The organism is Neobacillus fumarioli NBRC 102428 (assembly GCF_001591485.1).
Taxonomy (GTDB): domain Bacteria; phylum Bacillota; class Bacilli; order Bacillales; family Cytobacillaceae; genus Neobacillus; species Neobacillus fumarioli.
In genome coordinates this window covers 1-57,671 of sequence record NZ_BCUZ01000002.1, presented here as the reverse complement: position 1 = coordinate 57,671, position 57,671 = coordinate 1, and the positions used below count along the sequence as shown (strand labels likewise).

At 41.2% G+C, this 57,671-nt stretch carries 53 protein-coding genes and 3 pseudogenes (1 of these 56 running past the window's edge); 31 read left to right on the top strand and 25 right to left on the bottom strand.

The features are described 5' to 3' along the window. The 6 genes from BFU02S_RS00785 to BFU02S_RS00765 all read left to right on the top strand — a co-directional run. Nucleotides 1-1,133 carry the 3' portion of a purine/pyrimidine permease gene (locus BFU02S_RS00785; RefSeq protein ID WP_066365262.1) on the top strand. It extends 181 nt beyond the left edge of the window, so only the last 1,133 of its 1,314 coding nucleotides appear in the window; its start codon lies beyond the left edge, outside the window; its stop codon occupies nt 1,131-1,133. A gap of 244 nt (nt 1,134-1,377) precedes the next feature. Further along, nucleotides 1,378-2,313 (top strand): dipeptidase, encoded by a 936-nt coding sequence (locus BFU02S_RS00780; RefSeq protein ID WP_066365255.1) that lies wholly within the window; start codon nt 1,378-1,380, stop codon nt 2,311-2,313. A 104-nt stretch (nt 2,314-2,417) separates the two neighbouring features. Further along, on the top strand, nt 2,418-2,648 hold the full coding sequence (locus BFU02S_RS00775) for an excisionase family DNA-binding protein (protein ID WP_066365254.1): 231 nt from the start codon (nt 2,418-2,420) through the stop codon (nt 2,646-2,648). Beyond that, nucleotides 2,649-2,801: a hypothetical protein gene (locus BFU02S_RS16595; protein WP_157075830.1), complete on the top strand. Its 153-nt coding sequence runs from the start codon at nt 2,649-2,651 to the stop codon at nt 2,799-2,801. Further along, complete coding sequence (locus tag BFU02S_RS00770) at nt 2,798-3,175, top strand: DUF488 domain-containing protein (protein ID WP_066365251.1); 378 nt, start codon at nt 2,798-2,800, stop codon at nt 3,173-3,175. Before BFU02S_RS16595 ends, BFU02S_RS00770 begins: the two co-directional genes overlap by 4 nt. Nucleotides 3,176-3,299: 124 nt before the next feature. After that, nucleotides 3,300-3,614, top strand: a complete 315-nt coding sequence (locus BFU02S_RS00765; RefSeq protein ID WP_066365248.1) for a DUF3892 domain-containing protein — start codon at nt 3,300-3,302, stop codon at nt 3,612-3,614. 42 nt (nt 3,615-3,656) lie between these two features. Here BFU02S_RS00765 and leuD read toward each other — a convergent pair whose 3' ends face one another. From leuD to ykzB, 15 genes are all read right to left on the bottom strand, one after another. Beyond that, nucleotides 3,657-4,244 carry a 3-isopropylmalate dehydratase small subunit gene (gene leuD, locus BFU02S_RS00760; protein ID WP_066365247.1) on the bottom strand — a complete coding sequence of 196 codons (588 nt, stop codon included), beginning with the start codon at nt 4,242-4,244 and terminating at the stop codon, nt 3,657-3,659. A 3-nt stretch (nt 4,245-4,247) separates the two neighbouring features. Further along, the gene (leuC, locus tag BFU02S_RS00755) at nt 4,248-5,666 is read right to left on the bottom strand and encodes a 3-isopropylmalate dehydratase large subunit (RefSeq protein WP_066365246.1); all 1,419 of its coding nucleotides are present in this window, start codon (nt 5,664-5,666) and stop codon (nt 4,248-4,250) included. Between the two features lie 211 nt (nt 5,667-5,877). After that, a complete protein-coding gene (gene leuB / locus BFU02S_RS00750; RefSeq protein ID WP_066365245.1) occupies nt 5,878-6,984 on the bottom strand; it encodes a 3-isopropylmalate dehydrogenase in 1,107 nt (368 codons plus the stop codon). A 75-nt stretch (nt 6,985-7,059) separates the two neighbouring features. After that, nucleotides 7,060-8,604, bottom strand: coding sequence for a 2-isopropylmalate synthase (locus tag BFU02S_RS00745; RefSeq protein ID WP_066365244.1), 1,545 nt, complete (start codon nt 8,602-8,604; stop codon nt 7,060-7,062). Then, nucleotides 8,591-9,616: a ketol-acid reductoisomerase gene (ilvC, locus tag BFU02S_RS00740; protein ID WP_066365243.1), complete on the bottom strand. Its 1,026-nt coding sequence runs from the start codon at nt 9,614-9,616 to the stop codon at nt 8,591-8,593. The genes BFU02S_RS00745 and ilvC overlap by 14 nt, the downstream gene beginning before the upstream one ends. A gap of 28 nt (nt 9,617-9,644) precedes the next feature. Beyond that, on the bottom strand, nt 9,645-10,166 hold the full coding sequence (gene ilvN / locus BFU02S_RS00735; protein WP_066365239.1) for an acetolactate synthase small subunit: 522 nt from the start codon (nt 10,164-10,166) through the stop codon (nt 9,645-9,647). Continuing rightward, on the bottom strand, nt 10,163-11,896 hold the full coding sequence (ilvB, locus tag BFU02S_RS00730; RefSeq protein WP_066365236.1) for a biosynthetic-type acetolactate synthase large subunit: 1,734 nt from the start codon (nt 11,894-11,896) through the stop codon (nt 10,163-10,165). The genes ilvN and ilvB overlap by 4 nt, the downstream gene beginning before the upstream one ends. Before the next feature lie 633 nt (nt 11,897-12,529). After that, nucleotides 12,530-14,197 carry a dihydroxy-acid dehydratase gene (gene ilvD, locus BFU02S_RS00725; protein WP_066365234.1) on the bottom strand — a complete coding sequence of 556 codons (1,668 nt, stop codon included), beginning with the start codon at nt 14,195-14,197 and terminating at the stop codon, nt 12,530-12,532. A gap of 11 nt (nt 14,198-14,208) precedes the next feature. Further along, on the bottom strand, nt 14,209-15,117 hold the full coding sequence (gene ilvE, locus BFU02S_RS00720; RefSeq protein WP_066365232.1) for a branched-chain-amino-acid transaminase: 909 nt from the start codon (nt 15,115-15,117) through the stop codon (nt 14,209-14,211). A gap of 382 nt (nt 15,118-15,499) precedes the next feature. Next, nucleotides 15,500-16,234 (bottom strand): exonuclease domain-containing protein, encoded by a 735-nt coding sequence (locus BFU02S_RS00715; protein ID WP_066365229.1) that lies wholly within the window; start codon nt 16,232-16,234, stop codon nt 15,500-15,502. Beyond that, a complete protein-coding gene (locus tag BFU02S_RS00710; RefSeq protein WP_084360943.1) occupies nt 16,221-17,198 on the bottom strand; it encodes a DUF294 nucleotidyltransferase-like domain-containing protein in 978 nt (325 codons plus the stop codon). The genes BFU02S_RS00715 and BFU02S_RS00710 overlap by 14 nt, the downstream gene beginning before the upstream one ends. 176 nt (nt 17,199-17,374) lie before the next feature. Further along, nucleotides 17,375-18,619, bottom strand: coding sequence for an ammonium transporter (locus BFU02S_RS00705; RefSeq protein ID WP_066365227.1), 1,245 nt, complete (start codon nt 18,617-18,619; stop codon nt 17,375-17,377). A gap of 332 nt (nt 18,620-18,951) precedes the next feature. Then, nucleotides 18,952-19,290: a MerR family transcriptional regulator gene (locus tag BFU02S_RS00700; RefSeq protein WP_066365226.1), complete on the bottom strand. Its 339-nt coding sequence runs from the start codon at nt 19,288-19,290 to the stop codon at nt 18,952-18,954. A 107-nt stretch (nt 19,291-19,397) separates the two neighbouring features. Then, nucleotides 19,398-19,568, bottom strand: coding sequence for a hypothetical protein (locus BFU02S_RS16590; RefSeq protein ID WP_157075829.1), 171 nt, complete (start codon nt 19,566-19,568; stop codon nt 19,398-19,400). 23 nt (nt 19,569-19,591) lie between these two features. Further along, nucleotides 19,592-19,729: a protein YkzB gene (ykzB, locus tag BFU02S_RS16940; protein ID WP_169797564.1), complete on the bottom strand. Its 138-nt coding sequence runs from the start codon at nt 19,727-19,729 to the stop codon at nt 19,592-19,594. A gap of 557 nt (nt 19,730-20,286) precedes the next feature. Between ykzB and BFU02S_RS00690 the strand changes: the two genes are divergently transcribed. From BFU02S_RS00690 to BFU02S_RS00675, 4 genes are all read left to right on the top strand, one after another. Then, a complete protein-coding gene (locus BFU02S_RS00690; protein WP_066365219.1) occupies nt 20,287-23,031 on the top strand; it encodes a dynamin family protein in 2,745 nt (914 codons plus the stop codon). A gap of 145 nt (nt 23,032-23,176) precedes the next feature. Next, nucleotides 23,177-24,139, top strand: a complete 963-nt coding sequence (locus tag BFU02S_RS00685) for a bile acid:sodium symporter family protein (protein WP_066365217.1) — start codon at nt 23,177-23,179, stop codon at nt 24,137-24,139. 113 nt (nt 24,140-24,252) lie between these two features. Then, nucleotides 24,253-24,633 (top strand): VOC family protein, encoded by a 381-nt coding sequence (locus BFU02S_RS00680; RefSeq protein WP_235841958.1) that lies wholly within the window; start codon nt 24,253-24,255, stop codon nt 24,631-24,633. Nucleotides 24,634-24,778: 145 nt separating this feature from the next. Next, complete coding sequence (locus tag BFU02S_RS00675; RefSeq protein WP_066365216.1) at nt 24,779-25,117, top strand: hypothetical protein; 339 nt, start codon at nt 24,779-24,781, stop codon at nt 25,115-25,117. A 222-nt stretch (nt 25,118-25,339) separates the two neighbouring features. Here BFU02S_RS00675 and BFU02S_RS00670 read toward each other — a convergent pair whose 3' ends face one another. Beyond that, nucleotides 25,340-26,302: a D-2-hydroxyacid dehydrogenase gene (locus tag BFU02S_RS00670; RefSeq protein WP_066365214.1), complete on the bottom strand. Its 963-nt coding sequence runs from the start codon at nt 26,300-26,302 to the stop codon at nt 25,340-25,342. 139 nt (nt 26,303-26,441) lie between these two features. On the opposite strand from BFU02S_RS00670, the gene BFU02S_RS00665 reads away from it, so the two are divergent. The 4 genes from BFU02S_RS00665 to BFU02S_RS00650 all read left to right on the top strand — a co-directional run bounded on the left by BFU02S_RS00665 (nt 26,442) and on the right by BFU02S_RS00650 (nt 29,353). Further along, the gene (locus BFU02S_RS00665; RefSeq protein ID WP_066365210.1) at nt 26,442-27,035 is read left to right on the top strand and encodes a Uma2 family endonuclease; all 594 of its coding nucleotides are present in this window, start codon (nt 26,442-26,444) and stop codon (nt 27,033-27,035) included. A gap of 18 nt (nt 27,036-27,053) precedes the next feature. After that, nucleotides 27,054-27,593 (top strand): GNAT family N-acetyltransferase, encoded by a 540-nt coding sequence (locus tag BFU02S_RS00660; RefSeq protein WP_066365206.1) that lies wholly within the window; start codon nt 27,054-27,056, stop codon nt 27,591-27,593. 23 nt (nt 27,594-27,616) lie between these two features. Continuing rightward, complete coding sequence (locus BFU02S_RS00655; protein WP_066365203.1) at nt 27,617-27,943, top strand: antibiotic biosynthesis monooxygenase family protein; 327 nt, start codon at nt 27,617-27,619, stop codon at nt 27,941-27,943. A gap of 543 nt (nt 27,944-28,486) precedes the next feature. Next, nucleotides 28,487-29,353 carry an alkaline phosphatase family protein gene (locus tag BFU02S_RS00650; protein WP_235841957.1) on the top strand — a complete coding sequence of 289 codons (867 nt, stop codon included), beginning with the start codon at nt 28,487-28,489 and terminating at the stop codon, nt 29,351-29,353. A 23-nt stretch (nt 29,354-29,376) separates the two neighbouring features. On the opposite strand, the pseudogene BFU02S_RS00645 reads toward BFU02S_RS00650, so the two are convergent. Further along, nucleotides 29,377-30,121 (bottom strand): annotated as a pseudogene (locus BFU02S_RS00645) (class I SAM-dependent methyltransferase). 90 nt (nt 30,122-30,211) lie between these two features. Then, a complete protein-coding gene (locus BFU02S_RS00640; protein ID WP_066365195.1) occupies nt 30,212-30,802 on the bottom strand; it encodes an undecaprenyl-diphosphatase in 591 nt (196 codons plus the stop codon). A gap of 194 nt (nt 30,803-30,996) precedes the next feature. On the opposite strand from BFU02S_RS00640, the gene recQ reads away from it, so the two are divergent. From recQ to BFU02S_RS00615, 5 genes and pseudogenes are all read left to right on the top strand, one after another. Continuing rightward, on the top strand, nt 30,997-33,129 hold the full coding sequence (gene recQ / locus BFU02S_RS00635) for a DNA helicase RecQ (protein WP_066365192.1): 2,133 nt from the start codon (nt 30,997-30,999) through the stop codon (nt 33,127-33,129). 178 nt (nt 33,130-33,307) lie between these two features. After that, nucleotides 33,308-34,089, top strand: a pseudogene (locus tag BFU02S_RS00630) (ABC transporter ATP-binding protein). Between the two features lie 3 nt (nt 34,090-34,092). Beyond that, on the top strand, nt 34,093-35,727 hold the full coding sequence (locus BFU02S_RS00625) for a hypothetical protein (protein WP_066365190.1): 1,635 nt from the start codon (nt 34,093-34,095) through the stop codon (nt 35,725-35,727). Nucleotides 35,728-35,904: 177 nt separating this feature from the next. Then, entirely contained in the window at nt 35,905-37,023 is a 1,119-nt protein-coding gene (gene yfkAB, locus BFU02S_RS00620) for a radical SAM/CxCxxxxC motif protein YfkAB (RefSeq protein WP_066365189.1), read from the top strand. 205 nt (nt 37,024-37,228) lie between these two features. Continuing rightward, nucleotides 37,229-38,560 (top strand): annotated as a pseudogene (locus BFU02S_RS00615) (GntT/GntP/DsdX family permease). Between the two features lie 154 nt (nt 38,561-38,714). Here the strand turns inward: BFU02S_RS00615 and gntK are convergent. Then, nucleotides 38,715-40,259, bottom strand: a complete 1,545-nt coding sequence (gntK, locus tag BFU02S_RS00610; protein ID WP_066365188.1) for a gluconokinase — start codon at nt 40,257-40,259, stop codon at nt 38,715-38,717. A 197-nt stretch (nt 40,260-40,456) separates the two neighbouring features. Between gntK and BFU02S_RS16585 the strand changes: the two genes are divergently transcribed. Beyond that, entirely contained in the window at nt 40,457-40,624 is a 168-nt protein-coding gene (locus tag BFU02S_RS16585) for a hypothetical protein (RefSeq protein WP_157075828.1), read from the top strand. A gap of 98 nt (nt 40,625-40,722) precedes the next feature. Here BFU02S_RS16585 and BFU02S_RS00605 read toward each other — a convergent pair whose 3' ends face one another. Continuing rightward, complete coding sequence (locus BFU02S_RS00605) at nt 40,723-40,926, bottom strand: YbdD/YjiX family protein (protein ID WP_066365187.1); 204 nt, start codon at nt 40,924-40,926, stop codon at nt 40,723-40,725. After that, nucleotides 40,919-42,994 carry a carbon starvation CstA family protein gene (locus tag BFU02S_RS00600; protein ID WP_066365184.1) on the bottom strand — a complete coding sequence of 692 codons (2,076 nt, stop codon included), beginning with the start codon at nt 42,992-42,994 and terminating at the stop codon, nt 40,919-40,921. Before BFU02S_RS00600 ends, BFU02S_RS00605 begins: the two co-directional genes overlap by 8 nt. A gap of 177 nt (nt 42,995-43,171) precedes the next feature. On the opposite strand from BFU02S_RS00600, the gene BFU02S_RS00595 reads away from it, so the two are divergent. From BFU02S_RS00595 to BFU02S_RS00565, 7 genes are all read left to right on the top strand, one after another. Next, nucleotides 43,172-43,933 (top strand): threonine/serine exporter family protein, encoded by a 762-nt coding sequence (locus BFU02S_RS00595; RefSeq protein ID WP_066365183.1) that lies wholly within the window; start codon nt 43,172-43,174, stop codon nt 43,931-43,933. 19 nt (nt 43,934-43,952) lie between these two features. Then, nucleotides 43,953-44,399, top strand: coding sequence for a threonine/serine exporter family protein (locus BFU02S_RS00590; RefSeq protein WP_066365365.1), 447 nt, complete (start codon nt 43,953-43,955; stop codon nt 44,397-44,399). A gap of 104 nt (nt 44,400-44,503) precedes the next feature. Further along, the gene (locus BFU02S_RS00585; protein ID WP_066365182.1) at nt 44,504-45,247 is read left to right on the top strand and encodes a C39 family peptidase; all 744 of its coding nucleotides are present in this window, start codon (nt 44,504-44,506) and stop codon (nt 45,245-45,247) included. Nucleotides 45,248-45,549: 302 nt separating this feature from the next. After that, entirely contained in the window at nt 45,550-46,965 is a 1,416-nt protein-coding gene (bcaP, locus tag BFU02S_RS00580) for a branched-chain amino acid transporter BcaP (protein ID WP_066365181.1), read from the top strand. Between the two features lie 160 nt (nt 46,966-47,125). Further along, a complete protein-coding gene (locus tag BFU02S_RS00575; RefSeq protein ID WP_066365178.1) occupies nt 47,126-48,409 on the top strand; it encodes an ATP-binding protein in 1,284 nt (427 codons plus the stop codon). Between the two features lie 99 nt (nt 48,410-48,508). Next, entirely contained in the window at nt 48,509-49,672 is a 1,164-nt protein-coding gene (locus BFU02S_RS00570; RefSeq protein WP_066365175.1) for an HD domain-containing phosphohydrolase, read from the top strand. 137 nt (nt 49,673-49,809) lie between these two features. Next, nucleotides 49,810-50,988, top strand: coding sequence for a hypothetical protein (locus BFU02S_RS00565; RefSeq protein ID WP_066365173.1), 1,179 nt, complete (start codon nt 49,810-49,812; stop codon nt 50,986-50,988). A 32-nt stretch (nt 50,989-51,020) separates the two neighbouring features. Here BFU02S_RS00565 and BFU02S_RS00560 read toward each other — a convergent pair whose 3' ends face one another. The 4 genes from BFU02S_RS00560 to BFU02S_RS00550 all read right to left on the bottom strand — a co-directional run bounded on the left by BFU02S_RS00560 (nt 51,021) and on the right by BFU02S_RS00550 (nt 54,544). After that, complete coding sequence (locus BFU02S_RS00560; RefSeq protein ID WP_084360942.1) at nt 51,021-52,667, bottom strand: glutamine--tRNA ligase/YqeY domain fusion protein; 1,647 nt, start codon at nt 52,665-52,667, stop codon at nt 51,021-51,023. Nucleotides 52,668-52,776: 109 nt separating this feature from the next. Then, nucleotides 52,777-53,031, bottom strand: a complete 255-nt coding sequence (locus BFU02S_RS16190; RefSeq protein WP_084360941.1) for a response regulator — start codon at nt 53,029-53,031, stop codon at nt 52,777-52,779. 63 nt (nt 53,032-53,094) lie between these two features. Further along, entirely contained in the window at nt 53,095-53,463 is a 369-nt protein-coding gene (locus tag BFU02S_RS16185; protein WP_084360940.1) for a response regulator, read from the bottom strand. Next, the gene (locus BFU02S_RS00550; protein WP_066365171.1) at nt 53,429-54,544 is read right to left on the bottom strand and encodes an ATP-binding protein; all 1,116 of its coding nucleotides are present in this window, start codon (nt 54,542-54,544) and stop codon (nt 53,429-53,431) included. The genes BFU02S_RS16185 and BFU02S_RS00550 overlap by 35 nt, the downstream gene beginning before the upstream one ends. A gap of 4 nt (nt 54,545-54,548) precedes the next feature. On the opposite strand from BFU02S_RS00550, the gene BFU02S_RS00545 reads away from it, so the two are divergent. The 4 genes from BFU02S_RS00545 to BFU02S_RS00530 all read left to right on the top strand — a co-directional run. Further along, complete coding sequence (locus BFU02S_RS00545; RefSeq protein WP_066365169.1) at nt 54,549-55,355, top strand: ABC transporter ATP-binding protein; 807 nt, start codon at nt 54,549-54,551, stop codon at nt 55,353-55,355. After that, a complete protein-coding gene (locus BFU02S_RS00540; RefSeq protein ID WP_066365167.1) occupies nt 55,318-56,175 on the top strand; it encodes an ABC transporter permease in 858 nt (285 codons plus the stop codon). Before BFU02S_RS00545 ends, BFU02S_RS00540 begins: the two co-directional genes overlap by 38 nt. A gap of 64 nt (nt 56,176-56,239) precedes the next feature. Next, complete coding sequence (locus tag BFU02S_RS00535; protein ID WP_066365166.1) at nt 56,240-57,298, top strand: ABC transporter substrate-binding protein; 1,059 nt, start codon at nt 56,240-56,242, stop codon at nt 57,296-57,298. Nucleotides 57,299-57,414: 116 nt separating this feature from the next. After that, nucleotides 57,415-57,671, top strand: a 257-nt coding sequence (locus BFU02S_RS00530) for a hypothetical protein (protein ID WP_157075826.1), incomplete at its 3' end; no start/stop codon positions are given.

Genomic DNA, 57,671 nt, shown 5'->3' with positions numbered 1-57,671 from the left:
CTTTAATCCAAGTATTCTTTGGACACCGTCTCCCCGTCGTGGAAGGAGCAGCAGGAATGTGGTGGGCAATTTTTATCCTGCTGGGCGAAATGAGCGCTCCGGCAAATCGTGGACCATTGTTAGAGCAATTAGAAATGGGGCTGACCATAGCCGGTGTTTTTCTTGCCGTATTAAGCTTCTTGCCGATTATTGAAAAAGTCCGTAATCTTTTTACCCCGATTGTCACCGGTGTATATTTAATTTTGCTCGTCAGCCAAATGAGCGGTTCTTTTTTTAAAAGCATGCTCGGGATTACCGAGACTGGTCATTTAAGCGGAAAAATCGCCTGCATTTGTTTGGTGGAAATTCTCATCATTTTAATGTTTTCACTGAAAGCCCGGGGGGTTTTAAAAAGTATGGGACCTCTTTTCGGGATTGCTGTTGGCTGGGGATTGTTTTATTGGTTCGGTCTTGGTCATGCAAAAACGTATGTCCCGGCAGGGTGGTTTGCCATCCCAAAAATTTTTGCCTGGGGACCGCCGACTTTTGACATCGGAATTGTGCTGACATCTGTGATTACTTCGATTGTACTCATTTCCAATGTGATTGCCAGTATTTTAGTTGTCGGGATTGCACTTGAAAAAGAAATTCAGTCAAAGCAATATCAAAAAGGCATTTTTGGAAATGGCGCCGGCTTAATTGTATCAGGCATTTTTTCGGTTGTCGGGGTAGTTCCGTTATCTGTTTCTGCAGGGTTTATTTCAACAACAGGGATCAAGACGAAGCGCCCGTTGATGATTGGAGCTATTCTGATTTTGGCTGCTGGTTTTTTCCCTTATGCGGGAGAGTTTTTTTCAAAACTCCCATTGGAAGTCGCCTATGCCTCATTGTTTATTCCATTTTCCCAAATGATGGGTTTTGGAATCCGTGATTTAATGGGGCAGGAACCATCGGGACGAAATCTATTAGTGATTGGCCTTTCGTTAATGGTGGGGATTGGCATGATGTTCATGCCCCCGGCAGCATTTGAAAGTGTAGCGCCGTGGTTACGTAACATTGTCGCCAACGGATTGTTGGATGGCTTGATTTTATGCTTACTACTTGAACATGTAATTTTCCGCGAGAATAAGAGTTCGGTTTATCCAACTGCATAAATAGTGTTAGCAGGCCAGTAAAAATGTGTGACAGCGGTTCATCTCCCAAAAAGAGAAAATACTTATGGAACTATCCCATGAAAAGGTGTTTCATGGATCGAGAAGCGGAAAAAAAGAGGTCATAGCTTATAAAAGAACGTTCATGGATCGAAAAGTAGAAAAAAGCACCGGATAAAATCTATGAAGATACATTGATTACGGGTACAAACTTAATACTAACTAAGCAAAAAAGGGGAAGTCCAAAATGAATATCATCGATCTGCATTGCGATGTGCTGATGAAGCTGTGGGAATCCAAGGGAGAGCTTCGGTTTGCCGACGCTCCGGAACTCCAGGTAAATAAAGCCCGGCTGCAGCAAGGGCAGGTAAAAGTTCAATGCTTTGCTATTTTTATCGAACCCGACCTTCCATCTGACCAGAAATTTCAAGTGGCACTTGAGCAAATTCATTATTTCTATCAAGAAGTGCTGGGGAAAAATCCGGATATAGTGCATATTAAGGAATGGTCTGATTTTGACAGACTCAATATTGGGCAGATAGGAGCAATGCTGACGCTGGAAGGTGTAGATGCGATCGGAAATGATATTACGAAACTTGAGACCCTCTACAGGCTTGGTGTCCGCTCAGTAGGGTTAACATGGAATAATGCCAATTTGGCGGCCGATGGTGCCGGCGAGCCGCGGGGAGCGGGACTGACACTGTTTGGCAAAAGAATTGTTCAATTAAATAACAAACATCAGGTTTTGACCGATGTTTCACACTTAAGTGAAAAAGCCTTTTGGGATGTCATGGAGCTCGCAGACTATCCAATTGCGAGCCACTCCAATGCTAAGAAACTATGTAACCATCCGCGAAATTTAACGGATGAACAGGCAACAGCTATGTTTCAAAAAGGAGGTCTGATTCATGTTGTTTACAATCCTCCTTTTGTTAAAACGACTGGAAAAGCCACGATCAGCGACCTTATAAAGCATATCGACCATTTTTGTTCAATGGGCGGTGTGAAACAAATTGGTTTTGGGTCGGACTTCGATGGCATAACCAGCTTTATTGTCAATCTAGAAGATGCCTCGAAAAGTCAAAACCTTATTAATGAACTTTTAAAACATTATTCGGAAGAACAGGTCAGAGGCTTTGCATCACAAAATTTCCTTGACCGCCGGCCACGGATTGGGCGATGAAGGTAAAAGTAACAATTCCTCATTATTTGTCACAAGTTGAGAAATAAAAGAAAAACTAGACAAATGACAAAATAGCTCAATTTTTCGAAAGCGAGGAAAGAATCGTGTACCTTTCAATAAAAGAAACAGCAGAATATTTATCCCTACCAGCAGCAACCATAGAAAAACTCATACAACAGCGAAAAATCCGCGCCCTATTCAACGGCACCGAATACCTAATCAACAAAGAACAATTCAACACCCACCTCCGCCAACTCGAAAAATACAAACAACTCATCCAAGACACCCTAAACGAACCCATCCCCGAAGACATCGATGTTAAGGATGAGGACTAAATGGCGTCATTAAATGTTGTCATTAAATGGTGTCAGGCACCACTCGTGGACATTTGTCCGCGTGGGGTGAACAACTGCACCTCAAAATCAAAATGTCCACCTGAGATGGACAAAATGGCCATTTGTCCATTTGTGGTGCCTGACACCAGATGAATATTTTTTTGAAGCGGGTGTATGAGCCTTTTGATGAGGCGGATGGGTGCCGGGTGCTGGTGGATCGGTTGTGGCCGCGGGGGGTTTCGAAGGTGGAGGCGAGGTTGGATTTTTGGGTGAAGGATGCTGCTCCGAGTTCTGGGTTGCGGAAGTGGTTTGGTCATAAGCCGGAGTTGTTTGATGAATTTCGTTCTAGGTATCTCGATGAGCTGCGGACGAATGAGCCGCAAATTCAGGCAGTTAAACAGATTATGGATCTTGCGGAAAAGGGCATGGTTACGCTTTTGTATGGTGCTAAAGATCCTGTTCACAATCATGCAGTTGTGCTTTATGAGGAATTAGAACGTGTGATCAGCCAGCAAAATAATGGATGAAAAAAATCGGCCCATAATTGTGGACCGATTCTTTAATGGCATTTAAAAAAAGTTGGCTGTTTTTTCTCAGGCTGGATAATTTTCATTAAAAGAATAATACTAACAAATGTTCGGAGGTGAAACGATGGAACAAAAAGACTTTGAAGAAATTTATCAGCAATACAAGGAACAAAGTGAGCAGCAAGCAAAAATGGAAGCAGGGCGGAATAATCCCGAAGGCAAGGAAGAGTTTGTGGCTGTTAAGAAAAATGATGACGGTGATATCATTGCGTTTAAGACGAATACTGGAAGGGAATTAGATTATATAACGGCTCTTGAAGAAGCAAAGGCAGGAAAAATTGCCCACATTGATGTCTTCCATAAATATGGGAGGGACATTATTCGCAGCGAACCTGACGGCATTAAAGAGAATAATCTGGATGAATTACCCGAGTTTTAAAAAAAAGTGTCGGCATAAAGTGCCTGACACCTTTAAATCTATTTAGCGAATAGAAGACAGTTCATATTGTTTAATTTTCTCTTCATACGTTAAAGTAACACCGATTTCGTCCCAGCCGTTCAGCAGCATTTCCTTCGGATATGGGGCGATTTCAAAATGAAATTCAAAGCCGTCATGGTCATACACGACTTGCTCTTCCAGATTGACGGTCACTGTATACCCTTCGGTTTCGGCCTTTTTCATGATGATTTGCACTTGTTCTTCATTAGCTTGAATGGCAAGTATACCATTTTTGACACAGTTGTTTTTAAAAATATCAGCGTAACTTGGGGCAATAATGACTTTGAAGCCAAAATCTTGAACGGCCCACGGAGCATGCTCGCGAGAAGAGCCGCAGCCGAAATTCTCTCCTGCCACTAAAATGGAAGCCCCTTTATATTGTGGTGCATTTAGAGGAAAGTCCGGTCGAGGATTCCCCTGATCATCAAACCGCCAGTTATAAAAAAGAAATTGTCCGAAGCCGCTCCGTTCAATTCGCTTTAGAAATTGCTTCGGGATAATCTGATCGGTATCAATGTTAGGTCGGTTAAGCGGGACTACAAGCCCTTGATGAATACGTAACGGTTCCATTGTTTATCTTACCTCCTGTGCTGTAAATGTACGGACATCGACAAATCGGCCGGTAATTGCCGCAGCAGCAGCCATTTCCGGGCTGACAAGATGAGTACGGGCCCCTTTGCCTTGTCGTCCTTCAAAGTTGCGGTTGGAAGTAGAGGCACAGCGTTCACCAGATGGAATGATATCATCGTTCATTCCTAGACACATGCTGCAGCCTGCCTCACGCCATTCAAAACCAGCTTCTTTGAATACTTGATCAAGACCTTCTTGTTCAGCAGCAAGTTTCACACTGAATGAACCTGGAACAACAATGGCTGTGACGGATGGGCTTACTTTTCGTCCACGAATCACTTCGGCAGCTTTGCGTAAATCGCTTAAGCGTGAGTTGGTGCAGGAACCGATGAATACATGGTCAATTTTTACACTTGAAATAGGTTGGCCGGCTTTTAATCCCATATATTCAAGAGCACGCTGGATTTCTTCTTTTTCATTTGGTTTATCAGTATCATCAGGACTTGGTACATTAGCGGTAACTGGAATACACATTCCGGGATTCGTTCCCCAAGTGACCTGAGGTGCCACTTCGTCTGCGTTGATTTCAATGACTTCATCATAGATTGCTCCCTCGTCAGTAGCAAGTGCTTTCCAGCGCGCAACCGCTTCTTCAAATGCTGCACCTTGAGGAACATAACGGCGGCCGCGTAAATAATTAAAAGTCGTTTCATCAGGAGAAATCAAACCTGCTCGTGCACCGCCTTCAATTGACATGTTGCAGACTGTCATTCGTTCTTCCATAGACATTGCCCGAATGGCTTCTCCCGTATATTCGACAACATATCCCGTACCAAATTTTACACCGAATTTTGCAATAATCGCCAAGATCAAGTCTTTAGCGGTAACGCCTGTCCCAAGTCGGCCGTTGACTTTGACATTCAATGTCTTTGGTTTTGCCTGCCATAGTGTTTGTGTTGCCAGAACATGCTCCACTTCACTTGTCCCAATCCCGAAGGCAAGGGCGCCGAATGCACCATGTGTGGATGTATGGCTGTCGCCGCAGACGATCGTTTTGCCGGGCTGGGTTAAGCCGAGTTCCGGACCAATGACATGGACAATTCCGTTATCGGGATGATGAAGGTCAGCAAGGGTGATGCCGAATTCCCGACAATTTTGGACAAGAGTATCAATTTGTTTTTTCGAAATAGGATCATGGATGACCTGCCGCTGGCGGGTGGGTATATTGTGATCCATCGTGGCAAACGTAAGATCAGGGCGGCGGACTTTACGCCCGTTCAAACGCAGACCATCGAATGCTTGAGGGGAGGTAACCTCATGAACAAGGTGGAGGTCAATATAAAGTAAATCTGGTTTTCCTTCCTCACGGTGAACTACATGCTGTTCCCAAATCTTTTCAATAATCGTTTTTGGTGTTTGCATAGTTTCCTTCCTCTCCATTAAAGTAACCGAATGTTCCATTTATAAAGAAATCCGCCCTTTTTATTTGCGAATTCGTCCTGTTTATTAGCGAATTTATCTGATTTATTTGCGAATCCGGGCTCATTATTTGCTAATTTATAGTTGCAATCTGCGATTTGAAAAAAATTCGGGTAAACCGAAAGAGCCACGATTTACCCATGTAATCCATTTATTAATAGTAGCAGCTGGCGATACATTTTGAAGCATTCTGGGTTTTAATATAGTCAACAATTAATCGCGTCATAACTTTCGTGCCAACAAGGCGTCCGTTTGGTACCTGCAGGTCAGCAGTATGATAACCGGAATCAAGAGCGGATTGGACGGCATTCTCAATGAGTTTTGCTTCCTCTTCCAATTCAAAGGAATATCTTAACATTAGCGCTGCTGATAAAATCATGGCAGTTGGATTGGCAATACCTTTACCAGCAATGTCCGGAGCTGAACCATGGACTGGTTCATAAAGACCGACTCCTGATTCATTCAGGCTTGCAGAAGGGAGCATGCCAAGAGACCCTGTTAATACAGATGCTTCATCACTTAAAATGTCACCAAACATATTCTCTGTGACAATCACATCAAAGTGAGAAGGATTGGTAATCAGCTTCATCGCTGCCGCATCAACTAGCACATGCTCAACCTCGACATCAGGGTATTGTGCTTTCTTTTCCTCGACGACTTCTCTCCAAACCTTGCTTGATTCAAGCACATTTGCTTTATCGACGGATGCAAGGCGGCCGCGCCGGCTGCGGGCTGCTTGAAATGCTTTATCGACAATTCTTTCAATCTCATAGCGTGTATAGCTGAGCGTATCGACGACGACCTGGCCGTTTTCCCGCCGCTCGCTGGGCGTTCCAAAATAAATACCGCCAGTTAATTCACGAACAATAAGGAGGTCGCTCCCAGCAACGACTTCTTCTTTTAAAGGAGAAGCATGAAGCAAATTTTTGAATCCTTTGATCGGGCGCAGGTTCGCATACAGGTCAAGGGCTTTGCGGATGCCCAGAAGCCCTCGTTCCGGCCTTAAATGAGATAGGTTTTGATCCCATTTAGGTCCGCCAACAGCACCTAGTAATACAGCATCCGCCTGTTTGCAGGCCTCCACTGTTGGATCGGGAAGGGGAGTGCCGTAAAGGTCAATGGCTGCTCCTCCGATTTCATGGGTCTCAAAGCTAAATGTATGATTATATTCTTCCGCAATGGCCGTTAACACCTCTTTAGCGGATTCCATCACTTCCTTGCCGATGCCATCACCGGGAAGCAATACAATACGTTTTTTCATAAGAGCAACCTCCTTATTATTGTAAAAAATGTATGTTGAATCTGGCCTCGGTGCCTGACACCAAGGCCGTGAAAATTAAAGCGCTGCGGGTTCAGTTACAGTTGCATTTTGGTTGAAAAATACTCGGTTGACAGCATTCAAAAATGCTTTTGCTGATGCTTTGAGCACATCTTGAGCAGAGCCGCGGCCGCTGACTTGGGCGCCGTTTACGGTCATTTTGACATGGACTTCCGCGAGGGCATCCCGGCCTTTGCCGACAGAACTTAAATTAAAATCAGTAAGATGAATTTCCTCTTTTACAAGTGCCTCGAGCGTGTTGAATAAGGCTTCGACACTTCCGCTGCCGGTGCGGGCTGTTTCCACCCGTTCTCCATCAGGAGTGGTAAGGGCGACAGTTGCCGTAGGCAGGTTCGCGGATGCATACTGAACTTGGAATGCAACCAGTTCATATTTTTTCACTTCGACAGAAGCTGTTTGAATATCAGTTAAAATGGTAAATAAATCTTCGTCGGTTACTTCTTTTTTTCGGTCAGTTAACTGCTTGAACGCTTGGAAAGCTTCGTTCAGCTTTTCCGGGGCTAAGGAAAAGCCCATCTGCTCAAGCTTCTCTTTGAAGGCGTGCCGGCCGGAATGTTTCCCAAGGATAAGATCATTGGAGGCAACTCCGACCAATTCCGGTGTAATAATTTCATAAGTCAGCGCATTTTTTAACACACCGTCCTGGTGAATCCCGGATTCATGGGCAAAGGCGTTTTTTCCTACAACCGCTTTATTCGGAGGAACTTTCATCCCGGTAAAGCGGCTGACCAAGTCACTAGTCCGTTTGATTTCTTTTAAAACAAGATTGGTTGTAAATGGATATTTATCTTTCCGGATATTTAAGGCGACAGCAATTTCCTCTAATGAAGCATTTCCAGCGCGCTCGCCGATACCGTTAATCGTACCCTCTACTTGAGTTACCCCGTTTTCGATCGCTGCAAGCGAGTTAGCAACCGCCATTCCAAGGTCATCGTGGCAATGACAGGAAAGATCTGCTTTGTGAATATTCGGAACATGTTCTCTAATATAACGGAACATGCGACCATATTCTTCAGGTGTTGTATAGCCGACTGTATCTGGAAGATTAATGACGGTCGCACCAGCATCGATCACTTTTGTAATGATTTGTACAAGAAAATCCAAGTCAGAGCGGGAGGCATCTTCTGCCGACCATTCTACATGTGGAAATCTTTGTTTTGCATAAGCAACCATGTCAACCGCTGTTTGGACGACTTCCTCCGGTTTTTTCATTAGTTTGTATTGCATATGGATAGGGGAGGTGGCAATAAATATATGCAATCTTGGTTCTGCAGCATCTTTTAAGGCGTCCCACGCAATGTCAATATCTGATTTCGTTGCCCGTGCGAGGCCTGTAATGGAGCAGTTTTTAATAGTTCGGGCAATGGCCCTGACGGCTTCGAAATCCCCTTGGGAGGAAGCCGGGAACCCGGCCTCCATGATGTCAACGCCCAAGCGTTCCAACTGCCTGGCAATTTCTAATTTTTCAAGTTGGTTTAAATTTACACCAGGGGACTGCTCTCCATCGCGTAAGGTCGTATCAAAGATGTTAACGTGAACCATTTACCACCACTTCCTTCTTTACAGGTTTTTTAATAAATGGCATCAAAGCGCGAAGTTCACGGCCGACTTTTTCAATCAAATGATTATTTTCACTGCGGTTAATCGCGTTAAATTGCGGACGGTTCGCCTGGTTTTCCAAAATCCAGCCTTTAGCAAAGGCGCCGGTTTGGATATCTTTCAAAATGTCTTTCATGCGCTGCTTTGTTTCTTCCGTGACAACGCGCGGACCGGAAACGAAGTCTCCCCATTGCGCTGTATCAGAGATGGAATAGCGCATGTTTTCCAAACCTCCCTCATAGATCAGGTCAACAATTAATTTCATTTCGTGTAAACACTCGAAATAGGCAATTTCAGGCTGGTAACCTGCTTCAACAAGTGTTTCGAAGCCTGCTTTGATAAGAGCTGAAACACCGCCGCAAAGTACTGCTTGCTCGCCGAATAGATCTGTTTCGGTTTCTTCCTGAAATGAAGTTTCCAATACACCTGCACGAGCAGCGCCGATTCCTTTTGCATAAGCAAGAGCGAGATCACGTGCCTGGCCGGTATAATCTTGGTATACAGCATATAGTGCCGGTACACCTGCACCTTCTGTATAAGTACGGCGTACCAAGTGTCCTGGTCCTTTCGGAGCGACAAGGAATACGTCTACATCGGCAGGAGGTACGATTTGGTTGAAATGAATGTTAAAACCATGTGCAAATACTAAAGCGTTACCTGGCTTTAAATTTGGCTTGATGCTTTCTTCGTACACTTTTGGCTGCCATTCGTCTGGAAGAAGAATCATCACAACATCGGCTGCTGCTGTTGCTTCAGCTACAGAGCGGACATCAACACCATCTTCAACTGCTTTCTCCCATGATTTCCCTTCACGCAATCCGACAACAACATCATAGCCGCTTTCTTTTAAGTTCAGCGCATGAGCGTGGCCTTGTGAGCCGTAGCCGATTACTGCAATCTTTTTCCCTTGTAAAACTTCCTCTTGAATATCTCCGTTATAAAGTACTTTTACCATTATTGATCATCCTTTCAGAATTATTAGTTTATTTTGATAGTGAATATGCTGCAAATTCATTAACTTGCGGCTGATAGCCGCGTAAAAAGGCGGTTAAGCCGGTTCGGGCAATTTCTTTAATGCCGAACGGACGCAAGAGCTCAATCAAGGCATCAATTTTTTCCGGTCGGCCGGTGATTTGTACCGCTAAGCTGTCTTTGCTAACGTCAATAATGTCAGCGCGGAAGGGATCAATAATCCCATGGATTTCGGTACGGAGCTGGGAACTGCTTGCTACTTTAATTAAGGCCAGCTCCCGGACCACAATTGCTTTATCCGTAATGTCGGATACTTTTAATACATCAATTTGCTTGTTTAATTGTTTTGTTACTTGCTCCAGCCGCTGTCCATCTCCAACTTCGACCACGAGGGTCATTTTGGAAACTCCTTCGGTTTCGGTGGGGCCAACAGAAATGCTCTCAATATTAAATTGCCGCCTTTGCAAGAGACCTGTAACCCGGTTGAGCACGCCGCTGCGATCTTGAACTGTTAACGTGATGATACGTTTCATTGTGGTTTCACCCCAATCATTTCATGAAGCCCTTTGCCGGGAGCAATCATTGGAAAAACTTTTTCCTGCTGGATTACACGGCAATCAACTAGTACCGGCTCATTTAGAGCAAATATTTCAGGTAATTTGGCAATCAAGTCTTCTTGGTTGTCAATTTTGTAACCGCGGATCGAGTAGCTTTCCGCAAGTTTAACAAAATCTGGTTGGCTATGCAGGATCGATTCGGAAATTCGATTGCCATGCAACAGTTCCTGCCACTGGCGGACCATTCCGAGCGCGCCATTGTTGACGATGATAATCTTGATTGGAAGATTTCGTTCATACACAACGGACAGCTCTTGCAATGTCATTTGGAAACCGCCGTCACCGACAATGGCAACGACTGTGCTTTCCGGGGCTGCCATTTGTGCGCCAATGGCTGCCGGAAACCCGAAGCCCATTGTCCCGAGCCCGCCGGACGTAATCCAGCGATGCGGCTTGGTGAAGTTGTAGTATTGGGCGGCCCACATTTGATGCTGGCCGACATCAGTCGCTACAATGGCATCCCCGCCAGTTATTTTATGAATGGCTTCAATCAGCCATTGCGGGCACATGCCATGAGGATCATGTTGATACCATAGCGGATAATCCTGCTTATATTGTTCAAGATGTTCCAGCCATTCCTGATGTTCCAGAGCCTCAAGACCGGCTGTTTCATCGATCAATTGGATTAAGGCTTCTTTGGCATCCCCGACGATTGGAATTTGCGTTGGAACATTTTTGCCGATTTCTGCCGGGTCGATATCGATATGTGCTACTTTCGCATTCGGGGCAAAATGCTTTAGATTGCCTGTCAACCGGTCATCAAAGCGGGCGCCAAAATTGATGAGTAAATCACTTTCGTATAATGCCATGTTTGCTGCATATGTTCCGTGCATGCCGCCCATTCCCAAGGATAGAGGGCTGTCTGCCGGAAAGGTTCCGAGACCTAGCAGGGTAGTAACTACCGGAATTTGATGTTTCTCCGCAAAAGCTGTTAACTCCGCAGATGCCTTCGCATGAAGGACACCAGCTCCGGATAGAATGACAGGTTTTTTCGCTTTTGACAGTGAGTCAACCAGCTTTTTAATTTGGAACGGATTCGGTCTGATGGTCGGCTGATAGCCAGGCAAGTGAATGAGAACTTCTTCCGGTTCTTCCGTTAAAATTCCTGCTGAAATATCTTTTGGAATATCGACAAGGACCGGTCCCGGCCGGCCGGTAGAAGCAATATGAAATGCTTCCTTCACAATTCGCGGTAAGTCGGCAATCGACCGCACCTGGTAATTATGTTTGGTAATCGGAGTCGTAATGGCCATTACATCTGCTTCCTGAAAGGCATCTGTTCCGATTACGGTACTTGCCACCTGACCGGTAAATACCACGAGCGGTAAAGAATCCATCATCGCATCTGTAATTCCGGTAACCAGGTTTGTTGCTCCCGGCCCTGAAGTAGCTATTACCACTCCAGGTTTCCCTGTAATTCGGGCATATCCTTCTGCTGCATGGATCATTCCTTGCTCATGGCGGAAAAGGACATGCTGGATGCGGCCTTGTGCCCGATAAATGGCATCGTAAATTGGCAGAACGGCACCTCCGGGATACCCGAATAATGTTTCAACCCCTTCTTTGATTAGCAAATCAATAAGAAGATCTGCACCTGTTTTCGGTGCGGTACTGGTTTGGAATTCCAGCTTGGCTTCTACTTTCACGTCGTAATTCCCTCCTTGTGGAAATTTCTATTTAACCTATTTGACTCCTAAAAACAAAGTAAAAAGGCCTTTTCTCCACGAATAAACTGCAGTTAAGCATAAGCAGAGTAATCGGGGAGAAAAGGCCTATCATTTTCTCGGTACCACCCGTTTTCACAGTATCCTCACGAATACTGCCTTATGAAGCGTTTAATAAATTGTTAAACGCTTCTTTTTGTAACAGGTGCGCATGTAAGCACCCGGTTAAACCTACTTGGTAACTACCGTTCAGAATAACACTCGGGGACGATGTCAGATTAGGTTGTATTACTGGGCTCACAGCAACCCCAGCTCTCTGAAAATACAAGTATCTAATCCTTTATTCCCGTCATCGATTTCAGACTATTAGATTATCAAGTTAGTACCTTAACTTCTTTAAAGAAGGGGAGGGGTACTAGTGGTTCCCTGTTAAGTAAAAACCTTAAACTATTTTAAACTTAGATGATTGTCTAGCTTCAGCGGCCAGCGACTAGTGGACATCCCACTCCTCCCTACGATAAGTCAACATCGAATCGCTTCGCTCTTCGTGTTTCCTTTATCTCAGTCGGAGCGGGCCCCGTTCATACGTCGCTAAACGGCCGCTTCCGCTTTTCGTTATATTTTCATAACTCCGCCGGTATTGGCAGAAGTAACTAGCTTTGAATATTTGGCCAGATAGCCGGTTTTTATTTTTGGTTCAGGTTTCACAAAATTGCGGCGTCTTTCGGCTAATACTTCTTCATCGACAACTAACTCAATGGAGCGTGCTTCTAAATCGATTAAAATATCATCTCCGTTTTCAACGAGGGCGATTGGACCGCCTTCTGCTGCTTCCGGAGAAATGTGGCCCACGCAGATACCGCGAGTAGCACCGGAGAATCTGCCATCTGTAATAAGAGCGACTTCCTTATCCAGACCGCGGCCGACAATTGCCGAGGTCGGAGCGAGCATTTCGGGCATTCCGGGGCCGCCTTTTGGACCTTCATAGCGAATAACAACCACATGACCGGCTTTTACAGTGCCGTTATTAATGTTCTCCTGTGCTTCTTCCTGTGAATCAAACACAATGGCTTTGCCTAAGAAGGTTTTGATCGATGGATCTACAGCACCAACTTTGATGACTCCGCCATCAGGGGCCAGGTTTCCGAAAAGGATAGAAAGACCGCCGACAGGGCTGTATGGATTTTCTTTCGGTCGAATGACAGTTTCATCAAGAATCTTTGCATCCTTCACATTTTCAGCAAGTGTTTTCCCGGTAATTGTCAAGCATTCACGGTGCATGACACCATCGATTTTGCATAGCTCATTGATGATGGCACTGACACCGCCGGCGCGGTGTACATCCTGCATCGAATAATCAGAAGCAGGCATGATTTTCGCTAAATATGGAACTTTTTCGGCGATTTTATTGATTTCTCGTAGATCGTAATCAATTCCGGCTTCATGAGCGATAGCTAACGTATGAAGCACCGTATTGGTTGAGCCGCCCATGGCCATATCGAGTGCGAAGGCATTGTCAAATGCTTCTCTTGTCAAGATATCGCGCGGTCGGATATCATTTTTAATCAGATTCATTAAATGCTTTACAGCCTGCCGAATCAGTTCATGCCGTTCTTCTGAAGTGGCTACGATGGTTCCATTGCCAGGAACAGTCATTCCTAATACTTCCATCAAACAGTTCATAGAATTGGCAGTGAACATTCCTGAACAGGAACCGCAAGTTGGACAAGCGCTGGTTTCGATTTCCAGTAATTCCTGCTGAGTCATCTTTCCGCTGTGGTATGCCCCAACTCCCTCAAAAACAGAGGTGAGGGATAAGTTTCTTCCCGAAGAAGATTTACCAGCTTCCATCGGACCGCCTGAAACAAAAACGGCTGGTACATTGGTGCGGGCAGCTGCCATCAGCATGCCTGGTGTGATTTTGTCGCAGTTTGGAATATAAAATACACCGTCAAACCAGTGAGCGTTTATAACCGTTTCAGCACTGTCACAAATGATCTCACGGCTCGGGAGTGAATAACGCATTCCGATGTGGCCCATGGCAATCCCGTCGTCAACGCCAATCGTGTTAAACTCAAAGGGAACCCCGCCAGCTTCACGAATGGCTTCTTTTACAATTTCACCGAAAGACTGCAGGTGTTTATGTCCTGGAATAATATCAATATAGGAGTTACAAACACCGATAAATGGTTTATCCAGATCGCTTGTTTTGACCCCGGTTGCGTATAATAGGCTGCGGTGAGGAGCTCGGTCGATCCCCTTTTTAATCATATCGCTTCGCATTTCTCTATCTCCTAACTGACGTATGCTTTGTTGACTCTTTCTGGATAACAGGCGACTCCGTCCGTTGTTACAATTTTTCTGAATTCTTCTAAAAGATCTTTTGTAATTTCTCCCGGTTTTCCGTTGCTGATTTGGCGTCCATCGACATTAATCACGGCAATGACCTCGACGGCTGTCCCGGTTAAGAATACTTCATCGGCAACATAGACATCATGTCTGCCAAAGGGGAGTTCCCGTACTTCATATCCTTTGGCTCTTGCAATATCGAGAATGGCGTTTCTTGTGATCCCTTCCAATGCTCCTAAATAAACGGGAGGAGTGTAAATCACGCCATTTTTGACGATAAAAATATTATCAGCAGAACCTTCTGTTACATAACCTTGATCATTCAGCATTAATGCCTCCTGGACGCCTGCTTGGTTTGCCTCCAGTTTGACCAGGATATTATTTAAGTAATTTAATGATTTAATTTGTGGACTTAATACATCTGGGCGATTCCTTCTGCTCGCAACAGAGGCAACTTTGATCCCTTGTTCATAGAATTCTTTGGGATACATGGTTAATTCCTCGGCGATAATGATGACATTTGGCTGGGAGCAGGAAGAAGGGTCCAGTCCAAGATTTCCTTTTCCTCGGGAGACAACGACGCGAATATAAGCACTTTCTAGTTCATTTTTTCTCACGGTGTCAATGATTAATTGCGTCATTTCCTCTTTTGAATACGGAATCTGTAACATAATGGATTGTGCTGATTCGAATAGTCTTTTCAGATGGGCATCAAGTCTGAAGATGTTTCCGCTGTAAACGCGAATTCCTTCAAATACGCCGTCACCGTATAAAAAGCCATGATCAAAGACTGATACGACAGCGTCCTCTTTCTTGACGAATTCTCCGCCAAGGAATATCCATTGACTTCCCAACATGACCACTCCTTTTGTATAAACACGCCATTAGAATTAAATATTCATTTTTTAACTGAGCATTGTCTAAACTCAGCCGTTCAAGAAAATGAATAGCGGCTTTGCTGAATTAGTACTTATTGACGATTATCATACAACCATTTACAGACATGGTCAACACAAAAATCAGATAATTCAAATTAGTCAAAATATATGGTAGCGTTTACAACCTTGTCATATTAAGGTTAAGTAAGGTATAAAAAAATTAAGAAAATTTTTTGAGGTGCATAAAACAAAGCATGGATATTGGGTTTTAATTGGAAATGTGGAAACGAAGCGATGTTGTTTTGATCATTTTCTATTTATTGGAATCAGAACATGGCAGTAGTTTTCATGTGAATATTTATTCATTTCGTGCCAAATATTCATAAACTTCTCTTAGGTTTTTAAATCCTTTCGCTTCTGCTTTCTGTAAATAACAGCTCCAGACATGTGCTGTCATGATGGCGTCACCCAGGGCATGATGACGGTTTTTGATTTCAATCCCATTTTTTTCGCAAACTTCTTCAAGGGTCCATGACTTAATCGAGGGGTCGGCAATCCGGATTAAAAAGGAAGTATCAACGATTCGATGTTCGAATTTTGTTCGCAGCAAATCTCTCGTTAATTTTTGCATAAATGCCTGCTCATGCTTCGAGTGGTGTGCGACAAGCAGATCACTTTTTATATATTTAAAAAATTGTAATAAGACATTCAAAGCATTTGGAGCTCTTTGCAAGTCTTCGTTTCGGATGTTGGTTAAGGAGGAAATTTCGATGGGCAGCGGACAGTCGGATTTTAGTAAAGAGTAAAAGGTTTCTTCCTCATCTATACGATAACCCAACATTTTAATGGCACCGATCGAAATGACTTGATCTCCTTTTTCCGGATGAAATCCTGTCGTTTCGAGATCGAAAACTACTGCTTTTAATTTATTCAACGGAGTGTCAAGGCTGCTATTTTGCCGGACTTCTTTTTGCAGTGCCCTTAAAAAAGCTAGCTGCTGCGGTGAGGTTGGCCCGTTGAACCCTGCATAAATATTAGCTCCAAGTTTTCCGGAAAATTGTCTGAAGAATTGGCTGATTTCATTTATGCCCATTGGAATCTCCCTTTTCGAGTCCCTTTCTAACGGAATGAAACAAGGCAGAACCATTTTTGATGATCTCCTTGACCCTTTTAATATCCTCTTTTGATAATTTGCTGACGGGCAAATAATGGCCGGAGTGATAGTCTGTATGTCGACAATACATTAGACGGAAGTGCAGCAGCTGCAAAAACTGATTTTTATATAATTTCTTCTTTTCGGCAGACATTAATGTTTCTGGAATACTGGAGAGCCGTGATAGTGTGGAAGTCTCCAGCAGATTCTCTTTTACAGCAAGCAGTCTTGCAGCACTTACATAAGGGAAAATACCGATTTCTTTTAGATTGAGTGAACCAGCGTATGGACCGTGTGTTTCGGTTAAAAGCTGACCTAATAAATTGATGCCTTTTTTTAGATGCATTGAATTAGTTAAAAACTTAGTCATTAGTGCTGCTTTGTTTTCAGTTTGGAAGATTTGTTTTTTTAATATTTCAACATAATCGTTCTCGCCAAAAATCGTCCTTGCGTCGATAAAAATTAGTAAATAGCGGATAGATTCCCAACTGGATTCTTCTATCCATTTTGATAATTGTGCTTGCCATTCAGAAAGTGATTTACACCATAAGAGATTACTTGCCATTACACCGCCGTCACAATACTGATAACCTGCAGCATTTAATCCTTTTGAAATTTCTTTTCCCAACTGCCAAAAATAGCTTTTTACTCCATCACTTTGTTCATAGTAAATCAAGCCATGGTCCTGGTCACTCCAAACAGATTGTTCACAGCGTCCGGAGCTCCCCATGACAAAGAAGGAAAAAGGACAGGGGAGGGGGCCGGATTGATTGGTGATCATCTCAATCGCCAGGTTAATTGTACGCTTCATAATATCGTCATGAAGCAGGTTTAATGTGAAATGGTCACAAGCTGCTTCGCCGATTTTTTGTTCCCGGTAATTCCTGATTTTTAAATAACCCATGCTCGCATTTCCCCTTTCCAATAATAAGCAGAATCCCCCATAGAAACAGGGGGAGGGTTTCTCATGAACCTATGCAATTCTTTTAACAGAAGTATAAATTTATCTTTTTCCTGCGAGTCCATTTAACTGCAGCTAATAAACTGTCGTAACGGACTCGCCAGTCGGCGGTCTTTTGTTCATTCTGCTTTTACTAATTCAGGGTACCCGTAACTCCCATGTTCGCTCATATCAAGGCCGATTATTTCTTCCTCTTCTGTTACGCGAATACCATTCATAGCTGCTTTGATGATCAATAGAAGGATGTAAGAAACAATGAAGGCAAAAACCCCGCATGTCACGACTCCTATGGCTTGAATACCGAGCTGATGAAAACCGCCGCCGTAAAACAGTCCTGGTTTGCCAACGGAAGCTAATGCTTTGGTTGCAAAGAGGCCGTTGGATAAAGTGCCCCAAACTCCCGCTGTTCCATGGACAGACAGCGCGGCAATTGGATCATCGATCTTTCTGTTTTCAAAGAAACGAATACTATAAAAAACCAGAATGCCGGCGATGAAGCCAATGACAACAGCTGCCCATGGATCGACAAATCCGCAGGAAGCGGTAATGGCCACTAAACCTGCAAGGGCACCGTTTAACATCATTGGAACATCTGCCTTTCCCATCACCAACCAGGAAATGATCATTGCTGAAACTGTCCCGGCAGCCGCACCAAGATTTGTATTGAGAGCAACGAAGCCAAAGAAGGCCTTGTCGGCACTTAATGTACTTCCGGCATTAAACCCAAACCAGCCCACCCATAAAAGCAAAACACTCAAGGCAGTGAAAACTTGATTATGTCCTGCAAGATGATTGGCTGACCCATCTTTATTGTATTTGCCAATCCTTGGTTTAAGAATGATGGTTGCAGCAAATGCCGCCATGGCCCCTGTTAAATGAACGACAGTAGAACCCGCAAAATCCTGACTTCCATGCTCTGCCAGCCAGCCGCCTCCCCAAATCCAATGAGCGATTGGCGGATAAACAAATACGGAAAATAAAACCGCGAAAGCTAAATAGGCGCCCAGCTTTGCCCGTTCAGCAAAACCTCCAAATGCAATGGTTAAGGAAATGCCGGCAAAGGCAAGTTGAAATAAAAAGTAGACGGCACCAGAAAGTGATAATCCTTTTAAGTCATATCCGGAATAAAAGAAGCCGGAAAGACCAATCAGCGCATTTCCTTTGCCGAAAGCTAAAGCGAAACCGACAGCCCAAAACAGAATGGATCCGATGCTAAAGGTTAGAAGGGTTTTCCCGGCGATGTGTCCCGCATTTTTCATTCGTGTGGAGCCCGTTTCCAAAAGAATAAAGCCGCCGATCATTAAAATAACAAGGACTGCACCTAACATGACCCATATGCTATTCAATAAAAAGTCAATATTCATTGTTCTCCCCCTTATAATTATGTTAATTTTCATAACAATCAACATAGTTGTATTTTTACATGATTGCAGCAAAGAATCTATAATTGTGTAAGGAAATCTAACATTGTTTTTGAAGGATAAAAGTCAGGAGGGGGCTTATAGTGGCAAATTTATGAATCAGGTGTTAGGCAAAAGTCTTCAAGGCTTTTTTACAGCAGGCGATGACTTCTGCATCTTTCACTTGCTCTTTCCAGAATATCATGGTCTTTATCAACATTTAGGTCCTAATCAGGAACGACTTTTTTATAAAAACAGTCTAATGCTTTGGACAAAAAAGAAGCCCGACTTCCGTTCTATCGGGAAGAAGGGCCATTGCGTAAACCGAATTGGGCATTTAACTGTCCTTGAATCATTTGTCTTTTAAGCTCTTCCTGGTTTTGCAGTTTCTCTTTTCGTAGCATTTCCTTTCTAATTTCATGCGTTTGGACACCATCTTCAATTTTATTGGCTATTTCTACTAATAATTCAACATCTGAAAAGGAATACCTCCGGCTTCCGCCGGGGGTCCTTTCAGGAAAAATGAGTCTTCGTTCTTCATAATAACGAATTTGTCTTTCGGAAAGACCGGTTAATTCTCTGACAATCCCGATGGTAATAACTTTTCTATCTTTATAAGATGAATCACTTCCCATTATGTTGGTTCACCACACTCCTGTTAATATAGTTTACTTTTTTTAACGTTTTATGTTAGAGTTTCTCACACAACCACAAAAAATGGTACTATTTTGCTTGAATGTAGTCATTTTTTTGGTGAAGATGTTTGGGGAATTGACTTTTTGTATAGCTCTGCCAGCTCGCTGACTGTTAAAGAACAAAGCTCTTGCACCGTGTAAAGGTCAGTTTTTATTAATTTTTTTTGATAAAAATTTTTAAGACGTTCCAGACCTGTTCGCAAGTGATTTGTTGACATTGCAGCCTCCTTATGCGTTTGACTTAGCAATTTTGCAGTGTTCTTAAAAGTTCACTCCCTTTTGAACCCATTATTTTCATCAGTTCTTCATATAACTCATCTCTTAATTCGTCTAATCGAAGGATGGCTTCTGCCAATTTTATAGCTTCATTTTGGTGCATATTAATCTTCCTTTCTTTTATTATATGGAAAAATTTATATAAAATTTGCTTATTTGTCATGGGATTCGTTAGAAAACTTAACATTGTATTTTCAATAAATTTCTTCCTCATCACACCATAAAAACATTTACTTTTGGGAAAGTATAACTTGCCTATCAGACATAAGTGTAACTACGCCTCATGAACCGCCTATCGTGCTCGCCAGTCGACGAGGCTTATGTTCAGTTCGTCGTATGCCTACAAGGAGGATTATTCGGAGAAGCAGGCAAGCTGACCAAGACGCTTGCGCTTTTCTAAGGTTTCAAACCAAATTTCTGAAAATCTTTAAACTTATGATCTTTTGAGGGATAATAGAAATGGAAGAATCATTCTAATTATTACGTACCTTCGTCGTTTGTTGCCAAATTGAAACAGAAATGAAATCTTTTAAACAAATTCCTTTGCTAGAATCCTATCATTGAGACTTAAAATATGAATTTCATTCGAATCATATAAGGAATAATTATGTCTCTTTTCCATATGAATGACATAGTATAGCGTGTTTGGAGGGAAAAGTAATGACAATGGAAGAACAGTTGAAACAGAAGAGCTATTACAAAATGTTTATAAATGAACATGAGGAGATCCACCCTATTCGTATTTTAGGTGACGCTTTTCAGGAAGAAGCGCGAAAGGATATCCCGGAATTATCTTCGATCCGTTTTGCTCAAGGAGAAGTATATTTTCATCATAAAGATTTTGAAGCCGCTATTTTTAAATGGGAGAATATCGATGGTGAGCTGAAACCATGGGCGCGGAAAAATACGGCGGATGCCTACTTTGAGCTTGGGATGCTGTCAACGGCTGAGGATATTTATACAACGATTGAAACGGATAATTTGACATTAACCACGGAAATAGCGTTAAAGTTATTTTCGCTTTACATTGTAAAAGACAAATTTGATTCAGCTGTTTCAGTTATTAAGAAAACCATCGCTGCCAATCCTGATTATCCCAGTGTTACGGCCATTGCCCGTACCTTTTTTGAAAAGCAAAAGGATTGGAATAACGCAATTGAACTCGCTGTAAATGAAGCGATCCGAACCGAGTCACTGGAGTGGTTTGATATCCTTCAAACTTATGTGGAAAAAGGTGTGACGAAAAGTCATGCACCATCTTATTTCACACAAGCGTTTGTTCAGCTATATCAGGTAGATAAGAAAAAATTTGAACAGCTTATATCGGCTTTTTGGAACAGTTATAAACATGAAGAATCCTATTTTACTTGGATTAAAGAAATCAATCAACTGCTCTTGAACCTGGACTTAGAACGTAGCTTTGATTGGACAGAAGTTTCACGGCTGCATAAGGATACGTATTTCAGTTTCATTAACGGCAAATATTTTATTCAAATGCTTCAGGAATTTATTCCTGACCTGTTGACGAATTGGCTTCGGATTGCGGATTCAAAAAATATTGTTGTTGCATCAGCTGCAGTTCTTTCATGGAATGAACTATTTCCAGCAGCGATCAGCCAAACTATTGTTAAAGAGGCAGAAAATCTTCTTAGTGTAACGGAAACGGATATGGATGAGTTGGAGGAGTGCCTGACACTTTTTGATTCTATTATCAAATGGGCAGAGAATCATGAAATGGGTGAAAATAATCGTGTGCAATGGATCGTTGAGCAGCTCATTGATTTTGAAACCCGGCACGTACTTGTGACAGGGCTTAGCGGCAGCGGCAAATCAACATTCCTAAATACGATTCTTGGAGAATATTTGCAGGATGGTCCGACAACATCCGTCGTTTTGTTTAAAGATGCTGAAGAATTAGAAATTACAGAAATAACCGACCGAGAAATTACTAGACTTTCCGGGTTTGCTGGTTTTCAAGAACGTATGGACCGGCTCCGCCGTGCATTAGACTCCATTATTGAATTTGGAATGCCAAATTCATTCTTGAAGGAGAATCAGGTCGCATTTATTGATACACCTGGTTTAAAGGGATCCCGTAATGAGCGCTATGAGGTACTGAAAAACCTTCAAGTGGCAGATACCATCCTGTTTGTCCTTGATGCGAATGCTCCTTTTACCGAAAAAGAACAAGAAGCTATTGCTGAGATTGGTGAGCTTGCACCGGATATTCCTATTCATTTCCTAATAAACAAGATGGATACTGTTGTGAATGAGCAGGAGGTCATCCAAGAGACAAAATCACTTATTCGCGCCGCCTTGCCGGATGCCAAGATATTTGCATTTTCTTCTCGATATGATCGAAACCAGCAATTAAGCGGATTAAAGGCATTTATCGATTCGATTAAAAATACGAGAAACATCGCCGATAAAAGGCTGGCAAAACTTTTGTATTTTATCCGGATTACAATTGCCGGCATGCTGCAAAAACGGATCGATTTAGAAAATCAGCTAGCCGAGACCATCCGCTGGAACGAAGAAATGCTTGCGAAGTTAACGGGTGCTATTCATCAATTACGAGATACTGTTTCACAAAAAACAGAAGTCGTGGCTAATTCTTACCGCTCTATTAAAGAAACGATTGAAAAGGAAATTGCTACACAAGTTCCAAAGATTTTAAAAGAATGTTCCGCTTTAGTAAAAGAGGATAGTAATTTCAGTAAAATTCATATCGAGCTTAATGAGGAAATGAATAAGCGGCTTCAGGATTACTTAGAGTATCAAGTCATGCCGGTATACTGCCGCTCCTTAGGGGAATGGATAGATAGCTGTAAAGAGGAATTTGTGGAAGCTCAAGAATATTTAAACGACCGGGCTGAAGGTTTTAACAGTTTATACGGGGAAGAACGGCTTGTGCTAGAGTGTGATTTTAAGGTACTGGATGATTGGCGCCGGGATACTGACCGATTGACTAGCCGTTTCCATTTGGACTTTGTTAATATTATGCTGCGCCGAACACCATCGCAATTTTTATTAAAAAGTGCCGGTAAGCTATTTGGAGCTTTATCACAAAACAAAGCGATGCTTTATAACAAATATAAGGCCTTTGTAGAAAACGAAGATTATGCTGAGATCGCCAAGGAAGTCAGCCGCCAGTTTTTCAGGCCGTTTGCCTTGCTGGAAGATTCTTTGGAACGGGACGTTTCAATGTTTTTCAAACAGCCGATGAATATTTTAAATAATGCTGCAGAAGAAGCGCAGAAGGAAATATCGGCGAATCAGGAGATGCTAACGAAACTAAACACCAATCCGGAAATATTCCGTGATCCATTAACACTGTTTAATGTCCGCCTGCGCCAATTCGAATGGATGACCGTGGCGGGAAAAGGGATGCAGCCGGTATATTAATTTCGAGGAAGATGTCTTTAACAGGCATCTTTCTTTTTTTTTTTTTGTTATATTGAAACAACATATTGATTTTTCTAAAAAAATTATTATAATATAAACAATATTTAGAAAACTGAAAATTTGGTTTTACTAAGGGGGTTTTTGGATGAAAGTCATCGAGAGAATCAGCGGCTTTGCCGGAAAAACATTTACACTATGGGTGCTGCTTTTTGCAGTTATTGCTTACCTTAGCCCCGAGCATTTTAAATGGCTTGGAGGTTATATTGTTCCATTATTGGGGATTGTTATGTTTGGCATGGGCCTGACACTTGAGTTATCGGATTTTCAAGAGGTATTCAGAAGGCCAAAAGAAGTATCACTAGGGGTGATTGGCCATTTTATCATTATGCCTTTGATCGCTTTCTTATTGGCTGTCGGATTGCATTTGCCGAAAGATGTGGCAGTAGGGGTTATTTTAGTAGGATGTTGTCCGAGCGGAACAGCCTCGAACGTCATGGTGTTTTTGGCGAGAGGGAATGTGGCTTTGGCAGTTGCGATTGCATCTGTTTCCACTATTCTTGCACCGATTGTTACCCCGCTCTTGATCCTGCTGTTTGCAAGCAAGTGGGTGAATGTTAGTGTTTGGTCCTTATTCCTTTCGATCGTACAAGTGATCATTATTCCATTAGCGGTCGGCTTTATTATTAAAAAGTTTTTTGGTAAGCAGGCAAGGGCAAGTGCCAAAGCTTTACCTCTCGTTTCCGTTATAGCCATTGTGCTGATTGTAGCCGGTGTTGTTGCGGGGAGTGCTGAAAAAATTGCGCAAACAGGTTTGTTAATTTTTGGCGTTGTTATTTTGCATAATCTGCTGGGCTTTTTCATCGGCTTTTTCTTTGCCCGTTTATGTGGCATGGACCTCGCGAAACAGAAGGCTGTATCAATGGAAGTCGGCATGCAGAATTCCGGTTTAGGAGTAGCGATCGCCACCGCTCATTTCTCCCCGCTAGCAGCTGTGCCAAGTGCGATTTTCAGTGTATGGCATAATTTATCAGGCTCTGTTCTCGCCAATATTTACAGCCGCATGAAAGACAAAAACGAAAAGAATGAAGGTATTCATACAGCTATGTAATTCAAACTGAAAACTGCCATTTTAGTGGCTCTTTTTCCTTATTAAATTGTACAATGAGTTTTCAGTTTGATAAACTGACACTGAATAACAAAATAGCTGAAAGGAGATTAACGATGATTATTAATAAAATTGGAAAAGTTACAGTCTATGTAAAAGACCAAGAGGAAGCGAAAGACTTTTGGCTGAATAAAGTCGGCTTTGTCCTTAAAATGGAGCAACCGATGGGGCCGAATTTCTCTTGGATTGAAGTGGGACCAAGCGAAGACGAATTTACAACATTAGTTCTTTATGCGAAGGAAGCAATGGAGAAGCAAAAACCGGAGAAAGTTGCTCATCCTACCATCCTTTTCAGCACAACTGATGTCGAATCAGCCTATGAAAAATTAAAACAAAATGGCGTAGAAGTAGGAGAAATGCTAAGAATGCCGTTTGGCACCATGTTTTCATTTAAAGATCAGGATGGGAATGAATATGTATTAAGAGAGGATAAATAACGTCTTACATAGTAGGGAGATTTATTCTGCTCAAAGAGCTGGCCGGCAGCCTTTTGTTATTGATCTAAATAATCCAAAAACCGGAATGAATTTGGAAAAAATGCACATTCTAAGAGGGATCATCCTATCTAAAGGTGGAGGTCCCTTGAAAAAGTTGCAGCAATCCATCTCATTTGGACTCCTGGCTCTTCTTTTTGCAGCTGCCTGTTATGGGCTTGGATTTGGCTTAAAGGAAGAGAATACTAAAGAGGTTCGCGGTGTGGTTGCGGATAAATATCAGAAAAAAGTGGTTATGAACATATGGAGTCATCATGAGATAGAGAAGCAATATTGGGTAAAATTGAAAAATGGACGAAAGGTGCAGATTCCTGCCTATCTGTACCGGACCGTAGATAAGGGAGAAAAAGTTACCCTTACAAAAATTAAAGGCAGAAATCTTTATATCTCTGATCAAAATAATATAGAAGGCACAGGGCAGAGCTAGCCATTTTGTCTTTTGGTCTTGGTGGCACATACCTTTAGTTGTTAACAAGGACGTTTGGCGCCCGAAGAACCAGGAACAAATCGAAACTCGGTAGCCAATAAAGGTGATTGGCTACCGAAGAATTGACAAAAGGCAAGATTCGGCAGCCAATATGTTAGGTGACCGAATGAAAAAGATTAAAAAAATCCGGCTGCTAATGGTTTAGAGGAAGATAGCTATATTTTAGTAACCTTTTGTGTAATCTACAAGATTAATGGAAGGAGTCAGCCCGTTCAGATAATTTTTCAGATTCGGAATCAGGATGTTTTCAACCACGCGCCTGTCATAATGTTCTGTAGATCCTGAGGTGTGCGGAGTAATGATAACGTTGTCCATTTCCCATAAAGGGCTTTCCTTTGGCAGGGGCTCTGTTTCAAATACATCCAGACCTGCTCCGGCAATCGTTCCATCTTGTAATGCTTGAATCAACTCATCTTCGACGACAATTTCCCCGCGGCCGATATTAATAAAAAAAGCAGTAGGCTTCATAAGTTTAAATTGTTCGGTGCCGAATAAATGATGGGTCTCCTTTGTATGGGGCAGTGTTATGACAACAAAATCACACTGCGGCAGAAGGGCAGGTAGTTGTTGAGTTGTGTACATTTCATCCACAAAATCCGTTGGCTTTCCAGAGTGCCTGACACCAAGCACTTTCATACCAAAAGCTTTGGCAATTTTTGCTGTTTCTTTTCCAATTTCTCCGACGCCAATGATTCCGATCGTTTTCTCGTGGATTTCAAGTTTCATGTTGGCGTGGTGCCATGTTTTTGCTTGTTGATTTTTAACATATGTATGGATTTTTCTCGTTAGAGCAAGCATTAGGGCAAAAATGGTTTCGGAAATAGGATAGGCATGAACACCATTAGCGCTTGTTAACATAATATTTCTTGTCTGTAATTTCTCGAGCGGCAGCGAATCGACGCCAGCACTCCAAGTTTGTACCCATTTAAGTTTTGAATCGGGAACCAGACAGAATTCTTCAAGTCCTCTTTTCCATCCGGCAATAACCTCGGCATCATGAATGTGCGACTGCCAAACATTCTTGTCTTTCCCAACAACCAGCTCCCAATCAGGAATAATCTGACTAATCTTTTCATGTAAATCTGTCGGAAGATTATGAGTGATGACAAATTTTCTTTTCTTCATAGACGATCCCTCCTTCGGTATAATTAAATGATAAGAGTAAAAAATTCAGTCAGCAAGTTTTAAAAATTATGAAAAATTTCAGATGAATTTTCAATTTGTTATATAATAAATACCAAATGATGAGGGGGCGACAAGGAGAATGGGTATTGCCGACAAGAATTCAAAAGATATGACTTACAAGGAATATGCTAATTGGAAGGAAGATGAACGGTGCGAAGTGCTAGATGGCAGAATAATTAGTATGGCTCCTTCCTCATTGCCAGAGCATCAAGAAATTTCTATGCAATTATCAATTGAATTCGGTACTTATTTAAGAGGGAAAACTTGCAGGGTATATGCAGCTCCTATTGATGTCTATTTATTTGAAAATGCTCAAAAGAAATGGATTGATGAGAATGTTCAAAATTGGGTTATTCCAGATTTAGTTGTAATCTGCGACCCAAATAAGATTAAACGAAGCAAAATTTTAGGAGCTCCAGATTTAGTAGTAGAGATTATTTCATCTTCATCCGCAAAGATTGACAGAATGGATAAACGACTAGCTTATCAACGTGCAGGTGTTAAAGAATATTGGATCATTGATCCCGCCAATCAGGTTGTTGAAGTTTACCTTTTAAAAAATCACACTCTGGAACTTCATGATGTATATAACCGCGAGAATTCTATTCCAGTTCATATTTTTAATGACTTTTTGATTGATTTGACTGCTATTTTTCCAAGACGCGAAGAGTAGTAAAGATAGGGTGAGACAATGTTTGTACATAAAATTAATGAAGACCTGTCATTAAAATTAATAGAGTTAAAAGATGCGGATAGGCTATTTGAACTGACCGATCAATCGAGAAACTATTTACGAGAGTGGCTGCCATGGCTGGATAATACGACTAAGCTGGAAGATACAAAAGAGTTTATTAAAATGTGTTTAAAAGGTTTTGCTGAAAATAAAAGCTTAACCACCGTTATTTTATTTAAAGGCATTATGGTAGGTGTGGCAGGTTTTAATCAAATCAATTGGTCAAATAAAACAGCCCATATTGGTTATTGGCTGGGTGAACAATACCAAGGAAAGGGGATTATGACGCAAGTAGCGAGGGCCTTGACAGATTATGCATTTAAGGAATTAGGTCTGCATAAAGTAGAAATCAGGGCTGCTGCAGGAAATAAAAAAAGCCGCAGCATTCCAGAAAGATTAGGATTTGTTAACGAAGGATGTATCAGACAGGCTGAATGGTTGTATGACCATTATGTTGACCATGTCGTTTATGGGATGTTGGTCGAGGAATGGATATGAAGTTTAAGATTGGAGGAATCTAAATGAGTGGAACAGTCAAAACTCTCAAACCGCCGTATTATGCGGTCATTTTTACTTCCCAGCGGACTGATGGGGATAATGGCTATGGGAATATGGCGAAAAAAATGGTAGATCTAGCTTCGAAGCAGAGTGGCTTTTTAGAAATGGAAAGTGCTCGTGATGATCAATTAGGAATAACTGTTTCTTATTGGGAATCACTGGAGACAATTAAAAGTTGGAAAGAGAATTTGGCTCATAAAGTTGCCCAGGAAAAAGGTAAATCAGAATGGTATAAGAACTACTCTGTGAGGATATGCAGAGTAGAAAGGGATTATTCTTTTGAAGGATAATCTTTTATCAAGGAATCAATTTTCCAGCATTCGTACCGGATCGAATTCGAAATATTTGGAGTTATAGAAAAATAGAGTGATAGAATATATGCCAATAGCCTTAATCGGCGTTTTAGAACTTTGTTTTAAATCGTCCGGTATCTAATCACTTCAATTGGAACCAGAATTCTTTAATTTTTCCCCAGTTCGTGTTCCAATAACCCCGATTGGCACCGGAATTCTTTAATTTTTCCCCAGTTCGTGTTCCAATAGCTCCGATTGGAACCGGAATTTCTTAATTTTTTCCCCAGTTCGTGTTCCAATAGCCCCGATTGGAACTGGAATCCTTTAATTTTTCACCGCTTCCGGTGCCAATAGCCTCGATAGGCACCGGAATTTCCCGCTTTTTCCTAGCTTCGGGTGCCAATCCCTTAACGTTACCGGTCTAAACCCTTTCCCCGTCACTGGCCCAGAGAGAGCACTTCCATCTTTTTTGAAAAAATTGTATCCTACCTCAAAATCTGATATGATCCAATCAGTTAAAAAAGAAAGTGGGTCAATTTGTTGAAAAAGTGGATCATACTAATAGGTTCGCTAATGATCATTTTAAGCGCCTGTTCACAGCAGCAGTCGCCTAAAAATCAGCCGCCCAAGAAACCGGTAATGACCAAAGTATCCCTCTCAAAAATTGATCGTATTGTGATTGTGATTGAGGAAAACCATGCAAGTCAGCAGATCAACGGCAATCAATCAGCTCCTTACATGAATTCGTTGGCTTTTCAAGGCGCAAACTTTACCAATTATCATGCAATAGAGCATCCAAGCCAGCCCAATTATTTGGATATTTTCTCCGGATCAAATCAAGGGGTTACAAATGATCGAATGCCAAAAACGAAATTCACAGCAGACAATTTGGCCAGTGAGTTAATCGCGAAAAATTACACTTTTGCAGGGTTTTCGGAAGATCTGCCATCGGTAGGTTTTAATGGAGAAAAACATAACCATTATGCCCGGAAGCATAATCCGTGGGTAAATTTTACGAACGTGCCGAAATTGGCTAATCAGCCATTGAAAAACTTCCGGACAGATTTTCATAAGTTGCCGACTGTTTCCTTTGTGATTCCTAATCTTCAGCACGATATGCATGATGGGACAATTAAGGAAGCTGATCAATGGTTAAAAGAACATTTGGATGCTTATGTAAAATGGGCAAAAACAAATAATAGCCTACTCATCGTGACATGGGATGAGGATGACAATTCTCATGAGAATACAATTCCTACTTTTTTCGTCGGCCCAATGGTAAAACAAGGTGAATACCATCAAAAGGTAAACCACTTTAATCTTTTGAGAACTATTGAAGACATTTATGGCTTGCCGCATGCGGGGGAAAGTAATTATGTCTCGCCGATTGCTGATATATGGAAATAAAAGGGGGCATAATCGGCCCCATTTTATTCCTTAATACCAATGACCCGGATTCGTTTGTAATCAGCAATCCAGCATCCATCGTGAAATAGAATTTCTTTTAAATTATGCTCTGTTTTTAAAATGATTTGTTCTTTTGTTTCCGCTGAAACGTTCTCGAACATACTATCGGCAAACATTTCAATCCAATGTCTTAAGCCGTTCTCACCTTCTAAAGGTGTAGGCCTGTCAAAGTGCTGAGCAAATGTCACCCTAAAGCCAACGTCTTCCATCAAGGTTGTATACTCACCAATGCTTGGATAATACCATGGAAATTTCACGGTTTGATTTGCCACTTGCAGCTGCCGGATGATTTCACTAGTTAGGTGTTGAACGTTTCCTTTGCCGCCAAACTCAGCAATAAATCTTCCTCCTGGTTTTAAACTCATGTAAATGGAGTTCAAAGCCTGCTTTGGTGGTTTAACCCAATGAAGGACGGCATTAGAAAAAACCGCATCAAATTCATTTTCATAGTCAAGGGCTGTTGCATCCGCCACCAGAAACTTTAAGTCTGGGTACTTATTTTTTGCCTGCTGAATCATATTTTCAGAATGATCAATTTCCCATCACATCTACGCCGAATTCTGATATTTTCTTGGTCAAATCACCAGTGCCGCAGCCAAGATCAAGAATTTTCTCTCCTTTTTTTGGAGATAATAAATCGAGTAAATCATTTCCAAGTCTTGAAACAAAAGAATGTTTCCTGTCATACAAAGCTGCATCCCATTCCATTATTCATCGCTCCCTAATTCGTGTTAATTGAATTATAGTAGATCTATTCAAAAAATAAACAAAAAAGCTTAGAGAAAATCCTCTAAGCTCCTAATAATTTGCTCTTTCATCTCTAGATGTATTTTTCGGCACGAGTGGAATTCGGTTGTAAATCCCAACAATAAGACGTGGAATTGGCTGTAATAATCCTCTTAACTGATATACAACGATACTAACGACTAAGCTGACAATTATACTACCAACAACATCCATTGGATAATGGTGTCCAACATAAACACGGGAAAAACCGACTAAAACTGCAAGCAGAGTCATAAATAATCCTGTTTTAAGATGTTTCCGCAGTAATACGGCAAAAGCGATTGAAAAAGTACCGGTTGCATGGTCACTCGGGAAAGAAGCATCTTTTGCATGCTGTAATAATAAATGGACTTTATGAGTGACAAATGGACGTGGTTCATCGTAAATGTGGCCGATGACCATGTTAATCACTAAACCGATCACTGTTGTAATCGCAGCATAAACCACTGTGTATTTTGTACGTTGCTTTCCAGCAAACCACATAATCAGTAAAATGAATGCAAAAATAATGAAAGCTTCTTTAGACATAAAAACCATTAATTTATCCCAAAAAGGATGATGACCGGCAAGGTTATTAATCGATTGAAATAAGCTATAATTCATCCAAAAACCTCATTTCTTTAGAATAGTAGATGTATAGTTATTAAAGCAATGCTTTAGATTTCAGCCCAACAACTATTATCCATTACTATGCAGATTTAGTAAAGGTGAAAAATATTAAAAGTATCTTAAATCCATAAACCGAAATCATTGGTTATAATATTTACTAGATTTTTTCCCTGAAAGGAGAAGCAAAATTGTTCGAACAAGCCCTTCCTCTGCTGGAATCTTACTTTGGTTACCACTCTTTCCGCAATGGCCAGGAGCAGGCGATTCGCTCCGTCTTAGCCGGAAAAAATACAATTTGTGTCATGCCGACGGGCGGCGGGAAGTCGATTTGCTATCAAATTCCGGCTCTGATTCTGCCAGGTACCACGATCGTTATTTCCCCTTTGATTTCACTTATGAAAGACCAGGTGGATGCCCTTTTGCAAATCGGGATCTCCGCCACTTTTATTAATAGTTCCTTAAGATTTAATGAGGCAAATGAACGGATGTACGAAGCAAAAAAGGGAACATATAAATTGCTTTACATAGCGCCGGAACGCTTAGAGTCACCGGATTTTATTAAAGACCTTAAAAGCATGAACATCCCTTTGGTGGCGGTTGATGAAGCCCATTGTATTTCCCAGTGGGGACATGATTTCCGCCCAAGCTACCGGCATATTCAACAAATGATCGATCATATGCCACAAAGGCCGAAAGTGCTGGCATTAACAGCAACAGCCACACCGCTTGTACGGGAAGATATTTGTCGTCAACTGGATATTGATGAAAGAAATACCGTCATTACCGGATTTGAGAGGGAAAATCTGTCCTTTTCAGTGATTAAAGGCCAAGACCGGCTAAAATTTTTATTCGAGTATCTTAAAAAGAATGAAAACGAAGCAGGCATTATTTATGCCGCAACCCGAAAGAATGTAGATCTGCTCTATGAACGGCTAAGGAAAGAGCACATCAATGCTGCCAAGTACCATGCCGGGATGGGAGATGTTGAACGGGCTCGCGAACAGGAGCGCTTTTTAGAAGACAAGGCATCCGTGATGGTTGCTACTTCTGCTTTTGGAATGGGGATTGATAAATCGAATATACGATACGTCATTCATTTTCAGCTCCCGAAAAACATGGAAAGCTATTACCAGGAAGCTGGACGTGCGGGAAGGGATGGACTGGCAAGCGAATGTATTCTGCTTTATTCTCCCCAGGATGTGCAAATACAAAGATTTCTAATTGACCAAGCCAGTGACAGAAGCCGCAAGAGTGCAGAGTTGGAAAAACTGCAGCAAATGGTTGATTACTGCCATACCGAAAACTGTCTGCAAGAATTTATTGTATCTTATTTTGGTGAGGCTGAAACGAAACCATGCGGCAGATGTGGCAATTGTACAGACAATCGCGGGAAAATAGAAGTAACACGCGAAGCGCAAATGGTTCTATCCTGTGTAGTTCGGATGGGTCAACGGTTTGGTAAAAATATCACAGCACAAGTATTAACTGGTTCAAAAAATAAAAAAGTAACGGATATGGGCTTTCATAAGCTCCCGACCTATGGAATTATGCAGAACAAGGGGGCAAAAGAAGTCGGTGACTTTATTGAGTTTCTCATTGCCCAAGAAATAATTGGAATTGAACATGGACAGTTTCCGACCCTATTTGTAACGCCGAAAGGAAAGGATGTCCTTCTGGGAAAAGAGCAGGTGTTCCGGCGGGAAACGGTACAAGTAAAACAAGTTTCCAAGAACGATCCATTATTTGAGACATTAAGAGAAGTGCGAAAGCGGATTGCTGATCGGGAGAATGTACCGCCATTTGTCATTTTCTCTGATGCTGCGTTAAAGGACATGTGTGCAAAAATACCGAAAACAAGTGAAGAGTTTTTACAAGTCAGTGGTGTCGGGGAGCATAAACTGCAAAAATATGGTCAGGAATTTATTCAAGAGATCCGTGCTTTTTGTGAGGAGCATCCTGATTACAAGAGTGAACTGGAGGCTGATTCAGAACCACTGAAAAAGCCGGCTAAAAAGACAGTGGGTGAATCTCATTTGGAAACATTAAAACTGTACCAAAGCGGATTGTCAATAGCCGAAATAGCGAAAGAACAGGGGCTTGCTATCAGTACGGTGGAAACCCATTTGCTCCAATGTGCCCAGCAGAGTCTTGAGGCAGACTTCACCAGACTTATCCCTGACGAGTACATCCCGCTATTGGAAAATGCGGTTGCAGAAGCCGGGAGAGAGCGGCTTAAACCGATTAAAGAACTTCTGCCAGAGGAAGTTAGTTATTTTATGATTAAGTTATATGTTTATCATCTAAGTAAAACAGCCCGGTGAGGCTGTTTTTTATTAAGGTAAATCAATACATTACCGGTGGATTAGCGGATTTTTCTCAAAGATCATGACGAATTTTGTTCCTCATAGTGGCTTTTTATAAAATTTATTTGAAAATTATGGAGTTGTTTGAAATTTGTGTTAATATGAAACTATCAAAAAACGAGAGAAGGTTTTGGTCATGGAACAGGATGTTATTCTTTGTTTGAAAAATTTAACAAAAAGCTATGGGGCAAAAGAGGTATTAAAAGGAATTAATCTTACGGTGACCCGCGGGCAATTTATTGGTTATATCGGGCCTAATGGCGCCGGGAAAAGTACGACGATTAAGATTTTACTTGGAATTGAAAGCGGCTATGCCGGTAAGGTGGAGATGGTTGGGAAAGAGATCACGGAAACGGATTTTACCTATAAAGAAAAATCGGTTATGTCCCGGAAATCGCCGAGCTGTATGACAATCTCACAGCAAGTGAATATTTAACCTTTGTCGGCGAATTGTATGGAATGGATGTTAAAAAGGCGAATGAAAAAGCACAAAACTTAATGAAGGTATTTGGGATGGAGGAGGTTTATCACTCGCGAATTGCCTCTTTTTCCAAAAGAATGCGGCAAAAAGTGCTCATTATTTCGAGTTTGTTACATAATCCTGAGTTATTATTTTTGGATGAACCATTAAGTGGCCTTGATGCCAACAGTGTAATGGTATTGAAAGAAATTCTTTCTATTATGGCAGCGAAAGGAAAGACGATTTTCTATTCTTCTCATATTATGGATGTCGTTGAGAAGATCAGCAATCGCATAATTTTAATAAATGATGGAAAAATTGTCGCTGATGGTAGCTTTATGGATTTAAAAGAACAAAACAAAGAGGGAACATTGGAACAAATTTTCAATCAGCTGACCGGCTTTAATGAACACAAGGCAATCGCCGAGGAATTTGTATCCATCGTCCAAGAGGTGTAGATTGTGAAGGATTTTCGAACATTAAAAATATTAGATCGTTTCAGAGGCTTATTTGAGCGCTTTGGCATTGATTATCCGGTAATGAGGAAAATATTGGCGGTTAAATTAACAATGGACGGACGCGGGACTCCGACCGTCTTTAATCAACAGAAGAAAAAGCAGAAGCCTGAAGAGAATGGATTTATAAAATCCCTAGGGATGTACGTTTTAATCAGTATTGTACTTATTCCAATTGTAAACTTCGGCCAAAATTATCTTTATCAAATGAGTATTTTTTTCGGGGTTGTTATGTTTCTCGTGATGACTTCGATGATTTCGGACTTTTCCAATGTTCTTCTCGATGTTAAGGATAAAAGCATTCTTCACACGAAACCAATTGAAAAAAGGACGATCAATGCTGCAAAAACGGTTCATATTTGTCTCTATTTATTTTTTCTCACCATGGCTATAGCCGGTATCCCAGTAGTAATTGGGACAGTCACCCATGGACTCATATTTTTGATTTTCTCGATATTTGGATTAATGTTCATCAATTTGTTTATAGTAGTATTCACCGCCCTTATTTATAATTTTATTTTACGGTTTTTTGATGGTGAAAAATTGAAGGATGTTATTAATTATGTGCAAATTGGTCTATCAATCGCCGTTATGGTCGGTTATCAGCTGTTAGGGAGAGCTTTTAGCTTTGTCGATATGAAAATCACCTTCTCTCCAAGCTGGTGGCATTTCTTCATCCCGCCCATCTGGTTTGGAGCGCCATTTGCCTTATACTTTGGGCACCAGTCTAACAAGTTTCTTTGGCTTTATTTCTTGTTAGCTTTCCTGATCCCCGTTATATCGATCATGATTTATATCCGGATGATCCCATCATTTGAAAGGAATCTTCAAAAACTCTCCAATCATAGCAGGAAAAGCAAACCAAGAGAACGCAGGTGGAAAAATTGGCTGATGCATACCATTTGTCGAAGTAGAGAGGAGAAAGTATTTTTCCGATTTGCCGATCACATGATGCGAAATGAACGGGAATTTCGTTTAAAAGTATATCCGTCACTCGGCATGTCACTTGTCATTCCTTTTATTTTCATCTTTAATCAAATTCATATGACTTCCTTTGCCGATATGGTTTCAACCAAATGGTATTTGGCGATTTATTTTAGCAGTTTAATGATTCCAACCGCTGTTTCGATGATGAAATACTCGGGGAAATATAAAGGCGCTTGGATTTACAAAACAGCTCCTGTTGAAAATTATGCGCCGCTATTTAGTGCCGTCCTAAAAGTGTTTATTGTTGATCTCTATTTGCCAGTATTTTTAATTCAAAGTGTTATTTTTGTCTTTATATTTGGGTTTAAAATTGTTCTCGACTTATTGGTTGTATTTGTTGCTTCCATTTTGTATATGGTTATTTGCTCGCGTTTTCTGAAAGGGTCGCTTCCATTTTCCGAGTCATTTGAGAATGCAAGGCAGAGTGCAGGTGTGAAATTAATTCCTGCTTTAATACTTGCCGGTGTTTTTTGGGGAATTCATTTTGCGGTTACTTTTATTCCATACAGAGTTTTTAGTTATCTTATTCTTCTTTTAGGGATCACTATTTTTTCCTGGAAAATGGTCTATAGGATGGTATGGGGGGATTCCTAATGGTGGTCTTTGTCGATACCGCACGATTGATCCTGTTATTTCCCGGGAATTTGTCGAGAGGCTGAGGTTGTTTTGAATATCAGCACGTTGGTGTGCATAAGCTTTTTTGTAGTGATGAAATCCCTAAATCAGTTATAATAGTTAAGTTTGGTTACATCTGATTTAAAGGAGATTGCCATGAAAACAATAAGAAAAATTTCCCCCTCATATGATCCATGGGAAGCTTATCTGGATATTGAACAATATGGAACAGCACAGTTGACCAATATTGAATTTACGACAACAACTCTATGCAATATGCGCTGCGAGCATTGTGCTGTAGGGTATACATTGCAAACGAAGGACCCGGATGCATTGCCGATCGGGCTCATTTTACAAAGAATAGATGAAATCCCGTATCTCCGAGCTTTAAGTATTACCGGCGGGGAACCAATGCTTTCATTATCCTCTGTCAAAAACTATGTGGTACCGATTTTAAAATATGCCCATGAACGAGGAGTGCGAACGCAGATTAATTCCAATTTAACCTTGGACTTATCTCGTTACGAATTAATCATTCCATATTTAGATGTTTTACATATCTCACATAACTGGGGCACAGTGGCAGATTTTGTAGAGGGCGGCTTTGCTCGGATGGAAAAAAAGCCTGATCATGAACAACGAGGAAAATATTTTAAAAGAATGATAGAAAATAGCCGTGAGCTGGCAAAGGCCGGTGTTATCGTATCGGCCGAAACCATGTTAAATAAACGGACATTACCCCATCTGGAAACGATCCACCGCCAGGTTGTAGATGAAATGCTTTGCCAGCGCCATGAGATTCATCCCATGTATCCAAGCGATTTCGCCAGCAATTTAGAAACATTATCACTGGAAGAAATAAGAGCCGCAATCCACCATTTACTGGATATCCGGGATGAAAATGTGTGGATGCTGTTTGGCACCTTGCCGTTCTATGCCTGCAGCAGCAATCAAGACGATCTGAAGCTATTAGAGAGGCTGTACAAGAGTAAAAATGTTACCGTTCGGAACGACCCCGATGGGCGCTCCCGTTTGAATGTTAATATTTTTACCGGTGAAATTATTGTGACCGATTTTGGGGATACCCCGCCGCTTGGGAATATTCAAACGAATACGTTGCTTGATGCCTATCAAACATGGCAGTCCTCTAGAATAGCAAGGGAATTAAGCTGTCATTGTCCGCAGGTTGCTTGCTTGGGGCCTAATATATTAGTGAAGAATAGTTATTATCAAGATGAAGATTTTACGATTAAGAAGGCGAATATTACAAAGTGATGGTTAATTGCTAAAAGGCCGCGCAAATGCGCGGCTTTTTGTATGACATTTTCTGAATAGCATTCGAGTTTAGTGGAAAGGTAAAACTAGAGAGATTATATGTGTAATAAATATTTTTTAAATATTTATATTGATAAAGGAAAATTTTTTCTTATAATAAAACTTGTTGAAAGTGTTTTCATATTATTTAAAGGGTGGTTGGGAGATGGATGCTTACTTATTAATCATCACACTGCTTGCGATCGTGGTTGTCATTATAGGGGTTTCCGTATTTAAATGGCATGCCTTTATTAGTTTATTAATCGCAAGTTTATTTCTAGCGATTCTATCTGGTATGAGTCTGGATAAGATTGTAGCTTCTTATGAGGCCGGTGTCGGAGGCACATTGGGACACTTAATCGGGATCATCGCGTTTGGGACCATCTTAGGCAAGATGCAGTCCGAATCAGGTGCAGGATTACAAATTGCCAATTACTTTATCAAGATATTTGGTGAAAAGAAATTGCCGTGGGCAATGTTCTTCTCCGAATTTATCGTAGGTATTCCTGTTTTCTTTGAAGTAGGTATATTAATATTATTACCGCTTGTGATTTCTGTTCAAAAAGCTTCGAAGCAAAATATTTTATTGGTTGCACTTCCTGCAATTGCTGGATTATCGATTGTTCACGGATTGGTGCCACCGCATCCAGGGGCCATTGCAGCAATTGGCATTTATGGCGCCAATATGGGGAAGGTTCTGCTTTATTCTTGAATTATCGCCATTATTGCCGGGATTATCGGCGGACCGCTTTATGCGAAATTTATTCACAAACGTGTAATACCTGTTGGCGAACCAAAATTGGTTCATGTGGAGGATCATTCGAATAAAAAATTAGTACCTGGTGTGGGAATTTCTTTCTTTACCATCCTTTTACCAGTACTCTTATTGCTTTTAGGAACTGTTGCTCCATATATGCATCTACCTAAGGGTGTGGAAAAATTTTTCGCCTTTATCGGCAGTCCGTTAGTCGCCTTATTAATTTCTAGCTTATTTGCTTATATTTTCCTTGGATTCCGCCATGGAATGGATCGAAACTTAATTAAGAAATTTACAGAAGAATGTATTATACCAGTTGGCTCCATTGTACTGATTATCGGCGCCGGCGGAGGTTTTAAACAAATTCTGATTGATTCTGGTGTTGCGAAAGTTATTGCTTCTGCATCACAAGGTATGCATCTGTCACCACTAGTACTGGCATTTATCGTAGCCGGTTTAATTCGAATTGTAACAGGTTCCGCTACCGTTGCGTTAACAACCGCAGCCGGAATCGTTGCGCCGATTGTTGCTCATATGCACGGAGTAAATCTTGAACTGCTTGTGATCGCAACTGGTGCAGGTTCATTAATGTTCTCTCATGTCAACGATGCCGGGTTCTGGATGGTCAAAGAGTATTTGGGATTATCTATTAATGAAACGTTTAAAACTTGGACAATACTGGAAACCATTCTCTCATTCGTTGCTTTTATCGGCGCACTGATTATCAGTTTGTTTGTATAGGTTAAAAGGCACAAGATATTCCTGTTTGAGGAGTATCTTGTGCCTTTTATGTTGTTGGGAGAAAAGAGATAGAGCTTTCCGACAAAAGCAAGAAAAAACTACTGATAAAATAGCAAAAAATCTCCCTCGGGCATTACAGCCCAAAGGGAGGATTTTAATTTACCCACTTCTGCTGAAAACTTGTAATGTATCCGTATTCTTCATTTAATACTCGAGATAGCCGGATATAAATGGGAATTAAATCTTGATAAATCTCGACATGTTCCGGTATAGGCTGGTGAGCATGAGTGGTGCCGACCCATTCGGACATAATGGAGAAATCATCAATTTTTCCAAGTGCATACATGCCTAGAACAATGGCACCAAGGCAAGAACTTTCAAAGGTTTCCGGAACAACGACTTCATGGTTAAAAATATCGGCCATCATCTGCCGCCATAATTCAGAGCGTGCAAAGCCGCCGGTTGCCTGAATTTTTTTCGGCATGCCGATCATCTCCTGCAGGGCGAGCATTACAGTATATAAATTCAAGATGACCCCTTCAAGGACTGCCCGAATCATATGCTCTTTTTTATGATGGAGGCCAAGACCGAAAAAGGAACCTCGCGCATTGGCATTCCAAAGCGGCGCCCGTTCGCCTGCCAAATAAGGGTGAAAAATTAACCCGTCCGCACCAGGTGTAACTTTTTCCGCAATTTTGGTTAAAAGATCATAGGAATCAATCCCAAGCCGCTTTGCCGTTTCTACCTCTGAACCTCCGAGCTGGTCACGGGCCCAGCGGAATGTCATGCCGCCGTTATTAACCGGGCCGCCGACCACCCAATGATTCTCTGTCAGGGCATAACAAAAGATTCTTCCTTTTGGATCTGTTACCGGGTGATCTGTGGCGGTTCGGATTGAACCGCTTGTACCAATCGTTACGGCAATTACACCTGGATCGATGGCATTAACGCCAAGATTGGAAAGAACCCCATCACTGGCACCCACGATAAACGGTGTGTCAGCAGAAATTCCAAGCTCTGAAACATATTCTGGTTTCAAACCGGTTAAATAGAACTTTGTTGATACTGGTTCTGACAGTTGTTCACTTGTAATACCAGCTACTTGTAAAGCTTCTGTATCCCAAGTTAACTGTTCTAGATTAAACATTCCGGTAGCTGAAGCAATCGAATAATCAACCACATATTGGCCAAAAAGTTTATAAAAAATAAACTCTTTAATTCCAATGAATTTTTTCGTTTTCTGCACGATTTCTGGATGATCGGCGTTAAGCCAGGCAATTTTGCAAAGCGGAGACATCGGGTGAATGGGTGTTCCGGTTCTGCGGTAAATTGCAAGTCCATTTCGTTCATTTTTGATTTTTTCTGCCCATTTGGTGGCTCGGCTGTCTGCCCATGTAATGCATCGGGTAATCGGTTTGTCGTTTTCACCGATCGCAATCAGGCTGTGCATCGCAGAACTGAATGAGACAAGTTCCAGATGGCCGGTATGAATGTTCCCTTTTTTTATCGCCATTTTAATGGCTTCAACGACAGCATGAAAAATTTCCTCCGGATTTTGTTCGGCAATATCTGGTGCCGGGCTGTAAAGTGGATATTCCACATGGTGCATGCTGATAACGGTTCCTTTGTCAGCGAAAAGAACGGCTTTTGTGCTTGTTGTGCCAATATCAACACCAAGATAGTATGAAGCGTTAGACATAAGTCAATCTCCTTTAAATAAGTAAATGCAAAAAAAATACTCAAAAATAAATATTATAAGAAAAAATATTTCCTTAGTTATTATAGTACAAATCACAATGGGTTTAAAATTTTTTATAACTTATTTTGCCCAGTGATTTCATAATTGTTGCAGGACAATTTTTCGGGATATTTGGAACAATATTGACAAGGAGGGAGTTGAATTGGACGTTTTTACGCAGCAAGAATTGGGTCGACCATGATTTGGATTCCAGGTACATAAATGTGAACTATCCATATGCCATCATAATTTCCGACAATGAGGGGCAGATCACGTTAAGAGGAAATACAGGCTCTGATTATGGGCAAAATGGGGAAGAAATTTGAGAGCTACTTCATTAAAAGAGCTTCAGGAATGGTTTGAAAACAACATCGGTGAATAAAAACAGCCTGGCACCAACTAAATGTGGTGCAGGCTGTTTCATCTAACAGCATCTTGAGACTTTTCCGCCTTTTGCATTATAACGTTCTTCCTGTGCTTCGCAAAAGAATTGCTTCCGGGATTTGACCGGCTCGCCGGGGTGGTGTGTCTTCATATGTTCGACATAGGTTTCATAGCTGGGAACTCCGACAAGAAGACTGAAAAATTGTTTCCGGTAAGCGTTCATTTTTCTTAAAGTGTTAAGCATAATGTTTCAAATCTCCTTCATCATGCGGTACATATGGCGACTCATGCAACGGCAATTTGTGATTAGTGATAACCTTATACCAAATACTAAGTGCCGAGATGAATACAACAATCACAACGAGCATGAAAATACCTGTCAGAGTAGCATCGACATAGTCATTAATCAATACTTGTTTCATTTGGGCGGCCGTTTTGGCAGGTGCAAGAATTTTTCCGCTGTCATAAGCTTGTTTGAAAACTTTTGCATGGGACAGGAAGCCGACTTTCGGATTGGCATCAAAGAGTTTTTGCCAGCCCGCAGTTAATGTCACGATTAACAGCCATGTAGTCGGCAGTAATGTAACCCAGGTATAGGCTTTCTTGCCCATTTTAAAGAGAATGGTTGATCCTAATAATAAAGCGATACCTGCCAGCATTTGGTTGGCAATGCCAAATAGCGGCCATAGGGTGTTAATTCCGCCAAGCGGATCGATGACACCCTGGTACAGGAAGTATCCCCATAATAGTACACATAACGCCGTAGCAATCATGTTCGGAAGTAAGCTTTCTGTTTTCTTAAATGGTTTATAAGCAGATCCGATCAAGTCTTGAATCATAAAACGGCCGACCCGTGTACCGGCGTCAATCGTTGTTAAAATGAACAATGCTTCGAACAGAATGGCAAAATGGTACCAAAATGCCATTAATGCTTTACCGCCGATCACTTGCGAGAATATCGTCGCCATTCCGATCGCAAGAGTCGGGGCACCGCCAGTTCTAGATAAGATTGATTGCTCGCCTACATGTTTGGCAATCGTTTTCAAATCATCCGGGGTAACTGTAAAACCCCAATTGGAAATGACGTGAGCTGCTTGAGCGGCATCAGTGCCAATGACTGCTGGAGGGCTATTAATGGCGAAATATACACCTGGATGAAGCACACATGCGGCGATCATCGCCATTACCGCAACAAATGATTCGGTCAGCATCGCGCCATAGCCGATTGGCCGGGCGTGAGATTCGATTTCGATCATCTTTGGCGTTGTTCCGGAAGAAACAAGGGCATGGAATCCGGATACAGAACCGCAGGCAATTGTGATAAACAAGAATGGGAACAGGTTGCCGGCAAATACAGGACCTGTACCATTGATAAATTTCGTTACGCCTGCCATTTGTAGATTCGGTGCTACAATAATAATGCCGAGTGCCAGCGCCAAGATGGTACCGATTTTTAAAAATGTACTTAAATAATCGCGCGGAGCCAAAAGAAGCCAGACTGGTAAAACAGAAGCAATAAAACCATAGATAATCATCATAATAGCGATGGTTTCACCTTTGAAAGTAAACATGGCAGCGAGGGACGGGTTCTCTGCGACGGTCTGTCCAAAGAAAAGAGCAAACAGCAATAATACAATGCCAATTAAGGATGCCTCGCCAACTCGTCCCGGTCGAATATACCTCATATAGATTCCCATGAAAATGGCAATTGGAATCGTTGCCGCAATGGTAAACATTCCCCATGGGCTTCCCACTAATGCTTTAACCACGACAAGTGCTAAAACGGCTAATAAAATAATCATAATACCTAAAATACCGATCATAGAAATGATGCCAGTTACTTTGCCCATTTCATCCTTAATCATTTCCCCGAGTGATTTCCCATCACGGCGCATAGAACCAAAAAGAATAATAAAGTCCTGAACAGCACCGGCCAATACAACACCGACAACAATCCAAAGCGTCCCCGGCAGGTAGCCCATTTGGGCAGCTAAGATGGGACCGACTAATGGGCCGGCACCAGCGATTGCGGCAAAATGGTGGCCAAACAGCACCCATTTGTTCGTTGGAACATAGTCTTTCCCGTCGTTATGCAATTCGGCAGGTGTCTTCCGGTTGTCATCCAGCTGAAACACCTTATGGGCAATAAACTTGCTGTAAAAGCGGTAGGCAATGGCATACACACAGACAGCAGCCGTTAATAGCCATATCGCATTAATACTTTCGCCGCGATTTAAAGCCATGACCGCAAAACCTGACGCACCTAGGGCTGTAATGATCCCCCAGATGAGAATAGATTTAAACGCTTTCATGATACTCCCCCTTTTTGTCTAGTATGGTAATATTATACTATACATTTTTGAAAATTTGAATAAGTCTTTCAATTTTGTGTGACAATTATTTTTGCTATTCGTCATAAATTAGTTAGACTCAAACCATTATTTTGATTTAAACTATAATTACGAATGAAGTAAAACGCGGGTGAAGTTATGGAAAAACAGCTGGAACAATTGAATGAAATTATGGAAGTCTGCCTGCTGGCAGGTAAGATTATTCTACAAAGCGGGGGAGAGACCTATCGGGTGGAAGATACGATGATGCGGATCGCGGCTGCCTTCGGGATGGAAAATTCACATAGTTATGTAACCCCGACTGGAATTATTTTTTCAACTGAAGGAACAGGGCCGGTCACGACAAAACTGATACGGATATCCACACGATCCACAGATTTAAAAAAAGTCTCAATGGTTAATAGCATTTCAAGAAGAATTGCCTGCGGTGAGGTAAGTCTCCAAGAAGCTAAAAAACTTTTAAAAGAAATTGAAACAATGAACCTCACTTTTCCGTTTAAAATACAAGTAGTGGCTGCATCAGTGGCAGACGGCTGTTTTATGATTATGTTTAACGGGCATTGGATCGATTTTATCCCTACGATGATTTCGGGAGGCGCAGGGTATCTTAGCTTTGTTTATTTTCATCGCTTTATTCCGATCAAGTTCTTTTCTGAATTTCTGGCTTCGTTTATTATTGGGCTATTGTCCTTTCTTCTTGTCAAAATCGGACTGGGACATCAGTTGGATAAGATTATTATTGGATCGGTCATGTCGCTCGTTCCTGGTTTATTACTAACCAATGCGGTCAGAGATTTGATGGCTGGCCATTTGGTTTCGGGCCTGTCAAAAGGGGCAGAGGCGTTTCTTACAGCTTTTGCCATTGGAGCTGGGATTGCAGTCGTATTATCATTTTTATAAGATGGGGGCTTTAGATAAAGTGGATCTATTAGCACAATTAGTGACAAGCCTAATCGGAACAAGTGCATTCGGGATCATTTTCAATGTACCAAAAGAATCATTAATAAAGTGCGGTCTGATTGGAATGGGAGGCTGGGCTGTCTATTACCTGCTAGAAGGCTACACGAAGGATGCTGTTTTAGCTACAATTACCTCCACGATTTTTATAGCTGTGCTAAGTCAGGAATTGGCCAAATTTTACAAAACACCAGTGACGATTTTTAGTGTTGCTGGGATGATCCCACTGGTTCCGGGAGGTATGGCGTATGATGCAATGCGCAATTTTGTAGAGAACGATTATAATACCGCGCTGGCCATTGCAGCAAAAGTATTGATGATTGCTGGTTCTATTGCCTTTGGGCTTGTTTTTTCCGAAGTTATTAATCAGATTGTCATCAAAATGAAAAAACGTAAACAAAAGGTGTAATCTTTTTAAGCATTTGTTAAGAAAATAGGTATAAAATCATTTATCATTCCACTAATTTTTGTTAAGGTAATATTGAAAAGTTCCTAAGAATGGATTGTTCCGTTATGAAAAAATTGATCGTCGTTACCATTATCCTATTAATTTCATTAGTAGGCGCTCAGGCCATATTTGCAGATGAATTTAATCATCTAGAAGCAAAAATAAAAAAATCCGCCGCCTTATTAAAAACGAATGTTGTAGTGAAACAGGTAAATGAGCCGGTTTTCCCGGTCAGCAAGCTGCTAGATGTCCCGTTAATCAAACAAATGGATCCGCCTTTCTTGCACAACGGCTGTGAAGTAACAAGTTTGGCGATGATTCTTAATTACAGTGGGATCAAGGTAACAAAGAATGAATTGGCAAATCAAATTCAGACAGTGCCGTTTACTTATAGTAACGGACTAAATGGCAACCCCAATGCCGGCTTTGTCGGAGATATGGCAAATGGTCCAGGGTATGCGGCATATAATGGCCCAATTTTTAAGCTTGCTGCAAAATATGCAGGAGAAAGGGCGGTCAATCTAACAGGAAGTCCATTTACGGATCTATTAAAGCAAGTCGCACAGGGCAGGCCTGTGTGGATTATTACCACGGTAGAATTTGCCCCAGTTTCTGACTTCGAAACATGGAACACACCACAGGGAAAAATTCAAATCACTTATAGTGAGCATAGTGTCGTGATCACTGGTTACGATCAAGATTCCATTTATATCAATGACCCATACGGTGATAAAAATAAAAAATTAAATCGCGTTACTTTTGAGAAAGCTTGGGAGCAAATGGGGAAACAAGCGATTGTAATTGAATAAAGAATGGCTTGGCGACTGTCTGCCAGGCCATTTTATAATTCGAAGAACTAGAAAAATAAAGCATCAAAAGGTCAGCAGAAGATTCAGTGTATAATAATAACAGTTTTCGATATAGTGGAAATCTTTTGTCTGACCGGAAAAGGATATCAATGATGGGTATATTTTACTTGGTATTAATTGATAAATAATTTTATTTTTCAAAAAATATTGCTTTTTCGACAAAAAAATTATATTATACCAATGTATAATTCTTATAGCCTATTTTTTCAGAACATTTAGACAGGAATCAAGGAGGTTTAAATATGAATTTATTTAGGAAGAAGTCCATCCAAGCTTTAATTCAAGAGGCTGGAAAGAAAGATGTCACTTTAAAGAAGGATTTAGGGGCTTTTGATTTATCTATGCTTGGGATTGGCGCGATTATTGGCACCGGAATCTTCGTGTTGACCGGGGTTGCTGCTGCTGAACATGCGGGTCCTGCATTAATTCTATCCTTTATTATATCTGGTCTGGCTTGTGTGTTTGCAGCACTTTGTTATGCAGAATTCGCTTCTGTTGTTCCAGTTTCAGGAAGTGCCTATACGTACAGCTATGCAACATTTGGTGAATTGATTGCTTGGATTTTAGGGTGGGATTTAATTCTTGAATATGGATTTGCCTGTTCAGCGGTTGCCAGCGGCTGGTCAGGGTATTTCCAAGGGCTGATTGCCGGATTTGGCATTCACTTCCCTAAAATTTTGTCAAGTGCCTATGACCCGGCACATGGAACTTTTGTCGATGTTCCAGCTATTTTGATTACGTTCATCATTTCGTTCCTGCTCACGCAAGGTGTAAGAAAATCAGCTCGTTTTAATAGTATTATGGTGATTATTAAACTGGCAGTTGTTTTATTATTCATCGGTGTCGGTGTTTGGTATGTGAAGCCGCATAACTGGTCGCCTTTCATGCCATTTGGTTTTAGTGGTGTTGCAACTGGGGCTGCAACCGTTTTCTTCGCTTATATTGGATTTGACGCTGTTTCAACAGCTGCAGAGGAAGTGAGAAATCCGCAGAAAAATATGCCGATTGGGATTATATCTTCCCTTCTTATATGTACAGCTCTTTATATCGTGGTTTCAGCTATTTTAACTGGAATTGTTCCCTATCCAAAGCTTGACGTGAAAAACCCTGTTGCTTTTGCGCTTAACTACATTCATAAAGATTGGCTTGCCGGATTTATTTCACTTGGTGCCATTATCGGTATTACCACTGTATTGCTTGTCATGATTTACGGACAGACTCGCCTATTCTATGCGATTAGCCGTGACGGACTGCTGCCAAAAGTGTTCTCAAAAGTGGATCAAAAACATCAAACACCAAAGGTGAATACTTGGATTACTTGTTTACTAGTATCGATTTTTTCCGGCTTCATCCCATTAAGCAAACTAGCGGATTTGACAAATATCGGAACATTATTTGCTTTCATGATGGTGGCTGTAGGAATTTTATATTTACGTAAAAATAAGAATGCACCAACAACAGGCTTCCGTGTTCCATTTGTTCCGTATATTCCAATCCTGGCCTTCTTTTTCTGCGGCTATTTGACACTGCAATTGCCAAGGGTAACATGGATTGCGTTTGTTGTGTGGCTTGTCATTGGTTTAGTCGTTTACTTTGGATACGGGCGAAGACATTCTACATTAAATAACAAAGTTTCGGAAATTAAACAGGTAGGCTAATGCTATAGGGGTCCTAAAGGGCTCCTATTTTTTTGGTGCGAATTTTCGAAAATACTCGTTTTTTATGTCAAAATGGATCGCAAAAGATGGTAGAATAAAAGAAGGAGTTTTGTCCTACGTTTGGATGTCGCAGAGTTTAAGGTGTTAAGGAGAAAAAGAAATGAAGGAAGGCAGTAATCGATTAGCGCTTGTTTTTGAAGAAAAAAAAGCCATTAAGCTATTTTTATGGTTATTCTATATTTTTTACATATCGTATGACTTGCTTTGGGGTTATCTTCTCCCTAAGTATACAAACTATGGAGACCCGCATTCGTTCACTGAAGGTTTGGGGTATTGGGTTTATGTATTCATGGCAATTGTGCTGTTGTTGTCCTCTTTTTTTATTAAAAAAGGTAATCCCTTTATTGTGAAATATTTTATTCTATTTACTTATACCATTATCGATGTCATAAATAATATTTTCATTTATTATGGAACAACGAAGGAATTTGCTTCTGGGAATCTCGTAGAGCTTCTCTTTATTGTTTTTTCGCCGATCTTTGTTAACAGGCATTATTTTTGGAGTGTGGCCTTGACGATGATCGGGAAGTATTTTTTTATAGGGGTTGTTTTACAGACTGCCATTGTGTTAAAACCAATCGTCATTGTTCTCGCTTTGTCTGCTATTGTTTATCTCTTGTTAACACGGTTTTATTCGTATATTTATTCATTAACCAATGTTTACGAGGAGCTTCGGAGAAAAGAGAAACTTGCTTTAATTGGCCAAATGGCTGCAGCTGTAGGGCATGAAATCCGCAACCCATTAGCTTCATTAAAAGGCTTTATCCAGCTGCAACATGAGAAATACCCTAATATGAATGAATATTATCCGATCATGGTAGAGGAAATAGACCGGATCGATTCGATCGTAAGTGATTTAATGTATATTGGAAAACCAAAGGAAATTCATTTTGCAAAAGCAAATATTTCCGATATTATCGCCTATACCGTATCGATTACCAATCAGCAAGCTGCTAATCACGGTGTAACGATCGAAACCGTTATAGAAGAAGTGTTACCTCCAATCGATTGTGATGAAAATCGGCTGAAGCAGGTTTTTATTAACTTAATCAAAAACGCCATTGAGTCGATGCCTGATGGTGGGAAAGTAACCATCCATGCGCAGTCAATAGGCAAAAGTACACTCTGTATTTTGATTGAGGATGAAGGCTGCGGCATTGCCGAAGAAAACATTCGTAATTTATGTGAACCATTCTATTCCACTAAGAAAGAAGGAACCGGCCTGGGATTAATGGTAACCAATCAAATCATCACTGACCATAATGGGATGTTAGACATTCAAAGCACTGTCGGCGAAGGAACAAAAGTATGGATGACTCTGCCAATCGTCCAGAAGAAAGAGAAGATGAATGGTGTCAAATTCGTACATAATTCTACAAATTAAAGTTTTCAAGGACCTTTTCTATGAGATATAATATAGAAGAATCTCAAACTTAGATCATATGAAAGGTTTGTGTGTCAATAACACGAATAGGTGATTTTCATGCTCCATCATGAGGAACGGCGAACACTTAAATGGTTTCTTTTGTTTTTCTATTTAATTTATATACTATATGATATTTTCTATTATTACTTTTTACCCATTTATGTTACGCATCAAAAGAGTGGGTTTCCTAGTAAGTTTTGGTATATTAACTATATTGTATTAGCGATCCTGATTCCAGTCATTTTCTATTTAAATAGGACAGGAAAACTATTTTGGATCAAATATGTATTTTTTAGTTTCTACATACTGACGGTTTTTATTGTGGACATTTTAAGTTTTTATGGCAAAGGTCATTCCTATAATAGCGGGAATCTGGTGGAATTATATTTAATGTTAACATTACCGCTATTCTTGGATTTCCGATATTTTTGGCAGGTTAGTATAGGAATGATTGCAAAATATGCATTAATGGGCCTTATATTAGAGAATCCATATGTTATTATACCGGGATTGGTATTTTTTATATTAACAATTATGTCCTTTTTTATGTTAGTCCGCCTACAAGGACAGTTCAAAGCGATCAAGGAATCCTATAACAATCAATTAGAAGGAATTGTTAAAGGGGTTATTGCTGCCTTGGAATTAAAAGACCCCTATACAAGAGGGCACAGCGAACGGGTGGCAAGTTATGCGCTGATGCTGGCAAATGAGTTGGAAATATTCTCAAAGTCAGAACAGAAATCATTTTATTATGCTTGTCTGCTTCATGATATAGGCAAAGTACATATTCCAGATCGAATTTTGATGAAGCCTGGAAAATTGACAGAAGAAGAATATGAAATTATTAAATTGCATCCCGTTGTAGGGGCAGAGGCAGTGAAAGATGTTGAAGGAATAAAAGACTATATCGATATTATCCGCTTTCATCATGAACGCTGGGACGGCAAAGGCTATCCCGATCAATTAACGGGAGAAGAAATCCCATTGCTGCCAAGAGTAGCTGCTATTGCAGATGCATTTGATGCGATGACCTCTTCCAGATCGTATCGCAAAGCATTATCAGTGGAAGAGGCGTACACACGGATTATAAAAGGTAAGGGTTCCCAGTTTGATCCAATGCTGGTGGAGAAGTTTACGAAAGTTTTTCCAGCATGGGTCGAATTTCATGATAACTATCCATGGAATAAGGAACTAGAAATTAAAGAGGAGGTGAACATATGAAAATCCGCAAGCTGAAGAAAATTAAAACCACTTGTTGGTGGTGTTACTTTTAATAAGGGCTACATGGCAAAGAAAAAGTAGGATGCTTAGCTCAGGCTGGCATCCTCCTTTAATATTCTTAAGGGGTGGCCGCTTGAATGAACATCTCACTCAATTCGCGACTCTCAATCTCTCCAATCGAGATTCACTTTGATCAAAAACATTATATACTAGAAGACGTATCTTCGGGTGAATTTTATGAAATGCCAAAGATTTGTATTGAAGCGATTCAATTGATTCAAAGCGGCGAACGATTAGGGGAAATTGAGAGAATATTAAAGCATAAATATCCTTCGGAAGAAGTGGATATCATCGATTTTGTTCAACAACTGCAAAGCTTGCAGTTAATTTCAGAAATTGATGGTGAAAAAGTTGAAGGTTCGAAAAAAAATAATGAAAGATTAGGGTTTTTGTGGATTTCGCCCCAAGTCGGAAAATTTTTCTTTCATAAGATTGGATTGTTGATGTATTCTGTGCTTTTTATGATGAATATCATCATCTTTCTTACTCATCCCGCCTTGTTTCCGCATTACAAAGACTTATTTCTGTTTAAATTTATGTTCTTAAATATTCCGGCCTGGATGGTTGTTACTTCGTGTCTTGTAATTATTCATGAATTCGGGCATGTGCTGGCGATGAGAGCTTATAATCTGCCGACAAGGATGGGTGTGGGTCACCGTTTGTTTCTGGTCGTGTTTGAAACGGATTTGTCAGCTGCTTGGAAGCTTCCTTCTAAGAAACGAAATGTTCTGTATTTAGCGGGACTTTGTTTTGACACAAGCCTCTTATTCCTGGCATTGGCCGGACAACTTGTTTTTCCAGACAATTCCCCTGTTTTCACGGGGATCTTGCGTATGGTAGTGCTTGATACATTTATTCGCATGGTGTATCAATGTTGTGTTTATATGAAAACGGACTTGTATTATGTACTTGAAAATAGTACAGGCTGTTATAACTTAATGGAAAATGCCCAGCAGTACATAAGCAAGCTGATCCCATTTCGAAAAAAGACAATGCCGGGAGAGGTGATGTTTCCTGGGGAAAAAAGAATGGTTTTTTGCTATTCAATTTTTTATTGTATTGGTGTAGGGATCACTCTTTTCTTGTTTGCTGTCTATTATATTCCACAATTAGTATTTGCGATGAGAAAAGTATTGCCAGGGTTCTCAGAAGGTTTGTCGACAACCCGTTTTTGGGATGCAACTCTATTTTCTATCCAGCTTTTGGTCGGAATCCTATTACTGCTTAACTCATGGAGGAAAAAATACCAAGTGTAAAAAAGAACCAGACAAATATCTGGTTCTTTTCCTTATAGTTTAAATGAGCTCTTTAGTGAGACAATTCGGTTAAACACAAGATGGTCCGCCGTTGTATCTTTCGGGTCGACATTGAAATAGCCATGTCTAAAGAATTGGAATTTATCATGCGGCTGGCATTCTTTCATATTGGGTTCCACAAATCCGTGGTATACTGCAAGGGAATTTGGGTTTACCTTGTCAAGGAATGATTTTTCCTCATCATCTGATTCTTCTAAAATTAACGGCTCATAAAGACGGAATTCAGCAGGCACTGCGTGTGCAGCCTCTACCCAATGAATGGTTCCTTTTACCTTTCTGCCAGTAAAGCCGGTGCCGCTTTTGGTTTCTGGGTCATAGGTGCAGCGAAGTTCAATGATCTTTCCATTGGCATCTTTCACTACTTCTTCGCACTTAATGAAATAAGCATGTTTGAGGCGGACCTCATTTCCTGGGAACAGCCGGAAATATTTCTTCGGCGGATTTTCCATAAAATCATCCTGCTCAATATAGATTTCGCGAGAGAATGGAATTTTTCTCGTTCCCATTTCTGGATTTTCCGGATTGATTTCCGCATCTAGCAATTCAATTTGCCCTTCCGGATAATTGGTAATAACCACTTTTAAAGGACGAATAACACCCATGGTTCTAGGGGCTTTCAGCTTTAAATCTTCGCGGACAAAATGCTCAAGCATTTCCACATCTACGGTAGCATTATTCTTGGATACCGCTGTTTCACGAACGAAAGTACGAATGGATTCAGGTGTAAATCCTCGTCTGCGCATACCTGAAATGGTTGGCATCCTTGGGTCATCCCAGCCATCTACAACCTTTTCGTCGACCAGCTGTTTCAGTTTTCGTTTACTCATGACCGTATTAGTAAGATTTAGACGGCCAAATTCAATTTGCTGTGGAACATTTTCCATCTCGCATTGCTCGATCACCCAATTATAGAGAGGGCGCTGGTCTTCAAATTCAATTGTACAAATGGAATGGGTTACCCCTTCAATGGCATCTTCCAGCGGATGGGCAAAAGCATACATCGGATAAATGCACCATTTGTCACCTGTGTTGTGGTGGGTGGCATGAGAAATCCGATAGAGGACCGGATCGCGTAAATTGATATTAGGAGAAGCCATATCAATCTTCGCTCTTAAGACTTTTTCACCACTCGCAAATTCACCGTTTTTCATACGTTCAAATAAATCAAGGTTCTCTTCAATGGAACGATTGCGATAAGGGCTTTCTTTTCCTGGTTCCGTTAGAGTACCGCGGTATTCCCGGATCTCATCTGCATTCAAATCGTCTACATAGGCAAGTCCTTTTTTGATTAGTAGAACAGCACGTTTGTACATTTCATCAAAATAATTGGATGCAAAACATAAATTGTCCCATTCAAAGCCGAGCCATTTGACATCTTCTTTAATCGAATTAACATATTCAACATCTTCTTTTAATGGATTTGTATCATCAAATCGTAAATTGGTTTTTCCATTAAACTCGTCAGCTAAACCGAAATTCAGGACAATTGATTTCGCGTGGCCAATATGTAAATATCCGTTTGGTTCCGGCGGAAAGCGGGTTACAATCGTGTCATGCTTTCCGGATTCCAAATCTTTGATCATAATATCTTTTATAAAATTAGATGTGTGATTTTCCACCCTTTTCAACCTCTTTCATCATATCTACTCCTTATTCATAACATAAATAACGATATTTTTCCATTGTTCCTTATTAATCATAACGAAAACAGGCTGAAAACGATAAATTTTAGTTTGCGATCCGGTACAGCCTTAACGGCCTGCCGACTGTCCCGTATTGCTGTTCTTCAATGATGATTTGTTCTTCAACCAAATAGGAAAGATAGTTCCTTGTTGTCGACAGGCTGACACCGGCCAACTTTGAAATTTGTTCGGCACTTAATGGATGAAGGGAGCCGGTGATCGATTTCTTTATTCTTTCTAATGTCCGAATGTCAATTCCTTTTTGCGGGAGCGGGGAAGGTGATGATTCAGAAATCCGCAATTTTTTCAGCTCATCTACTGTACCTTGGTTCAGTTCAGTAAAACTGGATACACGGGATTTAAATTATACATATTTTTGAATCGCTGATTGCAGCTGGGTCAGATTAAATGGTTTGATTAAATAATCGATGACTCCGAAGCGGAAGCCTTCTTCTACCATTTCCAGTTCTTTTGCGGCTGTTATTAAAATGAAATCGCAGCGCCAATTTTCCAAACGAATGGTTTGCAATAACTCAATTCCGGATCGGTCAGGGAGATAAATATCCAAAAGCAGTAAATCAGGGGCAGCTGTATTCATCAGCTTCATGGCTTCCGCATAGCTATGGGCAGTTCCTACAAGATGGCAGCCTTTTTGGGCGGAAATAAAGTTGCCATGAAGTTTTGCAATCATGAAATCATCATCCACAACAATTACTCTGATTGGTTCGTTCATTTACATCCCTCCATATTGGTAAACAAACTTGTAATGATGCTCCTTTTGATGAAGAATTCATTACAATACTGCCGTCTAATCTTGAAACCAAGCGGGAGACTAAGGCAAGACCGAATCCACGTCCTTCGCCCTTTGTGGACCTGCCATCCGCAAAAATTTCTTCTCCGAGTTCAGGATCAATGCCTGGACCGGTGTCACTAACCGTAAGTAACAGCTGCTTTTCCTCATTTTTAATCTGAACGGAGATTTTGGGTAGGGGCCTCGTTTCACTCATCATTGTAATTGCTTCGATTGCATTTTCAATTGCGTTTCCTAGGATGGTAAGCACGGTTTCCCGATGCGGGCAGCGCTCTGGTACATTTGAATCATCAGAGATGTTCAGCTGTATTCCAAGCTCTTTTGCCCGGTGCATCTTCCCAATCAGTACCCCGACAATTGCCGGGTCCCTCACCCGAGCGAGGAAAAAGTTAAGAACCTTTTGCTGTTCCTGATGGACACCCTCTATTACCTCTTTAACAAGTTCATATTCCTTCATTTGAATCAGGCCTGAAATAAGATGAAGTTTATTCATAAATTCATGGCGCTGGCTTCTGATGGTATCAACATATTGCCCAATGTCCGCAAGCCTCTTGTCCAACTGGTCAAGTTGAAGCTTATCACGAAAGCTGGCAACAGCACCAATGACTTTTCCGTCAATTTTCACAGGAATTCTGTTGACGACTACTAATGAATTGCCGATAATCATCGGCTGATCATAATGGGCATTTCCTTCCTTTATTACTTCTGTTAGACGAGATCCCGGAAGAATAGATTGTATCGATCTGCCAAGCGGGTCTTCTTGCTCATCTGGCAGCAAATTTTTTGCTTCTCGGTTAAAGGTTGTGATTTTTCCACTTGTATCAACGGCAATGATTCCTTCACGGATGGATTCCAATATCGCTGCCTGCTGCTGAGTAAGGAAAGCAATTTCGTAAGGTTCCAAGTTAAATATTTGTTTTTTGATATGGCCAGAAAGAATAAACGCGCCAATAAGTCCGGCAATTAGAGCAATCAAGCCTAAAGCGGTAATTTCGAGTATCAATGCGATGATCGAACTTAGCGGTGTGACAAAGGAATTTATTAAGCCATCGGGCGAAGTCCATACGGTCTTGAAAAATATCAATTTGACAATTCCAAAAGGGGAATTTGTCTCAATTGTTGGACCGACGGGATGCGGGAAATCGACAACCTTAAGCTTAATTGCCGGTTTTGAACAGCCATCTGCCGGCGAGGTGTATATTTTAGGAGAGGAATTGCAGGGAATGAATCCGAAAGCGGCGTGTGTATTCCAAACCGAAAACACCTTTCCGTGGAAAACCGTCATTGACAATGTGTCGCTCGGGCTCAGGCTAAGGGGTGTCAGCAAGAGTGAGTCGTATGACGAGGCAAGAAAATGGATTGCCCGCGTCGGATTAAAAGGGTTTGAAGGATATTATCCGTCCCAGCTATCCGGAGGAATGAGGAAACGGGTTGCTTTGGCACAGTGTTTGATTGTACAGCCGGAAATTTTATTAATGGATGAGTCGTTTTCAGCCCTTGATGTTCACACAAGGCATTTGATGGAGAACGAGCTGCTTCGCATTTGGGAAGAAACATCCGCATCCGTCTTTTTTATCACCCATGATTTGGAAGAGGCAATTGCCTTAAGTGATCGGGTGATTGTTCTTACAGCCGGACCAGGAGCAACAGTCAAAGGAGATTATAAAATTGATTTTCCAAGGCCGAGGAATGTCGCAGAAATCAGTTTTGATCCAGCTTTTATGAAGATCCATAAACAAATTTGGGAAGATTTGAAAGATGAGGTGATGATCAGTTATGAGAACGCAAACAAACTCCGTGTCAAATCCAGTTAACGATACCGTTGTCTTGAGAAAGGCAGAAGTTCGGCGGCAGGCCATAAACTTGAGAATCCGCAATTTAAGTCTGCAATGGTCTGTGTTTATCGTCTTGATGGGAACGTGGCAAATTTTATCAAGTAATAAAATAATCGATCCGTTCTTTTTCTCAAGTCCATTTGATATTGTGAAGCATATTTGGACATGGGTGGTGGATGGTACAACGGCTGGTCCGCTTTACGTTCAGTTTTTAGTTACTTTTGAGGAAACGATTCTTTCCTTTATCTTAGGGGGAATTGCCGGGATTATTTTCGGTTATTTGCTGGGAGTAAATGAACTTCTTTCCGTTATTTTAGGTCCCTATATCAAAATGATCAACGCGATTCCGCGCGTTGTGCTTGTACCGATTTTTATTCTTTGGTTTGGCTTAGGAATGTCATCGAAGGTTGCTTCTGGACTGGTATTAACCTTTTTCATTGTGTTCTTTAATGCCTTTCAAGGTGTTCGCGAAGTAGACCGGAATCTAGTGAATAACGCACGGCTGTTAGGGGCGACAAAACGCCAGTTGGCACGGCATGTCATCATCCCATCCGCGCTGACTTGGATTCTATCAAGTTTGCATACTAGTTTTGGCTTTGCGCTTATTGGCGCCGTCGTTGGGGAATTTGTCGGGGCAACAGAAGGATTAGGATATTTAATTGCTCAGGCACAAGGGGCTTTTGATACAATAGGCGTTTTCGCCGGCATGGTCATCTTGTCTATCACGGCCTTGGTTGCCGACTGGGGTGTATCCAAATTGGAAAAACGCTTTATCGCATGGCGTCATATTCGGCAATAAGTATAGGGGGAATCTGTGGCTAGATGCTATAAATTCCTGGTAAAAAGTACAAGGGGGATCTGGAATGAATAAAACAATGAAACGCTTAAGTAAAGGAGTTTCAGGAATGGCAATTGCTGCAATACTGTTGTCTGGATGTTCTTCTCATAATTCGACGTCAGCACCTAGCACGTCAAAAGAAAGCAGTAAGTCTAAGACTACGCAGCAAGTATCGATTATGGTCGGCGGTTTGGAAAAGATTATTTATTTACCATTTATGCTGGCGGAGAAACTGGGATATTACAAAGCAGAGGGGCTGGATGTGAAACTCATTTCGGAAAGTGCCGGACAGAATGCGGAAACGGCTTTGCTTGCCGGACAGGTTCAGGGGGCAGGCGGCTTCTATGACCATACGTTAGATTTATTAGCAAAAGGGAAAAAAGTGGAAGCCGTTGTCACGATGGCAGACGTTCCCGGCGAGCAGCTAATGGTCGCCACCCGCTTAAAAGACAAAGTAAAAACTTTAGCCGATTTAAAAGGACTCACCATTGGAGTCACATCGCTCGGCTCTTCTACTAATATGCTTGCAAGCTATAATGTGGTAAAAGGCGGCAATAAGGAAAGTGATTATAAACCGCTACCTGTTGGAGCAGGGCAAACATTGATTGCAGCGATGCAAAACAAGCGGATTGACGGCGCAGTTACAAGTGAACCGACAGCTTCGATGCTTTTAAATAAAAATTTAGCCTTTACCTTTGTAGACATGAATACGAAAGAAGGAACGAAAAAGTCTCTAGGCGGTGGATATGCTGCGACAAGCCTATATATGAACACCGACTATGTCAACGCCCATCCGGATATCGTTCAGAAATTAGCTAATGCCTATGTGAAAACATTGAAATGGATGAGCACCCATACACCTGAAGAAATTGCCGATAAAATGCCGCAGGAATACTATGCAGGAGATAAGAACTTATATATCCAAGCATTAAAAGGACAGCTTCCGATGTTCACAAAGGATGGTAAAATGCCTGAGGGAGTACCGGAAAATGTTCAAAAAATCCTTTCCGCCTTCAAACCGGCAGTCAAAAATGTCGATCCAAGCCAGACCTACACCAATAAGTTTGTTGATAACGTAAAGTAGATTTAAAAACTTAAAGCCTGGGAATTCCACAGAAAACCCGGGCTTAAATGTTATATTTGGTGTAGATCCCACGAAAAAATCCAGTTCCTACTGATTCAACTATGTAGGTGATAAAAATGATCGTAATATCAAATGTTTGCTCTAATCGTTATTGGGAAAAATTATTTAAAATGATATTGGAAGAATGTAACGCATTTCAAGTTGTCTTTCCAAATGGGGAGGTAGATCCTGAAAACCCGCTTATGGGTGGGAAAGATTTTTTCCAAACTATAGCAACAAAAGTAACGGTCTCTAATATCATGGATGACGCCAGTGAGTATAATGGAAGCTTAAATGAGGAAATTAGACAGAAATTTATTTTATATATGAAGCC

What these genes read in the sequence shown, in the direction of transcription:
- BFU02S_RS00780 (WP_066365255.1), top strand. Translation starts at nt 1,378, where the DNA reads ATGAATATCATCGATCTGCATTGCGATGTGCTGATGAAGCTGTGGGAA.
- BFU02S_RS16595 (WP_157075830.1), top strand. Translation starts at nt 2,649, where the DNA reads ATGGCGTCATTAAATGTTGTCATTAAATGGTGTCAGGCACCACTCGTG.
- BFU02S_RS00770 (WP_066365251.1), top strand. Translation starts at nt 2,798, where the DNA reads ATGAATATTTTTTTGAAGCGGGTGTATGAGCCTTTTGATGAGGCGGAT.
- BFU02S_RS00765 (WP_066365248.1), top strand. Translation starts at nt 3,300, where the DNA reads ATGGAACAAAAAGACTTTGAAGAAATTTATCAGCAATACAAGGAACAA.
- leuD (WP_066365247.1), bottom strand. Translation starts at nt 4,244, where the DNA reads ATGGAACCGTTACGTATTCATCAAGGGCTTGTAGTCCCGCTTAACCGA.
- leuC (WP_066365246.1), bottom strand. Translation starts at nt 5,666, where the DNA reads ATGCAAACACCAAAAACGATTATTGAAAAGATTTGGGAACAGCATGTA.
- leuB (WP_066365245.1), bottom strand. Translation starts at nt 6,984, where the DNA reads ATGAAAAAACGTATTGTATTGCTTCCCGGTGATGGCATCGGCAAGGAA.
- BFU02S_RS00745 (WP_066365244.1), bottom strand. Translation starts at nt 8,604, where the DNA reads ATGGTTCACGTTAACATCTTTGATACGACCTTACGCGATGGAGAGCAG.
- ilvC (WP_066365243.1), bottom strand. Translation starts at nt 9,616, where the DNA reads ATGGTAAAAGTACTTTATAACGGAGATATTCAAGAGGAAGTTTTACAA.
- ilvN (WP_066365239.1), bottom strand. Translation starts at nt 10,166, where the DNA reads ATGAAACGTATCATCACGTTAACAGTTCAAGATCGCAGCGGCGTGCTC.
- ilvD (WP_066365234.1), bottom strand. Translation starts at nt 14,197, where the DNA reads ATGCGAAGCGATATGATTAAAAAGGGGATCGACCGAGCTCCTCACCGC.
- BFU02S_RS00715 (WP_066365229.1), bottom strand. Translation starts at nt 16,234, where the DNA reads ATGGGCATAAATGAAATCAGCCAATTCTTCAGACAATTTTCCGGAAAA.
- BFU02S_RS00710 (WP_084360943.1), bottom strand. Translation starts at nt 17,198, where the DNA reads ATGGGTTATTTAAAAATCAGGAATTACCGGGAACAAAAAATCGGCGAA.
- BFU02S_RS00705 (WP_066365227.1), bottom strand. Translation starts at nt 18,619, where the DNA reads ATGAATATTGACTTTTTATTGAATAGCATATGGGTCATGTTAGGTGCA.
- BFU02S_RS00700 (WP_066365226.1), bottom strand. Translation starts at nt 19,290, where the DNA reads ATGGGAAGTGATTCATCTTATAAAGATAGAAAAGTTATTACCATCGGG.
- BFU02S_RS16590 (WP_157075829.1), bottom strand. Translation starts at nt 19,568, where the DNA reads ATGTCAACAAATCACTTGCGAACAGGTCTGGAACGTCTTAAAAATTTT.
- ykzB (WP_169797564.1), bottom strand. Translation starts at nt 19,729, where the DNA reads ATGCACCAAAATGAAGCTATAAAATTGGCAGAAGCCATCCTTCGATTA.
- BFU02S_RS00690 (WP_066365219.1), top strand. Translation starts at nt 20,287, where the DNA reads ATGACAATGGAAGAACAGTTGAAACAGAAGAGCTATTACAAAATGTTT.
- BFU02S_RS00685 (WP_066365217.1), top strand. Translation starts at nt 23,177, where the DNA reads ATGAAAGTCATCGAGAGAATCAGCGGCTTTGCCGGAAAAACATTTACA.
- BFU02S_RS00680 (WP_235841958.1), top strand. Translation starts at nt 24,253, where the DNA reads ATGATTATTAATAAAATTGGAAAAGTTACAGTCTATGTAAAAGACCAA.
- BFU02S_RS00670 (WP_066365214.1), bottom strand. Translation starts at nt 26,302, where the DNA reads ATGAAGAAAAGAAAATTTGTCATCACTCATAATCTTCCGACAGATTTA.
- BFU02S_RS00665 (WP_066365210.1), top strand. Translation starts at nt 26,442, where the DNA reads ATGGGTATTGCCGACAAGAATTCAAAAGATATGACTTACAAGGAATAT.
- BFU02S_RS00660 (WP_066365206.1), top strand. Translation starts at nt 27,054, where the DNA reads ATGTTTGTACATAAAATTAATGAAGACCTGTCATTAAAATTAATAGAG.
- BFU02S_RS00655 (WP_066365203.1), top strand. Translation starts at nt 27,617, where the DNA reads ATGAGTGGAACAGTCAAAACTCTCAAACCGCCGTATTATGCGGTCATT.
- BFU02S_RS00640 (WP_066365195.1), bottom strand. Translation starts at nt 30,802, where the DNA reads ATGAATTATAGCTTATTTCAATCGATTAATAACCTTGCCGGTCATCAT.
- yfkAB (WP_066365189.1), top strand. Translation starts at nt 35,905, where the DNA reads ATGAAAACAATAAGAAAAATTTCCCCCTCATATGATCCATGGGAAGCT.
- gntK (WP_066365188.1), bottom strand. Translation starts at nt 40,259, where the DNA reads ATGTCTAACGCTTCATACTATCTTGGTGTTGATATTGGCACAACAAGC.
- BFU02S_RS00605 (WP_066365187.1), bottom strand. Translation starts at nt 40,926, where the DNA reads ATGCTTAACACTTTAAGAAAAATGAACGCTTACCGGAAACAATTTTTC.
- BFU02S_RS00600 (WP_066365184.1), bottom strand. Translation starts at nt 42,994, where the DNA reads ATGAAAGCGTTTAAATCTATTCTCATCTGGGGGATCATTACAGCCCTA.
- BFU02S_RS00595 (WP_066365183.1), top strand. Translation starts at nt 43,172, where the DNA reads ATGGAAAAACAGCTGGAACAATTGAATGAAATTATGGAAGTCTGCCTG.
- BFU02S_RS00585 (WP_066365182.1), top strand. Translation starts at nt 44,504, where the DNA reads ATGAAAAAATTGATCGTCGTTACCATTATCCTATTAATTTCATTAGTA.
- bcaP (WP_066365181.1), top strand. Translation starts at nt 45,550, where the DNA reads ATGAATTTATTTAGGAAGAAGTCCATCCAAGCTTTAATTCAAGAGGCT.
- BFU02S_RS00575 (WP_066365178.1), top strand. Translation starts at nt 47,126, where the DNA reads ATGAAGGAAGGCAGTAATCGATTAGCGCTTGTTTTTGAAGAAAAAAAA.
- BFU02S_RS00570 (WP_066365175.1), top strand. Translation starts at nt 48,509, where the DNA reads ATGCTCCATCATGAGGAACGGCGAACACTTAAATGGTTTCTTTTGTTT.
- BFU02S_RS00565 (WP_066365173.1), top strand. Translation starts at nt 49,810, where the DNA reads ATGAACATCTCACTCAATTCGCGACTCTCAATCTCTCCAATCGAGATT.
- BFU02S_RS16185 (WP_084360940.1), bottom strand. Translation starts at nt 53,463, where the DNA reads ATGAACGAACCAATCAGAGTAATTGTTGTGGATGATGATTTCATGATT.
- BFU02S_RS00545 (WP_066365169.1), top strand. Translation starts at nt 54,549, where the DNA reads ATGATCGAACTTAGCGGTGTGACAAAGGAATTTATTAAGCCATCGGGC.
- BFU02S_RS00540 (WP_066365167.1), top strand. Translation starts at nt 55,318, where the DNA reads ATGAGAACGCAAACAAACTCCGTGTCAAATCCAGTTAACGATACCGTT.
- BFU02S_RS00535 (WP_066365166.1), top strand. Translation starts at nt 56,240, where the DNA reads ATGAATAAAACAATGAAACGCTTAAGTAAAGGAGTTTCAGGAATGGCA.